Here is a 55,158-nt window from a genome sequence, read left to right as displayed (position 1 = left end):
AGCACGGTGGTGCCGACGATGCCGATCAGCAGGCCGCCCTGGACCTTGCGTGCCACCAGGATGCCCATGGCCAGGAGGCCGACGACGAACACCAGGGTGGGCACGGAGGTGATGGATCCGCCGTCGCCCAGCTGGACGGGGGGCCCGCCCGCCGTGGCCCGGACGAAGCCGGAGTCCACGAAGCCGATGAAGGCGATGAACAGGCCGATGCCCACGGTGATGGCGGCCTTCAGTTCCTTGGGCACGGCCCGGAAGATGGCGGTCCGGGCGCCGGTGACGCCGAACAGCACGATCAGGATGCCGTTGATCACCACCAGGCCCATGGCCTCGGCCCAGGTGACTTCCTGGATCACCGAGACGGCCAGGAAGGAGTTGATGCCGAGGCCGGCGGCGAGGCCGAACGGCAGGTTGGCCACGAGGCCGAAGAGGATGGTCATGACGCCGGCGGTGAGGCCGGTGACGGCTCCGACCTGTGCGGCGGAGAGCCAGCCCCCGGCAACGTCGGTGGGGGCGTTGTCCGCGCTGAACCCGCCGAGGATGAGGGGGTTCAGGATGACGATGTACGCCATGGTGAAGAAGGTGACCAGGCCGCCGCGGAATTCACGGGCCAGCGTTGAGCCGCGCTGGGTGATGTGGAAGAAGCGGTCAAGGATGGAGTTCGACGCCGGCGGCCTTGGGGTGCCTGATGCCGGCTGGGGGGTGCGGGGGGATGGAGCCGAATGCTCGTCGTGGGAGGAATCCAGGATGGTCATGGTGAGCCGCCGGGCCTAGTAGTCGATCCTGGATTCGAGCGTGTTCCATGTGTTGAACGGCTCCAGCGGGGCCGGCGCCTGGGGATCGCCCAGCTCCAGCTTGGATACCGGCATCAGGGAGTCCCTGTCCTGGTTGTTGAAGTATTCGTAGAAGACGGCGTCATCGAAACCGACGGAGGCGGCGTCGTGGCGGTCGGCCGCGAAGACCACCCGTTCCACGCGGGCCCAGAGCGCGGAGGCCAGGCACATGGGGCATGGCTCGCAGCTGGTGTAGAGGACGGCGCCGCTAAGGTCGAAGGTGCCGAGTTCGCGGCAGGCGGTGCGGATTGCGGTGACTTCGGCGTGGGCCGTGGGATCGTTGTCCGCAGTGACGCGGTTGACGCCGTCGAACGTTTTGCCGTCCGCGGTGACGATCATGGCGCCGAAGGGGCCGCCGCTGTTCAGGACGTTGGCCGTTGCCAGCCGGATGGATCTGGCCAAAAATTCCTCGGCCGTGACGGTGGTACTCATGATGCGACTTCCTTATTGCCGGGAAGCCTGTTGCCGCTTGCAGGACCAGTAGAACCAGGTGCGACGGTTACCAGGCTTCAGCATGTGCTGTGAAGGTTAAGTTGCGCCTGGTAGATAGCTTCCCGGGGTCCGGGTGCCCGCCTTTGGCAGAATCGAGATTAGCACCGGATTGTGGTCCGCGCCATAGTTTTTTGAAAACTTAATTTCGCGATGTGAAATTCATGTTTCGTGTTCTTCACTGGGCAGGCCGGAGGCCGTCACAATTCGGGGACGTTGACGCAGGTCAAGCTTGTTCCCTACTCTGATGGCACCCGACGCTGCCCGCAGCCGCCGGCACCTGGATCAGCAGACAGGGCCTCACTGAGCTGGAATTACCGCACCTGCGCTCAGACAAGGACACTCCATGACCCACCCTCCCGCTCCTGCCGCCGCACCCCGCCTCTGGATCCGGAATCCACAGGCCGCCTTCACCGCAAACTCCCTGGACGCCTCGGGCGGACTGGTGGTCAGCGGAGGCGTCATCGTCGAGGTGCTTGCCGCGGGGCAACAGCCCTCGGCCCCCTGCCAGCAGACGTTCGAGGCCGGCAACCACGTGCTGCTGCCGGGCCTCATTAATACCCACCACCACTTCTACCAGACCCTCACCCGCGCCTGGGGTCCGGTGGCAAACGCCCCGCTGTTCCCATGGCTGCAGAATCTGTATCCCGTGTGGGCCCGGCTCACGCCACGCGACCTGGAGCTCGCAGCCACGGTCGCCCTGGCCGAACTGCTGCTCTCCGGCTGCACCACCGCCGCCGACCATCACTACCTCTTCCCGAACGGCCTCGAAGACGCCATCGACATTGAGGTGGAGGCCGTGCGGCGGCTGGGTATGCGCGCCACGCTCACCCGTGGGTCCATGACCCTGGGAACGGACGACGGCGGCCTGCCGCCGCAGTCGACGGTGCAGGCTCCTGAGGTGGTGCTGGCCGACAGCGAACGGCTGGTGGGCCGGTACCACGAGCGCGGCGGGGATGCGGTGATCCAGATTGCCCTGGCCCCCTGCTCGCCGTTTTCGGTGACGAAGGAAATCATGGCCGAAAGCGCTGCCCTGGCGGAGCGGCTGGATGTCCGCCTCCACACCCACCTCGCCGAAACCCTGGATGAGGAGGACTTCTGCCGTGAGATGTTCGGACTGCGGACCGTTGACTACCTGGACAGCGTCGGCTGGCTGACGGACCGCACCTGGCTGGGCCACGGCATCCACTTCAGCGACGCGGAGATCACCCGCCTCGGCGCAGCGGGGACCGCCGTCGCGCATTGCCCTACCTCCAACATGCGGCTGGCGTCCGGGACGGCCCGCGTCCTGGAACTGGAGGACGCGGGAGTTCCGGTGGGGCTGGGAGTGGACGGCTCGGCGTCGAACGATGCCTCCAACATGATCCTCGAGGCCAGGCAGGCACTGTATCTCCAGCGGCTGCGCTACGGGGCGGACGTTCCGGTGGAGCGCGCGCTGGGCTGGGCCACCCGGGGCTCGGCCGCCGTGCTGGGCCGTCCGGAACTGGGCCAGTTGGCGCCGGGGATGCAGGCTGACTTGGCTCTGTTCCGGCTGGATGACCTGCGTTTCTCCGGCAGCCATGATCCCATCGCGGCGCTGCTGCTCTGCGCAGCGGACCGGGCGGACCGGGTGATGGTCGGCGGGCAGTGGCGCGTGGTGGACGGGCAGATTCCGGGCCTGGATATCCCGGGCCTCATCGCCGAGCACTCGTCCGCGGCGCGCAGGTTGGTGAACGGCTGATGCCAGCCACTGTTATGGCTGGTCAGCCGCTGCTAGCGTGGCGGCATGACTCCGTCAAAGACGCCGGCCGAGATCCTGGACATCGAGGGTGAAGAGGTTCGCATCTCCAGCCCGGACAAGCTGGTGTTTCCCGGGCCCGGGCTGACCAAGCTGGACCTGGTGCGCTACTACCTGGCCGTCGCGGAGGGGGCACTGCGCGGCGCGGGCGGCCGGCCGATGGTGCTCAAGCGCTTCCCGAAGGGCATCGACGCCGAGCCGTTCTTCCAGAAGCGCGTTCCCGAGAACCATCCCCCGTTCATCGACACCACCACGCTGCACTACGCCTCCGGGACGTCGGCCGAGGAGGCGGTCATCCGGGACGCGGCGGGGCTGGCGTGGGTCATCAACCTCGGCTGCCTCGACCTCAACCCGCACCCGGTGCGCGCGGAGGACCTTGAGCATCCTGACGAGCTCCGGGTGGACCTCGATCCCATGCCGGGGGTGGACTGGTCACAGATCGTGGATGTCGCGTATGTGGCACAGGAAGTGCTCGAGGACGTGGGACTGGTGGGCTGGCCGAAAACCAGCGGGTCGCGGGGACTGCACATCCTGGTGCGCATCGCCCCGGAGTGGTCGTACCGCGATGTCCGGCTGGCGGCGGAAACCCTCGCACGGGAGGTTGAGAACCGGGCTCCCGGCCTCGCCACGGCACGGTGGTGGAAGGAGGAGCGCGGCGAGAGCGTGTTCGTCGACTTCAACCAGAATGCGAAGGACCGGACCGTGGCGTCAGCGTACTCGGTCCGGTCCCTGCCGGACGCCCGGGTGTCCACGCCGCTTGCCTGGGACGAGGTCCGCGCCATTCGGCCGGAACAATTCACGGTGACTACCGTGCTGGAGCGGTTCGCCGACGTCGGTGATCCCCACGCCGGCATCGACGCGGCGGTGGGGTCACTCAAAGGACTCCTCGCCCTGGCAGCCGAGCTTGGTCCCGCAGAGAAAGCTCCGCGCCCGGGTGACGGCTCGGGCCGCCGGCAGTCCACGATGCCGCTGATCGAAGTGGCGCGCACCAGGACCAAGCCGGAGGCCCAGGCGGCGCTCGAGGAGTGGAAGGCCCGGCATGCGGACGTGGTTCCCGCCCTGCACCCGGCGGACGTACTCATTGACGGGATGCGGGGCTCGAGCTCGCTCTGGTACCGGGTGCGGGTGAACCTGCAGCACGTTCCCGAGGCTGAGCGTCCTCCACAGGAGGAGCTAATTGCCGACTACGACCCCTGGGCCGGGAAGGAATGGCCGGGGTAGCTGCCGCCCGCCCTGTTATGGCCGCCGGCCGAAGCCCGGGAGGGCGTGGATCCAGCGCGAGAAGCGGCTGGGCTCATGCACCCGGTCTGCCGGCAGGTAGAAGTCCGGGTCCGTTCCGCCTCCGAGGGGAAGGTAGAACTCCGGGACCGAGGGTGCCGCCGCGTTCGCCGGTGCAACCGGCTTCGTGTCCTGCTGGTACATCTGATCCTCCTCCAGAGGTCGCTGCTTGGTTTAAGATTCCATGGAGTGGAAAATAAGTTTTGCTATACGAAAAGCTTAGGGCGATGTCCCGCTTACCGTCAACGGGTCCGGTCACAAATTGATTTTTGGACTTGTGATGTACACCACCGGTTTGCGGGGGTACGCTGATAGGCAACTCGTGGCGCACGTCACGTAACCTGGGAGCAGCAGGCAGGGTCGTAATGAGCTGGCATCAATGGATGCCGGCTCTTTTTTGTTGGGTCGGCTCCACCGGAAACGCGCTTGTAACACGCGCTTAATTTCAGTGATGGAACCTATGTTCCACATACCGGAAGTTGGGAACAGACCATGAGCAGCAAGATCATCCTCGGCGAAAACCAGTACGGCAAGGCGGAGGTCCGGGTCGTCAAGATCACCCGGGACACCAACCGCCACGAGATCGAGGACCTCAACGTGACCTCGCAGCTGCGGGGCGACTTCGCCGCGGCCCACCTGGAGGGCGACAACGCCCACGTGGTGGCAACGGACACCCAGAAGAACACCATCTACGCCTTCGCCCGCGACGGCGTCGGCTCCCCCGAAGCGTTCCTGCTGCGCCTCGGCGAGCACTTCACGTCCAGCTTCGACTGGGTCACCGGCGGCCGCTGGGAAGCCGAGTCCTACAGCTGGGACCGGATCCAGGCGCACGGCAGCGAACACGACCACTCCTTCGTCCGCAACGGCCAGGAAGTCCGCACCGCCGTCCTGGTCCGCGACGGCGCCACCAGCCACCTGGTCTCCGGGCTCAAGGACCTGACGGTCCTGAAGTCCACCCAGTCCGGCTTCGTCGGTTACCCGAAGGACCGCTACACCACCCTGCCGGAAACCACGGACCGCATCCTTGCCACGGACGTCTCCGCCCGCTGGCGCTTCAAGACCGGAACCGACTTCAGCACCCTGGACTTCAACAAGAGCTACGAGGACGTCAAGGCACTCCTGCTGGAAGGCTTCACGGAGAAGTACTCCCACGCCCTGCAGCAGACCCTGTTCGACATGGGCACCAAGGTCCTTGAGGCCCACAGCGAGATCGACGAGATCAAGTTCTCCATGCCCAACAAGCACCACTTCCTGGTGGACCTCTCACCCTTCGGCCTGGACAACCCGAACGAGGTCTTCTTCGCCGCCGACCGCCCCTACGGCCTGATCGAGGCCACCGTCCAGCGCGACGACGCCGCCCCGGCTCCCGCCGCCTGGTCCGGCATCGCCGGCTTCTGCTAAACCGCACCGCCACCGGTGGTTGAGCCGTCGAAACCCTCGACGAGCTCAACCACCGGGCTTTCCCCAAAGTTTTTGCCACACCTGTTAGCCAGACAACGTTAGCCAGACGATGACGTCTGCCATGAACCAAGAAAGTCTGCCATGAACACCAAGAAGAAGCTGGCCGCTGCGGCCGCCGGCAAAAAGCACCAGCAGGCACGCCCGGAGGACCAGCGGCTCCCCATCGCCAGCACCTTCGCCTACGGCTTCCAGCACGTCCTCACCATGTACGGCGGCATCATCGCCCCGCCGCTGATCATCGGCGCAGCCGCGGGCATGAGCTCACAGGACATCGGTTTGCTGATTGCCGCCTGCCTGTTCGTCGGCGGCCTCGCCACCATCCTCCAGACCGTCGGCGTCCGCTTCTTCGGTTCCCAACTCCCCCTGGTCCAGGGTGTCTCCTTCGCCGGCGTCTCCACCATGGTCGCCATCGTGCACGGCGGCGGGGGAATCCAGGCAGTGTTCGGGTCGGTCATTGCGGCGTCCCTGATAGGCCTGCTGATCACCCCACTCTTCTCGAAGATCATCCGGTTCTTCCCGCCGGTGGTCACGGGAACGGTCATCACCACCATTGGCCTGACGCTGATGCCGGTGGCTGCCAACTGGGCCATGGGCGGCAACAACAAGGCCGAAAACTACGGCAGCATGGCCAACATCGGCCTGGCCGCGGCCACCATGGCCATCGTCCTGCTCCTGAGCAAGGTGGGAAGCGCCGCGATCTCCCGGCTGTCCATCCTGCTCGCGATGGTCCTGGGCACCGCGATCGCCTTCGCCTTCGGCATGGCGGACTTCTCCAAGGTGGGCCAGGGCGAGATCGTCGCCTTCCCCACGCCGTTCGCCTTCGGACCGCCGGTGTTCGAGATCGCAGCCATCATCTCCATGCTGATCGTCATCCTGGTGACGCTGACGGAAACCTCCGCGGACATCATCGCCGTGGGCGAGATCGTTGGCACCAAGGTGGACTCCAAGCGGATCGGCGACGGCCTGCGTGCGGACATGCTCTCCAGCGCCATCTCCCCGCTGTTCAATTCCTTCACCCAAAGCGCCTTCGCCCAGAACGTGGGCCTCGTGGCCATCACCGGCGTGAAAAGCCGCTTCGTGGTCAGCGCCGGCGGCCTGATCCTGGTGATCCTCGGCCTGCTGCCCGTGCTTGGCCGGGTGGTCGCAGCGGTGCCCACCCCCGTCCTGGGCGGCGCCGGCGTCGTCCTCTTCGGAACCGTGGCCGCCAGCGGCATCCGCACGCTGTCCAAGGTTGAGTACAAGAACAACATGAACCTGATCATCGTGGCGGCGTCCATCGGGTTCGGCATGATCCCCATCGCCGCACCGGCCTTCTACGACCAGTTCCCGTCCTGGTTCGGCACCATCTTCCACTCCGGCATCAGCTCCGCCGCCGTGATGGCCATCCTCCTGAACCTGCTGTTCAACCACCTCAAGGCCGGCAACTCGGACAACCAGTCCGTCTTTGTGGCCGGCACCGAGCGCGTGGTCCGGGAAGAGGACCTGAAGTGCCTGGCCGACGGCGACCGCTTTGAAGGCGGCAAGCTCATCGACTGTGACGGCAAGGAAGTCCGGGTCGAGGCCGCGGAAAAGGCGGCAGAGCACTAACCAGGCAGCCAAATGGCGACGGCGGCCCGCTCCGGAAGGAGGGGCCGCCGTCGTCAGCGTGTTGGCAGGGCCGTTGCGGCCAGGGAGGTCACGTGCGGTTCAGTTCGTCCGAGATTGCCTGGGCGGCCTCGCGCAGGACCGGGACGGCTTTGTCCGCAAAGTGTTCGTCAACCCGGGAGACCGGGCCGGAGACAGAGATTGCGGTGGGCGTGGGAGCGTTGGGCACCGCCATGGCGAAGCACCGGACGCCGAGCTCCTGCTCCTCCTCGTCGATGGAGTACCCGCGTTCGCGGATGAGCTTGAGGTCGGCCAGCAGCTCGTCGATCTCGCCGATGCTCTTGATCGTGGGAGTCGGCATCCCGGCCCGGGTAACGATGCCGCGGACCACGTCGTCATCCAGCTGGGCAAGGATGGCTTTCCCGACGCCGGTGGCGTGGGTGTGGGCGCGGCGGCCCACCTCGGTGAACATCCGCATGGAGTGCAGGGAGGGCACCTGGGCCACGTAGATCACCATGTCCGAGTCCAGGACCGCCATGTTGGAGGTTTCGCCCAGCCGGTCCACCAGGGTTTTCAGCTGCGGACGGGCCAGCGCGCCCAACTGCTTGTTGGCCCCTTCGCCCAGCCGGATCAGCCGTGGGCCCAGGGCGTAGCGGCGGTTGGGCAGCTGGCGGATGTAGCCCAGTGCCACCAGGGTGCGCAGGAGCCGGTGGATGGTGGGCAGTGGCAGGTCCGTGGACGAGGACAGCTCACTGAGGGTGACGTCGCCGCCCGCATCAGTGATCAGTTCCAGAAGTTCGAAGACGCGCTCAACGGACTGCACGCCTCCAGCGGCTTTTTCAGCCATGTACCAGTCTCCTGTGACTCGGATTCCGACAAGTCTTATCCGCATGGTGAAAAGAAATGCCCTAGTGGTCCCAAGATACAGCACGGCCCCGCCGGGCGCGATGAAACCGGTCGAGGGCTTGTAATTCCACAAAGTAGATAATAATATCCATAATACGAAAACATTCGGACGAGCAAGCCGCCCGGACAAGGCCCAACAGGAGGACATTCAATGGCGAACCCCAGCCCCGGAAATTCGATCACCCTGCGCGTGGAAGCACCCTCGAGCTTCAGCGCCACCAGCGAACTGGCCGCGGCGGTCGGTGCTGCCGGCGCCGCGATCACTGCCCTGGATGTCAGTGAGTCCCACCACGAGACGCTCGTGGTCGACGTCACCTGCAACACCACGGACGATGCCCACGCCGAAAGGGTCAAGGACGCCCTGAACGCGCTCGACGGCGTCACCGTCCAGCATGTTTCTGACCGCACCTTCCTGATGCACCTCGGCGGCAAGCTTGAAGTCGTCCCCAAGGTAGCCCTGCGCAACCGCGACGACCTGTCCCGCGCCTACACTCCCGGCGTCGCCCGCGTGTGCCTCGCGATCGCCGAGGACCCGGCAGCCGCCCGTAACCTCACCGTCAAGCGCAACACCATCGCCGTCCTCACCGACGGCTCCGCCGTCCTGGGCCTGGGCAACATCGGCCCGGCTGCCGCCCTGCCGGTCATGGAGGGCAAGGCTGCACTGTTCAAGCAGTTCGCCAACGTTGATGCCTGGCCGGTGTGCCTCGACACGCAGGACACCGAGGAGATCATCATGATCGCCAAGGCCATGGCCCCCGTCTACGGCGGCATCAACCTCGAAGACATCGCCGCACCCCGCTGCTTCGAGATCGAGAACCGGCTCCGCGAGGAACTGGACATCCCGGTGTTCCACGACGACCAGCACGGCACCGCGATCGTCACCCAGGCCGCCCTGGTCAACGCCCTGCGCGTGGTGGGCAAGAAGCTCTCCGAGGTCAGGATCGTTGTCTCCGGCGTGGGCGCCGCCGGCTCCGCCATCATCCAACTCCTGAAGGCCCAGGGCGCGCAGCACATCATCGCCGCCGGCCGCTCCGGAGCCATCCACGCCGGCGAGAAGTACGACGACGAGCACCGCAGCTGGATTGCCGCGAACACCAACGAAGAAGGCTTCTCCGGCACCCTGCACGATGCACTCAAGGGCGCGGACGTGTTCATCGGCGTCAGCGCCCCGCACGTCATCGGCGAGGAGCAGGTGGCCTCGATGGCAAAGGACGCCATCGTGTTTGCCATGGCCAACCCCACCCCGGAGATCGATCCTGTCATCGCATCCCGGCACGCCGCCGTGGTGGCCACCGGCCGCAGCGACTTCCCCAACCAGATCAACAACGTGCTGGCGTTCCCCGGCTTCTTCCGCGGCCTGCTGGACGCAGGAGCCTCGGACATCACGCCGGACATGCTGGTGGCCGCCGCCGAGGCGATTGCCAACCGGGTGGCTGACGACGAGCTCAATGCCAGTTACATTATCCCCAGCGTCTTCGATCCCCACGTGGCGGCCGACGTTGCTGCAGCTGTAGCCGCGGCCGCACGTTCCGCCAACGTGGCAGCCACGGCCGAACCGGCCGGGGATGCCGCCGCGGTTCCCGTTGCCGCCCTGGCCGGCGCCTGATTCACCGCCCCGCTTCCAGCCAAAGGAAAGGACCAGAAATGGCCATCACAGTCACAGATCCCCGGCCGATCGACCGCGCAGAGGAGATCCTCACCCCCAAGGCGCTGGCGTTCGTGGAGGAGCTTCACACGCGCTTTGCCGGCACCCGCAACGAGCTCCTGGCCGCCCGCGCCGTCAAGCGCCAGCGCGTGGCGGAGACCGGAAAGCTGGACTTCCTGCCGGAAACGCAGGACGTGCGCGACGGCGACTGGAAGGTCGCGCCGGCGCCGGCGGCCCTGCAGGACCGCCGCGTTGAAATGACCGGTCCCGCTTCACCGGCAAAGATGGCCATCAACGCCCTCAACTCGGGTGCCAAGGTGTGGCTTGCGGACCTCGAGGACGCCAGCACGCCCACCTGGGGCAACGTCATCGACGCCATCCTGAACCTCCGTGATGCAGCCCAGGGCACGCTGAGCTACACGTCGGAGGAAGGCAAGGAGTACCGGCTCCGCACGGACGCGCCGCTCGCCGTCGTGGTGGCCCGCCCCCGCGGCTGGCACATGCAGGAAAAGCACATGATCATCGACGGCGCACCTGCCGTGGGTGCCCTGGTGGACTTCGGCCTGCACTTCTTCCATGTGGCCAAGCAGCTGGTCCTCAACGGGCAGGGACCGTACTACTACCTGCCCAAGATGGAAAGCCACCTTGAGGCACGGCTGTGGAACGACGTCTTTGTGTTCGCGCAGGACTACCTTGGCCTGAACCAGGGCACCATCCGCGCCACCGTACTGATCGAGACCATCCCGGCCGCGTTCGAAATGGACGAGATCCTCTACGAACTCCGGGACCACGCCTCAGGCCTTAACGCCGGCCGCTGGGACTACCTCTTCAGCATCATCAAGTACTTCCGGGACGCCGGCGAGGAGTTCGTCCTGCCGGACCGCGCGTCGGTGGCCATGACGGCACCGTTCATGCGCGCCTACACCGAACTGCTGGTCAAGACTTGCCACAAGCGCGGCGCCTTCGCCATGGGCGGCATGGCGGCCGTGATCCCCAACCGCCGCCACCCCGAGGTCACCGAGGCCGCCTTCGCCAAAGTCCGCGCGGACAAGACCCGCGAAGCCAACGACGGGTTCGACGGATCCTGGGTGGCCCACCCGGACCTGGTCCCCACCTGCCGCGAGGTGTTCGACGCCGTCCTCGGCGACAAGCCCAACCAGCTGGACAGGCAGCGCCCGGAGGTCAGCGTCACGGCTGAGCAGCTGCTGGACGTCACCTCCGCCGAGGGCCAGGTCACCGAGGCCGGACTGCGCCTGAACCTCTACGTCGCCGTCGCCTACACGGCCGTGTGGCTGTCCGGGAACGGTGCCGTTGCCATCCACAATCTCATGGAGGACGCGGCAACCGCCGAGATTTCCCGCTCGCAGGTATGGCAGCAGATCCGGAACAAGTCGGTCCTGGCGGACAGCGGCAACACCGTGACCAAGGAGCTCGTGGAACGGATCCTGGGTGAGGAAACCGAACGGCTCCGCACCGAGGTGGGCGACGAAGCGTTCCAGCGCTACTACCAGCCGGCCAGCGGACTGATTGCCGACATCTGCCTCTCGGACGACTACACGGACTTCCTCACCACGCCGGCCTACGAACTGGTGGGCTGAGGCATGGCGGCAACACCCAAGCCCTCACTGTCACCCGGGGACCTGGCACAGATCGACGGGCAGCTGGCCGCGACGGACCGGCTGCTGGAACGGAACTACCCGGGCGACGACGGCTCCCGCCAGCCCGTCCACACCGTCTACGTCCCCGCGGACCGCTTCACGCCGTCGCTCGCGTCCGACTGGGGAGCGGAAGCTCAGGCCACCGTCGCCGCGCACGGTGGTTACGGGAAGCTCGGCGCCCTGCTGGGCCAGGAGCCCGGCCTCGCAGAAGCTGTGGCGTCCCGCGTGGAAGCCAAGCTGGCCAGCGAACCCATCGAGGACCTCCGGCTGGACTTCGAGGACGGCTTCGGGGACAGGGGCGACGACGCCGAGGACGCCGCCGCGGTTGCCGCGGCCTCCGCGGTGGCCGCCGCAGCCGCGGCCGGTTCTGCGCCTCCGTTCATCGGCATCCGCTTTAAATGCTTCGAGGCGCCCACCCGGGCCCGCGGACTGCGGACCCTGGACCTCTTCGTCTCCGGCCTGGCAGCCGCCGGCGAACTGCCGGAAGGGCTGGTCCTGACCCTGCCCAAGGTCACCACCGTGGCGCAGGTCCAGGCCATGAACTACGCGGTGTCCCGGCTGGAGGAAGTGCACGGGCTGCCTGCGGGCCGGCTGCGCTTCGAGGTCCAGGTGGAAACGCCGCAGCTGATCCTCGGACCTGAGGGCACCTCCCCCGTGGCCCAGCTGCCGCACGCCGTCCCGGGCCGGATCAGCGGCCTGCACTACGGCACCTACGACTACTCGGCGTCGCTGCAGATTTCCGCGGAGTACCAGTCCATGGAGCACCCGGTGGCCGACTTTGCCAAGGAGGTCATGCAGCTGGCAGTTGCCGGCACGGGCATCCGCCTGTCGGACGGTTCCACCAACATCATCCCGGTGGGCGACAACGTCGAGAACGCCTGGCAGCTGCACGGCCGGCTGGTCCGGCGGTCGCTGGAGCGCGGCTATTACCAGGGCTGGGACCTGCACCCCGCCCAGCTGCCCAGCAGGTTCGCGGCCACCTACGCCTTTTACCGGCAGGGCCTTCCGGCCGCCGCTGCACGCCTGCGCAACTACGTGGAGCAGACCGCAGGCGGCGTGATGGACGAACCCGCAACGGCCCGGGCGCTGGCCGCGTTCGTGCTGCGCGGCGTCCAGTGCGGCGCCGTCGGTGCGGACGAAGTGCAGGCGCTGGCCGGCGTCGGACTCCCCCAGCTCACCGGACTGGCGCACCCGCGGCTCGCCACCACTTCCAACTCCTAAGTAAGGATCTCTTCCATGGGCAAGTACTACTCCCCCACCGGCGGACTGCCGCCGCAGACCCACCTGACCACGGAGCGGGCCATCGTCACCGAGGCGTACACGGTGATCCCGAAGGGCGTTATGACGGACATCGTCACGTCCAACCTGCCGGGCTTTTCGAACACCCGCTCCTGGATCATCGCCCGCCCCATCTCAGGCTTCGCCACCACGTTCTCGCAGCTGATCGTGGAGATCGGCCCGGGCGGCGGCGCCCCCAAGGCCGAATTCGAGGCCGGCGTGGAAGGCGTCGTCTTCGTCACCCGCGGCAGGGTCAACCTCACCCTCGACGGCGAACTGCACCAGCTGGAGGAAGGCGGCTACGCCTACCTGGCCGCCGGTTCGGAGTGGGGCCTGGAGAACGTTTCCGACGACGTTGTGTCCTTCCATTGGATCCGCAAGGCCTACGAACGCCTGGAGGGGTACGAAGCCAAGTCCTTCGTCACCAACGAAAAGGACGTGGAGCCGACGGCGATGCCGGACACCAACGGCGCCTGGAAGACCACCCGCTTCACGGACTCCAGCGACCTGGCCCACGACATGCAGGTGAACATCGTGACGTTCCAGCCCGGCGGCGTCATCCCGTTCCCGGAAACCCACGTGATGGAGCACGGCCTGTACGTCCTGGAGGGCAAGGCCATGTACCTGCTGAACAACGACTGGGTTGAGGTGGAGGCCGGCGACTTCATGTGGCTGCGCGCCTTCTGCCCGCAGGCCTGCTACGCCGGCGGCCCGGGCGAGTTCCGCTACCTGCTCTACAAGGACATGAACCGGCAGGTCCGCCTCACCTAGGCGCTCCGCCGCCACCCCGGGGTCCCGGCCCAACTGGGGAGCAGTAACTGTCGTTTTGGCGGCTCAAAACGGCAGTTACTGCTACCTGGTTGGGGGAAGAATAGGTCCATGGGTACACACCCGGCCTGCAGGTGGACGCGGATCACTGCCGCCCTGTGCGCAGCCCTGCTGGCGGTATCCACTGCGGGCTGCACCGGAGATCCCCCGCCGCCACCGGACCAGGACAAACCCGCTGCCTTCACGCACCTCGAGGCCTTCAGCGCCCGGATGATTGAGGAGGGTGCCCCGGCGGTACTTATTGCCGTCAGGAACGGCGACAGCACCTGGACCCACGCGGCCGGCGTCCGGAACCTTGAGACCCGGGAACGGGCGACGGTCAGCGATCCCGTCCACATCGGCGGTATCACCGAGTCGATGGTGGCTGTCTCAGTTTTGAAGCTGGCCGAGGAGGGCAGGCTTGACCTCGATGCCCAGGTGAGCGCCTACCTTCCTGAATTCGGAACGGTGCTGCGTCCCCCCGGGCCGGTCACCGTGCGGCAGCTCCTGACCCATGAAGCAGGAATCCCCGATTTCTCCATTCCCTTGCTGGCGTCAGGGAGGTGGGAGGAGACGATGCACCGGCCGCTCACCCTCGAACAGCAGCTGGCTTTGGCCGCCACCGTGCCCTGGCAGGGCAGGCTGGCGAACGTTTTCGACTACGCGCGGTCCAACTACGCGGCCCTCGCCCTCATCGTCCAGCGCCTCCGCGGACAAACGATTGGGCGCGTCCTGGCCGCCGACGTCGCCGGGCCGCTGGGCATGGAGACCACCCGGCTGGGGAACGGGTCCCCACCGCCCGCAATGGTCCACGGCTACATCACGGCCGAAGGGAAGCGCGTGGACGTGGCCCGGCCGGAGTGGCTCGGGGAACTCCCCTCCGCCGGCGCCGTCTCCACGGTGGAGGAAGTCAACGGGTTCTATGGCGCGCTGCTGGAGGGCAGGCTGCTGGCACCGGAATCAGTAGAGGCCATGAAGGGCAGCTACACGCAGTATTACGGTTTTGCCCTGCGCCGCTGGAATGACACCTGCAACAACCGTTTCTACTATGGGCTTCCCGGGGACGTGGATGGCTATGGCAGCATCTCCATGACCAGCGAGGACGGCAGGAAGCAACTGACGGTGTCAGTTGCCTACCCGCCGGCACCGCCCACGCTGGACCTTAACCCGCTGATCCTTGAACTGCAGGACGTCGCCCAGACGGCGTTGAACAGCCTGTGCTGAGGGAGCAGCCGCCCGTCCCTTGAGACTCAGGTACCGGGTTTGAGAACCACCTTGATGCAGCCGTCCTCCTTCTTCTGGAACTTCTCATACAGCGCCGGCGCGCCCTCCAGGCCTGAACGGTGGGTGACCAGGTCCATCACACCCAGCGGATCGGCGTCGTCCTCCACGAGCGGCAGCAGGTGATCGGTCCAGTTCCTCACGTTGCACTGGCCCATCCGCAGCTGGATCTGCTTGTCGAACATGGTGAGCATCGGCATGGGGCTCGCCTGGCCGCCGTACACGCCGCTCAGTGACACGGTCCCGCCGCGCCGCACAGCATTAATGGAGGTGTGCAATGCTGCCAGCCGGTCCACGCCCGCGGTTTCCATCGCCTTCTGCGCCAGCTTGTCCGGCAGCAGCCCCAGTGCCTGATGCGCGAAGCCCGCGACAGGGGAACCATGCGCTTCCATGCCGACGGCGTCAACGACGGCGTCGGGGCCCCTTCCGGACGTCATGTCCCGCAGTTCGTCCGCAATGGTCTTCGTGTAGTCGAACGTTTCCACCCCGTGCCGCGCGGCCATGTCCCGGCGTTCCGGAACTGGGTCCACGCCCACCACGCGGTAGCCGCGCTGGACGCCGATCCGGCCAGCGAACTGGCCCACGGGTCCCAGCCCGAAGACGGCAAGGGTTCCGCCGGGCGGGACATTGGCGTACTCCACGGCCTGCCAAGCTGTGGGAAGGATGTCGGAGAGGAACAGGTAGCGCTCGTCGGGAAGCTCTGTTCCCACTTTTATGGGGCCGTAGTCGGCGTGCGGTACGCACAGGTACTCCGCCTGGCCGCCCGGGACAGAGCCGTAGAGCTCGGAGTAGCCAAAGAGGGCGGCTCCGGAGCCTTTGTCCTTCACCTGGGTGGTTTCGCACTGGGACTGCAGCCCTTGCGAGCAGAAGTAGCAGTGGCCGCAGGAGATGTTGAAGGGAATGACAACCCGGTCCCCCGGGCGAAGGTTGGTGACCGCACTTCCCACTTCCTCCACGATGCCCATGGGCTCGTGGCCGATCACGTCGCCCTTGTGCATGTAGGGGCCGAGGACCTCGTACAGGTGCAGGTCCGAGCCGCAGATCGCCGTGGACGTGATCCGGACGATGGCATCGGTGGGCTCCTGGATGACGGGATCCGGTACTTCTTCCACGCTTACCGAGCGTTTGCCTTGCCAGGTCAGTGCTTTCACAGTTTCCCTTTCTCTGGTGCTCATGCAGGAGGGCGGAAGGCCCGTCCTTCGACGCTATCGGCTTCGGCCAGAAAAAGTAAGCAGGCTGATCAAATACTTGTCGTCACGGCCCGCGGCTCCTAGCGTAGGAAGGGCCAGATCCGCACACGCTTGAGTGAAAGAGGAACGTTATGTCGCTCTACCAGCCCGAACCGGTCGAAATCTCCACCCGTATGCGGCCCGGCGAATGGACGGAAGCCAGCCTCGAAGAACTCGTCAACACCTACCGCACCAGGATTGTTGAGATGGGTGCCAGCGCGTCCGACGTTGTGACGGACATCGAACGGAACGACGACGGATCGGTGCGGGTTGCGGTGTCCTGGGACAAACCGGCGAATGCAGGAGACGAGGACGCCGTCACCGGCGGGCAGACCGTCTGAGCCTGCCCGGGGAAGCTAGGGCTGGTCCGCGAGCAGCCGGCCGATGGCGCTTGAGGTCAGGTTGTCCAGGAGGTCACGCGGGCCCTCATAGACTTCGACAGCCCCGGCGTCACGCAGCTTTGTGGCACTGATCCCGCCGCAGGTGACTCCCACCGACGGGATGCCAAGGGCTGCAGCGGCCTTCATGTCCCACACGGCATCCCCAACGAAGACAGCGTTACCGGCCTCCACGCCGATGGCCTCCAGTGCTGCCACCAGGATGTCCGGGGCGGGTTTGCTTTCCTTGGCGTCATTGGCGCTGGTGGCCCCGTCGATATAAGCGTCGGCGTCGAGCGTGGCCTTCATGACCTGCAGGTCCTTCTTCCGTGCGGAGGAGGCGAGCGCAACAGCAAGCCCGCCGGCATGGCACTGGGCCAGCAGGTCCTTGGCGCCGTCGAAGGCGCGCAGGGCGGGCCAGTGGGAGGCGTACAGGGCGCCGTGGCTGGACATGATGTCCCGGTCCGCGTCGCGGTCCCGGTCGGATGGCAGCAGGCTGTCCACCAACCGGTCGCCGCCCATGCCCACATAGTGGTGGATCGACGCCATCGGGATGTCGTAGCCGTGCTGGCGGAAGGCGCCCCACCAGGAAATGGTGTGGATGTAGGACGAGTCGATGAGCGTCCCGTCAACGTCAAAGAGAACCCCCCGGCGCAGTCCGCCAGGGGGTGACATGCGGGTGGGGGCCATCAGCTGACCGCAGCCCGCCGGGCTTCCGGAGCCTTCTTGCGCCGGGCCGCTTCTTCCTTCGGCGTGGCGACGGGACGGACACGCTCCCGGATCACCGTCCCGGCGCCGTCGTGGCTCTTGTCCCGGATGAGGCCCGTACCGGCAATCTCGCGGGCCATCGCCACGCCGGCAGCAGCCGCCCTTTTGGTGGGAAAGGTCACCGAGATGGCCATCAGGTTCCCGGCCCCGTCCATCATCTTGACCCGATAGCCGCCGTCAGGCGCATCCACGAGCTCAAAGTACCCGGCCATATAAATCACTCCTCCGTCGTTTCACGGCGCTGTGCTTCTGGGAGCACTCCCATGAGGTGTTAGTAAGTATACTTATCTATTTCGCGAAGGAGAAGCCACACCCCGGCACGCGCCGCCTCAGCGCGTTTCCGCAGACTCCTGCGGAATGGGGGTATCGCTCCGGCGAACCGTATCCTGATGAAGCTCCAAAGCGCTAGTCACAAGCGCGAAGTGGCTGAAGGCCTGTGGTGTGTTGCCCAGCTGGCGGCCGGCTTTGACCGCCCATTCCTCGCTCAGCAGCCCCACATCGTTGCGTAGCTCGAGCAGGCGTTCGAACAGTTGCGTGGACTCCTCGTGCCGGCCCGCGCCAAGCAGGGCTTCCACCAGCCAGAAGGAACACGCCAGGAAGACGCCCTCATCACCCGGCAGCCCGTCGTCGCTTTCGGCCGGACGGTAGCGCAGCACAAAACCGTCCTCCGTGAGCTCGCGCTGGATGGCCTCGATGGTCCCGATGACCCGCGGATCATCGGGCGGGAGGAAGCCCACCCGCGGAATCAGGAGGAGGCTGGCGTCCAGCTCCGGCCTGCCGTAGGACTGCACGAAGGTATTGCGCGCGGCGTCGAACCCGTTGGCCATAACGTCCCGGTGAATGGTGTCCCGCAGCGTTTCCCAGCGCTCAACAGGCCCGGGAAGCCCGGATTCACGGACGCCCTTCACCATCCGGTCCGCGGCAACCCAGGCCATCACCTTGGAGTGCGTGAAGTGCCGGCGCGGGCCGCGCATTTCCCACAGCCCGTTGTCCGGCTGGTCCCAGATGGTTTCGAGGTGCGACATCAGGGTGCACTGGAGGTCCCAGGCCTCATCGGTGTGCTTCAGCAGCGAGTTGCGGGTCAACGCCAGGCAGTCCAGCACTTCGCCCCAAACGTCCAGCTGGAGCTGTTCCGCCGCCCCGTTGCCGATGCGCACCGGTGAGGAGTTCTCGTAACCCTTCAGCCAGGCCAGCTCCATCTCCGGCAGGCGCCGTTCACCGTGGATCCCGTACATGATCTGCAGGTCCGCCGGATCACCGGCCACGGCGCGCAGCAGCCAGTCCCGCCAGGCCGCCGCTTCGGCGGTATACCCGGCGGCCAGGAGCGCCTGGAGCGTCATGGTGGCGTCGCGCAGCCAGCAGTACCGGTAGTCCCAGTTGCGCGGCCCGCCCAGCTGTTCCGGCAGCGATGTGGTGACGGCGGCCACGATGCCCCCGGTGGGCGCGTAGGTGAGGGCCTTCAGGGTCACGAGGGAACGCACCACGGCGTCCTGGTATTTCCCTTTCACTGTGCACTGCGAGGCCCAGCCGCGCCAGAAGGCGTACGTGGTGTCCAGGACTTTCTCGGCGTCCACCGTGTGGGGCCGGCCCACGTGGCTGGGTGCCCACGTCAGCACGAACGGGACCCGTTCGCCGGCGCTGACGGTGAAGTCGCTGACGGTGTGCATGTTCTCGCCGTGCAGGGGCGCGGGGGTGACAAAGTAGACGGCGTCCGGACCGGCGATGGCGTGCAGCCCGTGCTTGTCCCTGCGGACCCAGGGAATGATGTGCCCGTAATCGAACCGCAGCGTCAGTTCGCCGTGCATCTTCACCGAGCCGCTGACGCCCTCCACAATGCGGACGATGTCCGCCACGGCGTCCCGGGGCGGCATAAAGTCGATGACGCGCACCGTCCCGTCCGGTGTTTCCCACTCCGTCTCCAGGATCAGGCTCCCGTCCCGGTAGCTCCGCCGGGTGCACGGCCCGCCGTTTTCCGGCGCCAGCAGCCAGCGTCCGGCCTCGGGCGTGTCCAGCAGCGCGTTGAAGCATGCCGGGGAGTCGAAGCGTGGCAGGCAGAGCCAGTCGATGGAGCCTTCGTTGCTCACGAGTGCACCGGTTTGAAGGTCACCAACTACCGCATAATCTTCAATGAGCGCCATGACCTTACACTGCCACAGACGGCTCCGCTGCACAGTCCTCAAACCGATGTAGCCTGCAGGAATGGCAGTCCACATCGGCACCTCAGGCTGGAGCTACGACCACTGGGAGAATGTCCTCTACCCGCCCAGGCTGCCTGCCAGGGACCGCCTGCAGCATTACGTTTCCCGGTTCAGCACCGTTGAACTGAACGCCAGCTTCTACCGCTGGCCCCGCGACACCACCTTCGCCGGCTGGAACCAGCGGCTGCCCGCCGGTTTCACCATGTCCGTCAAGGCCCCGCGCGGGCTCACCCATGCCAGGAAGCTGTACTCGCCCGAGGTATGGCTTGAGCGCATTGAGCGGTGCTGGCATGAACTGGGCGACAAGAGGGCCGTCCTCCTGGTCCAATTGCCCCCGCAGATGGAGCGCGACGACGCCCGGCTGGACTACTTCCTGGCGGCAGTCCCTTCCTGGATCCGGGTGACAGTGGAATTCCGGCACCCCACCTGGGACTGCCCGGAGGTCTTCGCCCTCCTGGAGCGGCACCAGGCGGCCTACTGCATCATGAGCGGGGCAAACCTTCCCTGCATCCTGCGCACCACGGCGCCGTTCACCTATGTCCGGCTGCATGGACCCGACCACCAGCACCTTTACGCCGGCTCCTATTCAGACGCGGACATGCACTGGTGGGCGGACCGCATCCGCGGGTGGGAGGGTGACGGCCTGGACGTGTACGCCTATTTCAATAACGACGGCGGCGGCCACGCAGTGCGCAACGCCCAGACCCTGCGCGGGATCCTTGGGCAGGGCTGACGTCATAGAGCACCGTCCACGCCAAGGAGTCTCCTCGCCGGCTGCCGCCCTGTGGCAGAGTGGACCCATGGACAAGGCTCCGCAGAATTCGCCCCACAACGCAGCGCACCCTCCCCGGCAGGACCTGGACAGCGGGAACGAAGTGTCCGGCAACCAGGTCTTCCGGCTCGCGCACCGGGTCTCCGACACTTTCAACAGTGTCCGGATCCAACTGGCCAAGCGCTGGAAGTTCGTTCCGCAGACCATCGCCTACCAGGGCTACGGATCCACCAGCCAGGTCAGGGTGCTGGGCCGAGTGTTGATGACCCAGAAGCCGCTGCCCGGCAGCAAAGCCGAACACGAAGCCCGGAACGGCAACCAGAACGTGCGCGGCTGGCGTGCCTTCACCGGCGTTCCGCTGCAGTTCACCGACGTCGAAATCACCATTGGCGATGTTGTCACCCACGTCCAGGCGGACCGCGGCGGCCTGATCGACACAGAGGTGGACGTCCAGCTCACGCCCGGCTGGCACACGGCCGTCCTCAAAGCGGAAGGGACCGAACCGGTTGAGGCGCGGATCCGGGTGATCGCACCGGACGTGAAATTCGGCATCGTGTCCGACATCGATGACACCGTGATGGTGACTGCGTTGCCCCGGCCGTTCCTGGCACTGTGGAACACGTTCGTCCTGAGCGAGCGCGCGCGCATGGCCACCCCCGGGATGGCCGTGCTGCTGGACCGGCTGACCATCGAGCACCCCGACGCTCCGGTCATCTACCTGTCCACCGGCCCCTGGAATGCGGCACCCACCCTGGCCCGGTTCCTGAACCGCAACATGTACCCTTCCGGGGCCTTGCTGCTGACGGACTGGGGCCTGACCCAGGACCGCTGGTTCCGCAGCGGCCAGGACCACAAGCACCGCAACCTGGAACGGCTCAGCAAGGAGTTCCCGGACATGCAGTGGCTCCTGATCGGGGACAACGGCCAGCATGATGAGGCCATCTACTCCGGCTTCGCGTCAGAAAACCCGGACAAGGTTGCGGCCATCGCCATCCGTCAACTGTCCGTCAGCGAGTCGGTATTCGCCGGCGGCCATTCCGAGGACGGGGACCACACTGCTTCCAGGGTGCCGTGGATCTACTCCCCGGACGGCGCCGGCATGGCCAAGCAGCTCGCCACGCTCGACCTGCTCTAAGCCTTCCTACGCGGTGGCACCCAGCGGGGCCACGCCGTCGTCGGGCGCTTCCGTGGCGAGGTCATCCGCGGCTGCCGCCTGGGCGATGGCGGCACCGGCAGCGGCGGCGAGGTCGCGTTCCTCGATGAGTTCCTGCAGCCAGAAGTAGGAGGCCTTGGGCGTCCGCTCCAGGGTTTCGAAGTCCACGTGCAGGAGCCCGAAGGGCTGGTTATAGCCTGCAGACCACTCGAAGTTGTCCAGCAGGGACCACACGTAGTAGCCGCGCAGGTCCACGGACTCCGCCACGCCGCCGGGAGCCGTTGCCCGAAGCGCCGTTTCCAGGTGGTCCGAAAGGTACTTCAGCCGGCGCTCATCAGGAATGAACCTGGTGTTGGTGGACTTGTCCCGCACAATGATGTCCTCGAAGCTGGCACCGCCCTCGGTGAGGATCACGGGAGGCAGGTTGGGGTACCGCTCCGCCATCTCCTTCAGCGCCACGGCCATGTACTCGGGTTTCACCGGCCAGCCGTAGGACGTGATGTCCGCTTCCGGCCACGTCTCCACATGGAACGGGGTTCCGCCGCTGCCCGCTGCGCTGAGGTCGCTGCCCATGGCTTCCGCCATGCTCGCAGGGACCGCGCCGCCACCGGGACCCACCGCCACCTTGGTGGGCATGTAGTAGTTGAGCCCGTAGAAATCCAGCGGCTGGGAGATCAGGGCCATGTCCTCCTCCGGGTGGTCGAAGGAGCTGAAGAACTTGGCCGCCCGGATCAGGTCCGGGTATTTGCCAGTCAGCACGGGATCGGCGTAGAGCCGGTTCTGGGCGAGGTCCATAAGGCCGGCGCTGATCCGGTCCAGGGGGTTGATCGAGTTCGGGACCATGGGCGAGTACACGTTGGTCATCCCGATCTCGCCCGGCACGCCGGCCGCACGCAGCGCCTGCACGGCCAGGCCGTGTCCCAGGAGCTGGTGGTGGACCGTGGGGAAGGCGCCCAGGACCAGTTCCTTGCCCGGTGAGTGCAGGCCAAGGGAGTAGCCGTTGGTGCTGACGGTTGCGGGTTCGTTGATGGTGACCCAGCGGGCGACGCGGTCGCCAAAGGCTTCAGCCACGATGGACGCATACTCCCCCAGCCGGTAGGCGGTATCCCGGTTCATCCAGCCGTCCGCCTCATCCAGCGCCAGGGGTGTGTCCCAGTGGTAGATGGTGGCCATCGGTGAAATTCCGTTGGCCAGCAGCTCGTCCAAAAGGCGGTCGTAGAAGGCCAGGCCTGCGCGGTTGGCCGGTCCCTTGCCCGTTGGCTGGATCCGCGGCCAGGCAAACGAGAACCGGTAGGAATCCACGCCCAGCTGCTTCATGAGGGCAACGTCCTGGGGCATGCGGTGGTAGTGGTCGCAGGCAACCACGGGGCTGTGGTCCTCCACGATGGCGCCGGGCTTTGCGGCGAACACATCCCAGCCGGCGGGCCCGCGGCCGTCCTCATCCAGGGCCCCCTCAATCTGGAAGGCTGCGGTGGCAACTCCAAGCGTGAATCCCGGCGGGATCAGTGCTGCGAGGTCCTTGGCGGTGATGTGCATGGGGCGGGCCTTTTGTTCACGTATGGATAAGTACGTCTCAGGATGGCACACCGTAAGGTTGCTGACGAGTCGCCACTGCCAGGGTCTGGGCATGGATGAAAAACTGGGGAAGTTCATCGACGATTTTGCCGACTTGGTGCAGCTCGCACAGGAAGGACGCCATCAGCGACAGGCCGGAACACAGCTGCTCGACACGCTCACGGAGCACTTGGGAGTGGCCGCGGCGGACCTGGCAATGGTGGAGGAGCAGATTCCGTTCCACCGGTTCGTGGACGCGGACATTGTCCTGGCAGAGCTCGCGGCCCTTGATCCGGACAACAGGCTGGTGGGAATTGGCGGCGGCGGCCAGCGTCATCACGCCTCCCTCAGTGACATGGTGCAGCAGTCCCAGCTTTTCCCGCAGTTTCCGTTGTCCCAGCCGGACTACGTCAATCTGGCGGTCGGTCCGGACACGCAGCGCCAGGCGGTGGGCTTCGGGCTCCGGCTCTTGACGTTCGACGGCGGCAGGATAGCGGTCCTGCAGCGCGCCGCGGACCCGCGCTCCGGGCGGCAGACGGCATCCCTGGAAGTCGTGGCCGCCGTCCCGGAAACAGGGACCGCGTTCCTTGCCGAATACGGTCGGCGGATGGACAGCCAAAGCGTTTTGAAAGGCCAGGTGATCTCGCTGGTGATGGGCGAGTTCGGTCCCAGCAGCGGCGGCGTGACCTTCCACCACCGGCCGCTCCTGGAAGCCACGGAAGTCATTCTGCCGGCAGGGCTTCTGCAGAAGGTTGCGGACCATACAGTGGGCATTGCCAGGCACCGGGAATCGTTGCGGGCCCACGGGCAGCACCTGAAGCGGGGTGTCCTGCTGTACGGCCCGCCGGGCACGGGAAAGACGCACACGGTGCGGTACCTGCTGGGCCAGAGTACGGGCGCGACGGCGGTCCTCCTCTCGGGCGGTTCGCTTGCCAGGATTTCCGAGGCGGCGCGGATGGCCAGGGCGCTGCAGCCTTCCATCGTGGTCCTGGAAGACTGCGACCTGATCGCCGAGGACAGGAGCTTTGGCCACGGGCCGCAGCCGCTCCTGTTCGAGGTTCTGGATGCCATGGATGGCCTGGACAACGATGCCGACGTCGCCTTCGTTTTGACGACGAACCGGCCGGACCTGCTGGAACGCGCCCTCGCCCAGCGCCCGGGGCGGGTGGACCTGGCGGTGGAAATTCCCCTCCCCGCACTTCACGAGCGCGTTGCGCTTCTCCGGCTTTACGCCCGCCAGGCGGCGTTCAGCACCGGGGCATTGGAGGCGGCAGCCGAACGCACTGGGGGCACCACCGCTTCCTTTGCCCGGGAACTGGTCCGGCGGGCCGTGGTGGCGGCTGCCCTGGCCAACAGCCCCGTTGGCGATGCACACCTCGCGAAGGCGGTGGAGGAGCTGATGGCGGATGCAGAGTCGCTGACGCGCAGCCTCCTGGGCAGCGGCAGCTAGCGCTACTGCGAGCCGAACAGGAACTCCTTGGCGTGCGCCACGGCCTTGCGGAAGGCATCGTTGCGGAGGGTCGCCAGGTGCTCGGTTTCGCCGTCCGCCGGTTCCAGGTAGCCGGTGTAGCCAGGGCGCAGGACCCAGATGTCTCCGGCCGGCGGGAGGTAGAACACGCCGAAGGACCGCTGCTGCTTATCCTCGGTTGTCCATACCGGCACCACGGCCAGGGCGGCACCGGTGGCCGGGTTGATCCATTGGGCACGCGGCAGCGGCTCCTCATGCGCTTCCGGGTCAAGGAATGGTGCGGTTCCGGCGCCCCACCGCTCCTCAAAGCGTTCGTGGAATGCCGGAATCAGGTGTGAATCGTAGCGTCGCCAGTCGCTCATGCAGTTCTCCGCCTCCTCGCGGTTATTGTTGCCACGCCGCGCAAAAAAACTAGGACCAGGGCCCGCTTTCCCAGCGCACGGGGGTAACCCTGATGGTGTGCCCGGAAGTCCCGCTGCGGGTGTGGACCTTCCGGACGGGGATAGTCTTCGGCGCCGACGCCGCCCGCTGCTTGTCGTAGGCCGCCCGCCGCTCCGGATCCCGCAGGACGTTGAACGCCTGCATGATGCGCAGCAGTTCGCCTTCGGGAGCCGTGCCGCCGTCCACATCCGGGTGGTGGCTGCGCATCAGGGCCCGGTAGGCCCGGGATATCTCCTGCTGGCCGGCATCCGGCTGGACGCGCAGGATGGCGTAGTAATCAGGGGTGTCTGTCATCTCAGCCCTTTCCACTCCGCCAGGCGCAGGGGGAATGCCGGGTGCGGGCCGTGCCGGGGGCACCGCCCGCACCACACCGCCTCGCTACGTTCCGATCTGCTGCCTCTGGGCCTGCTGCGTCTCAATCTCGATCTTGCGCGGCTTGGCGCGTTCGGCCACGGGAATCCGCAGGGTCAGGACGCCATGGTCGTAGCTTGCCTTGATGTTGTCCGTGTCCAGGGTGTCGCCCAGGATCAGTTGCCGGCTGAAAACACCGCGGGGACGCTCGGCAGCCACCAGCTCAACATTGGGCTGCGTGGGGTCGGAGCGTTCCGCCCGTACGGTGAGGACGTTACGTTCGACATTCAGGTCCAGCGAGTCGGTCTTGACGCCCGGAAGGTCAAAGGCCACCACGAACTCGCCGTCTTCCTGCCATGCGTCCATCGGCATGGCGGCCGGCCGGGCGGCAGTGCCAAAGACCTGCTGCGTGAGCCGGTCCAGCTCACGGAACGGGTCCGTGCGCATCAACATCATGTCCCACTCCTTCAGCTTTTGAGATGTTGGATCAGTACCATATCCGCCCACCGATCTATGGTGGTGAATATAGATTTTTTATAGCACCCGTGGGAAACTGAGGCAAGACCGCGCAACGACGATTTTGGAGAGACGTTATGGCAGACCCCGGAGCAGGACGGGCCGGCCGGCCCGCCAGCGGACATGCGCTCTACGCCATCTCCGTTGCAGCCAAACTGGCAGGAACAGGCCAGCAGAACATCCGGCTCTACGAGAGCAAAGGACTGTTAACACCGTCACGGACGGCCGGCGGCACGCGTCAATACAGCGATGACGACGTCGCAGTGCTGCTGCGCATCGGGGAACTCCTGGACCAAGGACTCAACCTGGCAGGCGTAGCCAAGGTGCTGGAATTGGAGGCAGCCAACATGAGGCTGCACCGTGCCCTGAAGCGCGCAAGATCCAGGCCGCCCGCCTGATACATGCCTCGGGGGCCCTAATCCCTCGGCGAGTCAGCCTTGGACAGCTCCCCCGTGATCCTCTCCCCCGGCACCCTGGCGGTCCGCCACGTATCCACGGCGATCACGCCGCCCAGGATGATCAGGGACAACGAGACCGAAGCGAGGGCGTCGCTGAGCCAGTGGTAGCCCAGGTACAGCCGGCTCAGGGCCGCCAGCACGATTCCCACGCCCGCTCCGACGAAGCCGAGCACGGCGGCCCGCGGGTTCCTGCGCCGCGAGAAGATCAGGAAGGCTCCCACCAGGAGGAAGTCACAGGCCCCCAGGACATGCCCCGAGGGGAACGAGAAAGTGTGGTCGATCCCGAAGAGCATCTGGTCCACCGGCGGGCGTGACCGCCGGACAATCTGGAGGATGATCTGCGAAATGATGACACCGGTGAGCATCGCCGACGCCAGCAGGATGGGCCGCCAGGCGTGCTTGGCGGCGAATCCCCAGACCAGAATGACCACCAGCACAATGATGGGCAGGGCAATGGGGCCAAACACCACGGCAAGGAAGATCATGATCGCCGTGATGGTGTCGGACCGCAGGCCCAGGAGCCAGTCACGGACAGGCCCATCGGCCGCGGACAGCCCATCGGCCTGCACCACACTGATGAGGGTGGCGATGAAGAGCGCCACGCCCGCAGCCACCAGGATTACCGAAGCACGGTAGAGCGCGCGCCGGTCCCCCGGCTCCAGGTAGCGCTCCTCCACCACGAACTTGTCGTGGAAAGCGCGCCACCGGCCGTTCTTCTTGGCGGTTGTCCCGGAAGCTCTTCCAGAGCCTGACGATTCCTGCTGTCCCACTGTGACCATCCCTGCGCCGTGAAGTTTGCTTAGGGTGAAGATTATCCCGGTTGGCGCCTGCACGGGCGGTAGCCTGACTCCATGGGCGTGATGAATGAACTCATCGATGCGCAGGCGGTGAAAACGCTGGCCGGCATCCTCACGGCGGTTGCGCCCGGCGTGACATGGGAACGCACCGCCGCTGCCGCTTCGCTGCTGGGCGATCTCAACCTTCGCGCCCGTACTGATCTTGTTGCCGGTGCCCTGGTGGATGACATCAGGAACAGCCCCGGACGTGGATATCCGACGGCGGCGGCCAGCTTCCGCGCGGCACTGCCAGTTCCGGAGTTCACCGGCTGGACCCTGTGGCCGGTTTCCGAGGCAGCTGCCACCCTTTGCCTCGAGTCCGGTTCCAGGCAGGACTTTGACGATGCCCTCGCGCTGCTGACGGAGCTGACGCCCCGGCTCACCGGCGAGTTTGCCATCCGCCGGCTGATCGCCCGGGATCCGAACCGGGCTCTGGCAGCGGTACTGGACTGGACGTCCCATCCGGATGAGCATGTCCGGCGCCTGGCCAGCGAGGGCACCCGGCCATACCTGCCGTGGGCGGTGCGTGTGCCTGCCCTCGTCCAGCGGCCAGAGGCCACCGTCCCCATCCTCGATGCGCTCTACCGCGACCCCTCCGAGTATGTCCGGCGTTCGGTGGCCAACCACCTCAACGATGTTGCCCGGCACGCCCCGGACCTGGTGGTGGCAACCGCCCGGAAATGGCTCGGGGCAGCAGACAACAACACCGGCTGGGTGGTCCGGCACGGCCTCCGCACGCTCGTCAAGAAGGGGCATCCCGGCGCCCTGGAGGTGCTGGGCTTTACGCCGGCGTCCGTGGCGGTTACCGGGCCGCACCTGGACCGGGACGTCCTCACGATTCCCGGGGAACTGACGTTCGCCTTCGAAATCTCCAATACCGGTGCCCGGGATGCGCGGCTTGCGCTTGACTATGTGGTCCACTACCAAAAGGCCAACGGCACCCAGTCCGCCAAGGTCTTCAAAATCTCAACCCTCACTCTGGAGCCGGGCGAGAGCAGGAGCCTCTCCAAGCGCCACGCGTTCCGGCAGATGACCACGAGGGTGCATCATCCCGGCCTGCATGCCTTGGAACTGCAGGTCAACGGTGCCCTGCACGGCCGCGCGGAGTTCCGGCTGGAGGCGGGCTAGAACGAGCCGGTGGTGAACTGCCAGGTACGGGTGGCCAGCTGGTTCCCCGCGAGGTCGCGGACGGCTGTTCCGCCGCCTGTCACCGTCACGGTGTATTTGGTCTTGGCGGCCAGTGACTGCTGCGGGTCGAGGATCCACTGGTTCGTGGTGCCGTTCCGGAAGACGGCGGCCGGCACCACCGCGCCGGTGGCTGCGTTCCTCACGGTGAACGTGGTGCCGTTGACGCCCTGGACTGCCTCGATGAAGGTCACGCTGATGTTGTTGCCGCGGCGCACCAGCAGCGCGTTGCTGCCGGGGGTGGTGCCGGTGACCACCGGGGCCGGGCCCGTCAGGAAGGTCCAGCTGACCGAGGCCAGCGGGGTTCCCGTAGTGCCGCGGATGGCCGAGCTTCCGCCCACCAGCGTTGCGGTATAGGTTGCATCCGCGGCCAGGTTGGCGGAGGGGTCCAGGGTGGCCGTCCGGGTAGTTGCGTTGTAGGTGACGCTGGCGGGGACGGTGGTGCCGGCAGCGTTCTTGAGCACGAACGTTCCTGACGTCAGTCCTTGTACTGCCTCGCTGAAGGTGGCGGTCACGTTGGCGCCGGACGGCACGGACGTGGCATTGGCCCCGGGACTCACGGCACTGACGGTGGGGGCAGGCGCGGGAGCGGGGGTCGGCGCGGGAGCAGGGGCAGGCGCGGGAGCAGCATTCACGGCGCCGGCGTAGAGCAGCCGGTTAGGCGTTCCGCTGGTGGCGCCGGTGACGGCCCCGGACGTTGCACCGGACACCAGGGTTCCCGCAACCTGGGCTGGCGTGAGGGCCGGGTTCTGCGACAGCAGCACGGCGGCGGCCCCGGCTGCGTGGGGCGCGGCCATCGAGGTCCCGGACATGGAGGCCGTTGCGGAGGTGGAGGTGTGGAGCGTGGAGGTGATGCCCACGCCCGGGGCGTAGAGGTCCACGCACGTGCCGAAGTTGGAGAAGGAGGCCTGGCGGTCGGCGGAGTCGCTGGCGGCGACGGTGACAGCGCCGGTAACCCGGGCGGGGGAACCGCCGCAGGCATCCACCGCGGAGTTGCCGGCGGCAACCACTGCCGTGACGCCGTCGTTCATCACTGCCTGGATGGCTGCGTCCACCGCGGTGCTCGCGCCGCCGCCCAGGCTGAGGTTGGCCACGGCCGGCACGCCGGCGGGGTGGTTGGCGGCAACCCAGTCAAGTCCTGCCACCACATCGGAGTTGTAGCCGGAGCCGTTGCAGTCGAGGACCCGGACCGGCACCACGGTGGCTGCCTTGGCTACCCCGTAAGTGGCACCCGCCACCGTCCCGGCAACGTGGGTGCCGTGGCCGTTGCAGTCGCCGGAGCCCCTGCCATCGGCCACGGCGGTCCAGCCGGCCGTCACCCTGCCGCCGAAATCGGCGTGCGATGCGAGGACTCCGGTGTCCACCACGTAGGCCGTCACTCCGGCCCCGGCCGCTGTCCAGGAGTAGGAGCCGGAGAGCGGCAGGGGCCGCTGGTCCACCCGGTCCAGGCCCCAGGGCGCGGGCTGCTGCGTTGCGGAAATGCTGACGGGGGCGTCCGCCTCCACTGACAGCACGCGACCGGAGCGGGCAAGAGCCTCGGCCTGGGCAGGATTGGCGGTGACCACGGCGCCGCGGAGCGCGTGTTTGAAGGTACGGCCGACGGCGAGGCCCTGCCCGCGCAGGTGGGCAGCCTCAGCATCCACATCGGCGTTGGCGGCGTACTGCACGATGTAGCGGCCGGCTGCTCCGGCATCGGCTTTTGGCGCGGCGGCGGCAGGCACGGCGGAAACGGAAAAGGCGACGGCGGAGACCAGCGCTGCGGCGGCGGGCAGCACAAAGGATGAAGTGCGAATTTTGGGGTCCTTGGTGTGGCGTTGGGAGCTGCGGGGGCGGGGAAATCCACCGCTCTACCAACAGGATAGGAGCCCGGAATGCGCCGCCGGCGGGTCCTTGCAGGATCCTGTGGGAAGCCTTGGGGATTCCTGCGGCCGGGACTATTCCCGGTGGTTCCGCCAGCTGTGTTCCGGCTCGAAGCCCAGCAGCCGCCGGGCCTTGTCGATGGACAGCATGGTCTCGTGCTCGCCCAGTTCCCGGGTGACCTTCACCTCAGGAAACACCTCGGCAGCGAGGCTTGCACTCGACCGGCTCATCACGGTGTCCGCGTTGGCAATGATGAAGGCTTCAAACCCCGGCCTGCCGTTCTCCAGGGCCCGCACCACTGCCTGGGCACCGTCCCGGCCGTCGATATAGCCCCACAGGTTCCATTTCCGCAGCCGCGGGTCAGCATCGAAGGACGGGAACCTGCTGTAGTCCTCCACGTCCATGACGTTCGAGAACCGCAGTCCGACAATGCTCAGTTCCGGATCCCAGCGTGTGAGCTCCGCTGCCATCTGCTCCTCCAGGTGCTTGACCAGGGAGTAGGTGCTTTCCGGCCGGGCAGGGTATTCCTCGTCCACGGGAATGTAGGGCGGGTCGACGTCGAACGGCAGTCCCAGCACCGTCTCGCTGGAGGCGTACACCACCTTCTTGATGCCTGCCCGGCGGGCAGCCTGGAAGACGTTGTAGGTGGACAGCATGTTGTTCTCGAACGTCGCGGCGTCCGGAAGGATGCCCGGCGCCGGGATGGCACCCAGGTGCACCACGGCGTCGAAACCGCTGTGCCTGTCATCCACGCCCAGCATGGCATCGAGCACCTGGCCGTAATTGCGCAAGTCCACCACCAGGAGTCCCGGGCTCCGGGTGCCTTCCCGGTCCAGGTTGAGGACCTCGTGGCCGTCGTCGATAAGACGCCGGACAACGTGCCGGCCCAGTTTTCCGCTTCCACCGGTGACGGCAATTCTCATCAGGAGGTCCTTCTGTTGGAGGGGTGCACCGGCTCAGGCTCCGGTACGGGTGGCCAGGAACTTTTCGACGGCGGCGATCGCCAATGCCGTGATCTCGCCCGGATCGCCGCTGCCGTTCACGGAGACGAGGATCCCCCGGCCGGCATAGACCGAGACAACTTCATGGGTTTCGCGGTGGTAGAGGTCGAGCCGGCGCCGGAACACGCCCACCGTGTCATCCGACCGTCCCTGTTCCTCCGCCCGCTGGCGCATCCGCTGCTCCAGTTCCGCGTCGGGGGCACGCAGTTCAATGACGGCGTCCAGGGCGACTCCCTGAGAGGCGAGCATGTTGTCCAGTTCCATCACCTGGGGCGCGGTACGGGGGTAGCCGTCCAGCAGGAAACCCGACTGGACGTCGCTGTCCAGGAGCCGGTCCTTTACGAGGGCATTGGTGAGGTGGTCCGGGACGAAGTCGCCGCCGTCGAGGTACTCCGCGGCCTGGCTGCCCAGTTCTGTCTGCTGGCTGACGTTGCTCCGGAAGATGTCGCCGGTGGAAACGGCCGGCACGCCGAAGTGCCGGGCAAGGTGCTCGGCCTGCGTCCCCTTGCCGGAGCCGGGCGGACCGATAATGAGCAGTCTGGTCATGTTCCTGTCCTCCGCGGCGCAACAGCCGCTGGTTTCCGGGTCCGCCGCCGGCAGCCCGGCGCCTGCTTCATTCTGCCGGTTAGCCCGGGCCGGCGCCAGCGGCCCGCCCGCCGGGAAGCCATATATGACTCTTTTCCGCGCCCGGGGATGTATATACTTCTGGGTATCGGTTTAGCAGCAGGCCGTTGGAAAGTTCGTCGATCCAGCGACCTTCACCGGCTCCCCGCCTCTCGGGTGTGACGGTTGGGTGTTGCCGGCTCGTTTTGACCTGAACGAATGGCACCAAAACCCGTGGCCAGCGAGTCAACAGCAAAATCCGATACATCCATAGCCGAACACCTGAATGAACTGGTCCTCAACAGCTCTGACGTTGAGGACTTCCTTAACGAACTGGCACAGGTGTCGGCGCGCAACCTCTCCGAGCCCGGAGACGAGATCCTGTGCGCCATCACCCTGCTCCGGAAGCGGAAGGCGGCCACTGTGGCCAGCAGCAGTCCGGAAGCCAAAGCAATCGGCCAGCTCGAGAACGAATTCAGCGAAACACCCAGCATGACGGCCTACACGTCGCAGAAGACCGTAAACGTTCCCGACGTGCAGGACGACGGCCGCTGGCCCGAATACTCCTCCGCCGCCTTCGCCCAGGGTGTCCGCTCCGTCCTGGCACTGCCGTTCGAGCTCGAAGGCGAAACCAAGGCTGCCCTGGTCCTGTACTCGCGCCGCCCCCAGCGCTTCGAAGCCCGCGACCTTGAGTTCGCCGAGGATTACGTCAGCCAGACCTCCCTCGCCCTGCGGCTGGCGGTGCGCTTTGCCCACTACAGCGAGACGGCGGCCAACCTGCGTGCCACCCTCGAATCGCGGACCGTCATCGATATGGCAGTGGGCATCATCATGGCCCAGAACCGGTGCAGCCAGCATGACGCCTTCGAGATCCTGAAGACCGCGTCCAGCACCCGCAATTCAAAGCTGCACGATGTGGCCGCCGCCGTGGTGAACGCCCTGGGCCAGGGCCCTGCCCGCACCCACTACGACGGCTAGCCGGTCCCTCAGCTGCGCAGTTGTTAGCGGTGCACGCGCGAACAAGCCTGCGGGCGATAGACTGGGGCCAACTTTCTGCCGGGGGGCTTTGATGGAAAACAAACGCGTCTGCCTCGTGGTGGAAGACGACAACGACATCCGTGGACTGATCAGCGTGGTCCTGCAGCGCGCCGGTTTTGAGGTGAAGGCTGTTTCCACCGGTGCCGAGGGAATCGCCGCGGCGGCGGACCCCGCCGTCGCACTCGTCACCCTGGACCTTGGCCTGCCGGACATGGACGGGCATGTGGTGGCGCGCGCCATCCGCGCGCTGAGCAAGGCTCCCCAGCTCTTCCTCACGGCGAGGTCGGAGGAGGACGACGTGCTGGCCGGCATGGCCTCAGGGGCTGCCGCCTACCTCACCAAGCCCTTTCGCCCGAAGGAGCTCCGGGAGCTCGCACTGCAGTTATGCCCCGCACCCGTTTCACAGGCCCCTCACATATCCGGCAAATCGCTCTGCTAGCCTGGCTGCCGGGAATGGGGCATCGCCCCTCAGCAGCAGAATCCACCCCGTAGGCCTGGCCTCCGCCGCGCGAGACCCGTCGCTGTAGGGGCTGCGCGACGCGGCGGGCAGCGCCACGGTTCTAGCCGATGCCGGCCGTCGCCTCGGCGTAGGCGGTGGCCTGGTCACGGACCTGGACCAGGTAGGTATCCGACTGGTTGTAGGAGTAGATGGCCCCGGTCCATCCGTTCGCGGTGGTGAGGTCACGGCCGTGGCCGCACAGGTAGCCGGCTGCACTGAGCGCAGCGTCGTCGATGTTGAAGGGATCCGCTGTCCCGTCACCGTTTCCGTCCCGCCCCGCAAGCTCCCATGTGGAGGGAATGAACTGCATGGGCCCCACGGCACGGTCCCAGCGTGCGTCGCCGTCCAAGGCTCCGGCATCCGTATCAGCGATGGCGGCGAACCCGTTTCCGTCCAGGCTTGGGCCAACAATGGGTCCGCTGGCCTGTCCTGCGGAGTCCAGGCTTCCGCCGCCATAAGCTCCGTGGCGGGATTCGACGAAGCCCACCGCCGCCACTGTATTCCAGCCGATTCCGCAGCCCCGGGAGGCCTGGTTGGCAGCGCCGGCGGCAGCCACGTAGGCCCGAAGCGCCCGCGCGGGAATGCCGGTCTGCGCGGCAGCCTCAGCGACCCACTCCGCGTCCGCGTTCCGGGTGATGTTCACGGCCGGGGTGATGCCGGTGGACAGCATTTCAAGTTTCGCCTCGGACCGCGGCGGCGGATCGAGGACCACGCGGGCGTCCGCGCCGGACTGCTGCAGTGCCCAGAACGACAGGGGCGTGATGACGGAGATCGCAAACACGGTGAAGACCAGGAGACGCCTCAGGCGCAGCACGGCGTCACGGGAGACAGTCACGCGTTTGATCCTATCGATCGAAACCCGCCAAACACTCATATTCGCGGCTGGGCTCCATCACAGCACCCGCACAGCTTGGGCCCGGAAAGTAAAGACCAGCCCACCGAAAACACCCCGGAGAATCCCATGAACTCACTTATTTTCATCGTCGCGGACCTCGCGGCCATCAGCATCCTCACCTTCGCCCTGTACCTGCGCCGGCACCGCCGCCGCGACCTGGTGGTCTCCTACCTTGGAATGAACGTGGGAGTCCTGGCCGTCGCAACCGCCCTGTCCGGATCGGCCGCTGGCCTGGGCCTGGGACTCGGCCTCTTCGGCGTCCTGTCCATCATCCGGCTCCGGTCCACCGAGCTTGCCCAGCACGAGGTGGCTTACTACTTCTCGGCCCTGGCGCTCGGCCTGATCGCCGGGCTGGGCATCGAGCCCCTGTGGCTGACCGGATCACTGATGGCCCTGATCCTGCTGGTGATGTTCGTGGGAGACCATCCGCGCGTCCTGCCCGCCCACCGCCACCAGACGGTGGTCCTGGACCGGGCCATTGCCGAAGACGGCGAGCTCTACGCCCGGCTCGAGGAAGTGCTGCACGGCAAGGTCCACTCAGCCACCATCTCGGAGCTGGACCTGGTCAACGACAAAACCATCGTGGACGTGCGGTACGCCTACTCCCCTGCGGCCTTCCCCGCCGCGCCGGCCACCGTTTCGGCAATCACGACGGCGGCGCCCGCGGCTCCTGCCTCCCGGCCTGCCCACGCCGCAGCCCCCGCCGCCCCTGCACACGCCCCCGCCCACGCCCAGGCAGGTGCGGCATGAGCGCCGCGCCAGCAGCCGCCGTCGGGAACCTGCACCTCCTGCCACCGGTGGGGCTCGAAGAGCTCAACGCCGAGGCCGCGCTCCAGACCCGGGTTGACCGGAAGTACGTGGTTCCCACCAGGCTTGCCCGCCAGCTGCTGGACACGTTCAGCACGGGCATGCGGGTACTGGAAATGGATGGCGCCCGCAGCTTCGCCTACGACTCCGTCTACTTCGACACCGCCACCCTGGACAGCTACCTGCTTGCAGCCCATGGCCGGCGCCGCCGCTACAAGATCCGCACCCGGACCTACGTGGACAGCGCGGTGAGCTTCCTGGAGGTCAAGACCGAGGGCGCCCGTGAAGCAACCGTCAAGGAACGCATCCCCTACCACCCTGAAGACCGCGCCCGGCTCACCGCAGAAGGCCTCGACAACGTCCGCGAAACGCTTACTGCCGCCGTGGAATCGGTGCCCACGGGCAGGTTGGAGCCCGTGCTGGAAACGCGGTACCACCGCACCACCCTCTACCTGCCGGAGTCCGGCAGCCGCGCCACCATCGACACCGACGTGACCTGGCAGCGCCCGTCGCACGCGTCCTGGGTCCTGGCCGACGCCGTCATCCTGGAAACCAAATCCGGCTCCACCGCCGGCCCCCTGGACCGCCACCTCTGGGCACATGGCGTCCGGCCATCCCGGATTTCCAAGTTCGCCACCGGCATGGCAGCCCTCCGTCCCGACCTCCCCGCCAACCGCTGGAACCGGACGCTTCGCCGCAGCCTGGCACTGCGGCCTGCGGCCTAGCTCCAGCTCCCCATCCGGCTCGAGCCCCCCCTCCAACTTCCCGAAGGAACACACCATGAAAAGTCTCCGTACCCACCTCTCCGTTGCCGCCCTGGCCGCCACTATTGCCCTGGCCGGCTGCTCCGTGGCGGGCACCACCGCCACCGGCGTCTCCGCCATCAGCGGCAGCGGCACATCGTCCACCGCAACCTCCGGCACGGCGCAGGCCGTCTCCCTGGACACCCTCGCCGCCGATACCCACTACGACGCCGATGACCTCACCTGGGATGCGGCCTCCGAAGTAGCCGTGGCCTTGACGGACCGCGCCAGCTCCGTTACCTCGGGTTCATCCGACGCCGTAACGGTCGACGGCGACACCGTCACCATCAGCGCCGCCGGGACCTACCGGCTCAGCGGCTCCCTGTCCGACGGGCAGGTGGTGGTGGCCGCCGGCGAGGAGGATGTGGTGCGCATCATCCTGGACGGCGCCGGCATCACCAGCTCCACCGGTTCACCGTTTGTGGTGCACAGCGCCAATGAAGCCATCGTCTACCTGGCGGACGGAACCACCAGCTCCCTCACTGATGCCGCCACCTACGCGGACCAGGGAACTGATGCCCCCAACGCCGCCCTCTACTCCATGGCGGACCTGACCATCGCCGGCACCGGCGCCCTGGCCGTGGACGGCAACTACAACGACGGCATCTCGGCCAAGGGCGGCCTGGTCCTGGCCGCCGGCACCGTCACCGTGGACGCCGCGGACGACGGCATCGTGGGCAAGGACTACGCGGTGCTGCTGGAAGGCGCCTACCAGGTCAGCGCCGCGGGCGACGGCTTCAAATCCCACAATGAGGAGGACGAGGGCCGCGGCTGGGTGCTGATCAACGGCGGAACCCTCAACGTGGCCTCCGGGGACGACGGCATCAAGGCCTACAACACCCTCACCCTCGCCGCCGGCAGCACCACGGTGGAGGAATCGGAGGAAGGCCTGGAGGCCCAGCACATCGTGATGCAGGGCGGCACAGCCACCGTCACGGCCAACGACGACGGCCTGAACGCCTCGGGCGGGTCGGCCACTTCCACGTCCGGCGGCGGAGGAATGGGCGGCGGCAGCATGGCGGTCGGCGACTACACCGTGGAAGTGACCGGCGGCCTGTTGACCATCAACTCCCAGGGCGACGGCCTTGACTCCAACGGCAACGCCAGCATCTCCGGCGGCACCGTGGTGGTCAACGGCCCCACCAACAGCGGAAACGGTGCCCTCGACGTCAACGGCGAACTGGCAGTCACCGGTGGAACCGTTGCCGCCGCCGGAAGCGCCGGCATGGTGGTTACTCCGGGTGAGTCCTCAACCCAGTCGGGCGTCCAGGTGACGCTGGGCTCGAGGGTTCCGGCGGGAACGGTGATCCAGGTTGCCGACTCCGCCGGCACCGTGGCGGCAGCCTTCGTCACCACCAAGGCAACCGCGTCCCTGGTCTTCTCCTCCGCGGCCATCACCCAGGGTGAGGAGTACACGGTCTACACCGGCGGCACCGCAACCGTGAGCGCAGGCATCGGCGAAGGCTCGCTGGACGGTGCAACCGAACAGGGCACCGTCACCGCCGGCGAGTACACCGCCGAGCAGGGCCCCGGCGGCGGTGGCGGCGGCCCCCGCTGGTAGGAAAGCACGTCCGGCGACGGCGGCGGATAGCCGCCGTCGCCGTCGTATTTCGCTAACCCTTACTTTGCTAGGAAGCGCAGCAGTGCTTCGTTGACCTCGGCCGCGTGGGTCCACAGCAGGCCGTGCGGGGCACCCTCGATCTCCACGTACTCTGCGCTGGGCAGGGCCTTGGCGAACAGGCGTCCGGTGGAATCGATCGGAAGGATGTTGTCCGCGGTGCCGTGGAGGATCAGGGCGGGAACGTCGATCTTGGGGATGTCCTGGCGGAAGTCCGTCAGCCAGGTGGGCTGGGCGGCCACGGACGCGGTTGCCCCGGAGCCGGCTGCCAGGTTCCAGCTTGCGTTGACCAGCTCCTGGCTCAGGCGGGGAGTGCCCAGGAAGGTGTCCGAGTTGTAGAAGTTCTTGAAGAATTCGGTGAAGAAGGCGTACCGGTCTGCTGTGACTGCTTCCGTCAGCCCGTCGAAGACCTCCTGCGGGACGCCGTCCGGGTTGTCGTCGGTCTTGAGCAGGAAGGGCTCCAGGGAACCGAGGAAGGCGGCCCGGGCCACGCGGGTCGAACCGTAGTTGGACAGGTAGCGGGCAACCTCACCGGTGCCCATGGAGAAGCCCACCAGCACCACGTCATTCAGGTTCAGGGTGGTCAGCAGCTCGTTAAGGTCGGCAGCGAAGGTGTCGTAGTCGTAGCCTTCGGTGGTCTTACTGGACTTGCCGAAGCCCCGGCGGTCGTACGTGATGACCCGGTAGCCCGCGTCCAGGAGGGCCGCGGTCTGCTTTTCCCAGGAGGACCCGTCCAGCGGGTAGCCATGGATGAGCACGACGGGCTGGCCCGAACCGTGGTCCTCGTAGTAGAGCTCGATGTCAGTGCTGTTTTCAGTTCCAACGGTAATGAAAGCCACGCGGCAATTCCTTTCGAGACTGATCGGAGCGGGCGGACGTTCGTGCCCGGCCCGCGCACTCCCTACTCTAGGGCTGTCGCCGTGAAACCTGCCGCCAGGGCCACCGCTGCTACTGGGACGGCTGCGGAAGTTCGCAGGATATCTGCGGGTTGGCTCCCATGTAGTTCAAGGGTCCGGCAGCGATGGTGAGGACCACCGTGCCTGCCTGCGCGCAGGAACCCGGCGCTCCGCCAAAGTAGCCGCGCTGCCAGGCAGCCACACCGCCGATGATCAGCCAGATGACAACAAGTGCTCCCAGGATCCGCATGATTCCTCCAAAGGCCGCGGCGGCTGTGGGTTCAATTATGCGACGGCGGCCGCCGTCACCATAGTGCGGCACGACCCCTGCTTGTGACACTATATGCGCATGAATGCCGGGACCCGGGTCCTCTACCGGCTGGAGAATGAACACGCCCGGCAGCTGGTGGCCGACGCCATCTTCCAGGCCGAGCACGCACTGGGCGGCCAGCCGGCCCATCACCGGCTTGACGGGGCCAAGCAGTGAGCGGGCAGCGGCGGGAGGCCGGCCAGAAGGGGTCCCACGAACACACGCACGACGACGGGCATCACCAGCACAGCGACGTGCACCACAGCCATGACCATGGGCATGATGACGGCCATGGCCATGACCACCACCACGGGCATCATCATCACCGCGGCTTTAAGGGCTGGCTGCTGGAGCTGTTTGTCCCGCACACGCACGATTCAGCGGACTCCATCGACGACGCGATGGAAGCCAGCACCGAGGGCATCCGCGCCCTGAAGATCAGCCTCTTCGTCCTGCTGGCCACCACGGTGCTGCAGTTCGCCGTGGTCCTGTTCAGCGGCTCCGTGGCCCTGCTGGCGGACACCATCCACAACTTCTCCGACGCCCTCACGGCGGTGCCGCTGTGGATTGCGTTCATCCTGGGCAGGAAGGCAGCCACCCGCCGGTACACGTTCGGGTTCGGCAGGGCCGAGGACCTGGCCGGCCTGTTCATCGTGGCAGTGGTGGCGCTCTCCGCCATCGTGGCGGGCTGGCAGTCAGTGGACCGGCTCATCCACCCGCAGCCTCTTCAGAACCTTGGGTGGGTGATGGCGGCCGGAGTCATCGGCTTCGCCGGAAACGAGGCGGTTGCCATCTACCGGATCCGGGTGGGCCGCAAAATCGGATCGGCGGCCCTGGTGGCTGACGGCGTCCACGCGCGCACCGACGGTTTCACATCGCTGGCCGTGGTGCTCGGCGCGGCGGGCGTTATGCTCGGATTCCCGCTGGCGGACCCGATTGTTGGGCTGCTGATTTCGGCAGCCATCGTGGTGCTCTTGTGGGGCACGGTCCGCAGCATTGGCCGCCGGCTGATGGACGGCATTGAGCCGGACCTGGTGTCACGCGCCCTCGAGGCCCTGGAAGGAACCCCGGGTGTACTGGCCGTCAAGCGGCTGCAGCTGCGCTGGAACGGCCACCGGCTGCAGGGTACGGCGATAGTTGTGGTTGGGGACGGCAGCCTGTCGGCCGCCGAGGACATCCTGCATCAGGCGGACCACCGGCTGCGGCATGCCCTGCCGAAGCTGGACGACATGATCCTGTCGCCCAGCTTGCGGCGGTAGCGGGAATCAGGCCTTGGCGGCCTTGCCCGGAAGGGCCAGCTTGAAGACCTTGGCCCAGGACGAGCCCACCTGCTTCAGCAGCGGCCCGGTGGTGTACTTCAGGCCGTAGCGCTGGCAGATCTCCCGAACCCGGGGTGCCACCTCGGCGTACCGGTTGGAGGGCAGGTCCGGGAACAGGTGGTGCTCGATCTGGTGCGACAGGTTTCCAGTCATGGTGTGCATGAACTTGGAGCCGGAGATGTTGGCCGAGCCGATCATCTGGCGGACGTACCAGTCACCGCGGGTCTCCCCTTCGACCATGTCTTCCGTGAAGGTGTCGGTGCCCTCGGGGAAGTGGCCGCAGAAGATCACGGCGTGGGCCCAGACGTTGCGGACGGCGTTGGCAGCGAGCGTGCCGTACAGGGCCTGCTTGCCGGAACCGGTGAGCATGGCAACGGCGGGGGTTGCCGCGTAGTCCTTGGTGAACTGCGTGACAACCTTCTTGCCCAGGGCCTTGAGGTCCTTGAGCAGGGCCTCCTTGGACTTGGTGCCTTCCTTGTACTCGGTCAGCTCGAGGTCATAGATGGCAATGCCCCACTCGAAGACCGGCGCCAGGATAGCGTTGAACAGCGGGTTGGCCAGGTTGATGGGCTTCCACGGCTGCTCCTCGTCCATGCGCAGGAGGTTGTATCCGACGTCGTTGTCCTTGCCCACAACGTTGGTCCAGCGGTGGTGCAGGTCATTGTGGGTGTGCTGCCAGGAGCGCGAGGGGGTAACGAAGTCCCATTCCCACGTGGTGGAGTGGATGTCCGGGTCCCGCATCCAGTCCCACTGGCCGTGCAGGATGTTGTGGCCCAGCTCCATGTTTTCCAGGATCTTGGCAAGGCTGAGCAGGGTGGTTCCGGTGACCCAGGCAGCCTTGTTCTTGCTGACCAGCAGTGCGGCGCGGCCGGAAATCTCCAGCCCGCGCTGGATCTTGATCATGCGGCGGATGTACGCGGCATCTTCCGCGCCGCGCTTTGCCAGGATTTCGTCGCGGATCGCGTCGAGTTCGCGGCCGAGCTCCGCCACCTGTTCGTCGCTGAGGTGGGCCGCGGCCGGCGGGCGGACGGTGGGGCTGCCGGATTCGGCGAGCTTTCCGGGGCGCGTCCTTGAGCTCTTGGGTGAACTGCCGCCGGCAGGAGTGACCTTGCTGGGTGTTATTACAGACATACCTTGATGCTCCTCAGATTTCGAGGTTGACGGGTCCGGCGGCTGCCGAGACACACGTTTGGATCAGTTGGCCGGGTTCGCCATGGATTTCCCCGGTACGGAGGTCGCGGACCTGTCCGGACAGGAGCGGGGTGAGGCAGCTGTGGCAGATCCCCATCCGGCAGCCGCTCGGCATCAGCACCCCGGCGTCCTCGCCGACGTCCAGGATGGGGGTGTCGCCGTCGGCTTCCACCTCGCGGTCGGACGCTTCGAAGGTGACCAGCCCGCCGTCGTGCCCCACGCCGGCGTCGAAGGTGGTGTTGAAGCGCTCGATCATGAGGTTTCCGGCGCTGCCGGCCACCGCGACGTCCGTTCCGGGCGCTGCCGTTGTGAGCGCGGCGCGCTTCCACAGCGCTTCGGCGTCGTCCAGGAAGCTGTCGGGGCCGCAGGCGTAGGCCGCGCGTTCCTTCCAGTCCGGGCAGATCTCGTCCAGCTGGGAGGTGTTGGTGAGGTCCATGCGGCCCTGCTCGCCGGTAAACCAGTGGGCAAGCCGGAAGTTGGGGAACTGGTCGGCAAGTTCGGCGAGTTCCTCGCGGAAGAGGCTGTCACCCGGCGTGCGGGCTGAGTGGACCAGCACGACGTCGGCATCCGGACGCCGGGGAACAAGGGTGCGGATCATGGACATCACCGGAGTGATGCCGCTGCCCGCGGTCACCATCAGCAGGGGCCGCGGGTGCTCGGGAAGCACGAAGTCGCCCTGCGGGGGTGCGAGGAAGAGGACGTCGCCGGGCTTGGTGGTGCGCACCAGGGTGCCGGAGACGGCTCCGACGTCGGTCACGGTGATGGCCGGGTCCTTGCCCGCGGGGGCACTGAGGGAATAGGACCGCCAGTGGCGGACGCCGTCGAGTTCGACGCCGATGCGCGCCCACTGCCCTGCCAGGTGGGAGTGCCAGCCGCGGCCGGGGCGGAAGAAGATGGTGGCCGACTGCGCGGTTTCCTGAACCACGCGCGTCACCACACCACGGAGCTGCCGTGCCGAGTAGACGGGGTTGAAAAGCGCGAGGATATCCTCCGGCGCCAAAGGCGTAGTGAGCACAGAGGCCGCCTGGGCCAGCTGTCGTAACCGGATCATGCGATTAAGCCTAGAGCGGCGCGAGCCATAATTCTCTCTCTCCGTCATATGACCGTTCCGCAGTCACGCTGTAATGGTGGCGCTAAGCCCCCAAAGCCGCACTCTAAGAGTAACGGCTGCGGTACGCAGATGGTTCCTCCACAAATCAGTAAGCGTGCTTAGTGTATCTCCGGAGCGCACGGTGCAGGCAATTTTGGCTCCCCATCCGGAATGTTACGGCTGGTCAGAGCGGGACGGTCCAGCCCAGCGCCGGGGCAATGTAGCGGGCCACGTTGCCCAGGAGCTTGGCGTTGAATTCCACCCCAAGCTGGTTGGGAACGGTCAGCAGCAGGGTGTCCGCAGCCTGGACGGCGGAGTCGGCGGCGAGCTGTTCCGCCAGCTGGTCCGGCTCACCCACATAGCTTTTGCCGAACCTGGCGGTAAGTCCGTCGATAATGCCCACCTGGTCCCGGCTGTCGCGTAAGGCGCTGCCGGCGAAATACCGGCTGTCCTCGGCGTCCACGATGGGAAGCACGCTGCGGCTGACCGAAACCCGGGGTACGTGGTTATGGCCTGCAGCGGACCAGGCGTCCCGGAACAGCTGGATCTGCTCCGCCTGCAGCTCATGGAACGGCACGCCCGTGTCCTCCGTCAACAGGGTGGAACTCATCAGGTTCATCCCCATTTCAGCGGCCCAGACCGCAGTTTTGCGGCTCCCGGCTCCCCACCAAATGCGTTCGGCAAGGCCGGGTGACTGGGGCTGGACGGGCAGGAGCCCAACGGCACCGCCGGCATACCGGGGATCCGCTTCAGCCACCCCTGCCCCGCTGACAGCCTTACGGAAGAGCTCCGTATGCCGGCGGGCCATGTCGGCATCTGTTTCCCCGGCGTCCGGCACATGGCCGAAAGCCGCGGCTCCGTTGCGCGCAGGCTCGGGTGAACCACGGCTGATGCCCAGCTGCAGCCGGCCTCCGCTGATCAGGTCCGTTGCCGCCGCTTCCTCCGCCGTGTACAGCGGGTTTTCGTACCGCATGTCGATCACGCCGGTGCCGATTTCGATCCTGCGGGTGCGGGCAGCAATGGCGGAAAGCAGCGGGAACGGGGAGGCCTGCTGGCGGGCGAAGTGGTGGACGCGGAAAAATGCTCCGTCCACGCCGAGCTCCTCGGCGGCTACCGCCAACTCGATGCCCTGGAGCAGTGCCTCGCCGGCAGTCCTGGTACGGGAGCCCTGGCCGGGGCCCCAATGGCCGAATGAAAGGAATCCTATGCGTTCCATACCTGCCCCAACCCGTGCCGCTCTGCCGGCATTCCCGGCTGGCATGATGGCTGCGTGGCTACTCCTGATGAAACGTTGACCATCGGCAAGACTGTCCTGCTGTTCGTGCTGGCGGCGGCGGCGGAGATCGGTGGTGCCTGGCTTGTGTGGCAATCCGTGCGGGAAGGCAAGGACTGGTGGTGGGCCGGACTGGGCGTCATAGCCCTGGGCGCCTACGGCTTCGTGGCCACACTCCAGCCCGACGCCCATTTTGGCCGGATCCTGGCAGCCTACGGCGGGGTGTTCGTCGCCGGCTCGCTGGCCTGGGGCATGATCTTTGACGGCTTCCGCCCCGACCGGTGGGACGTGGCCGGGTCCCTGATTTGCCTGCTGGGCGTGGCGGTCATCATGTTTGCCCCGCGCGGCGGAAGCTGATGCCGTCCCCAACTAAACTGGCACCGTGACGAACAGGCAGCAGGTACCCGGGGAACCCGTGCCGCCGTCGCGCGGAAAAATCGCCGAGCGCCTGCTGCCGGGCGGGGAGGAACCCGACCCGCGGTTCACCCTCGCCAACGAGCGCACCTTCCTCGCCTGGATCCGAACGTCCCTTGCACTGCTGGCCGGCGGCATCGCCATTGAGGCGTTCACCGCCGACCTGTTCCTGGAGCCGGTCCGCAAGGGACTGGCCGTGGTCCTGCTGCTGCTCGGCATGCTGCTCAGCGCCGGCTCGGCGGTGCGGTGGCTCCGGGTGGAACGCAGCATGCGCAATAAAGCCCCCCTGCCGCTGCCGCTCATTGTGCCCCTCCTCGCGGGGGCAGGGGCCCTGGCGGCCGCCGTCGTCCTGGTCTTTATCCTCTGGCGCTGACGCATGGGAAATTCCCGCCGCCATGCCGGCCCGCACGGGGATCCGGGCCTACAGCCGGAGCGGACCACGCTGGCCTGGGGCCGGACCATGATGGCACTGGTAACGGTCAGCGCCATCTTCCTGCGCTGGCTCCCTGCCCACGGGTTCCCCATCCTGCTGCTGTTCGCCGTTTCCGCCGGCGCTGCGCTGGCCATCTACCTCACCCAGCGCCGGCGCTACAGTGCCAGCTCCCGGGGCATCCATCAGGAAAGTGTCGACGCCGACATCACCGCGGTGCTCTGGACGGCCTTTGCGGGGGTAGCGCTGGGAGGACTGGGCATCGGCGTCGTCCTGGCCGGTTAGGAGCCGGGGAACCCACCAGCTTTAAAGGATCCGGCGCTAAAACATGGGCAGGACGAAGCCTGCCAACAGCGCCACCGCCCCGATGGCGGTCAGGGCGCGGCCCAGCAAGGAGGCCGTTTTGCCGGCTTCCTCGGGTGCGGCCATCTGCCACTGGGTGGGACGTTTGGGGTGGTAGTAAATGGGAAGTGTGTCGCCCACCGCCAGGTCCTTGATGTCGTGCGGGGACATCGGGGCATGGTGCACCTGGTATTTGCGGTCGAACCAGCGGAAGCCCACGCCGGTGGTGTCGGAGTACACCACTGCCTCGGCCACGTCCCAGGGGTGCACGAAGCGGCGGAGGAACCCCGTGTAGAACAGCAGGCCCAGCCCGGCGGGCAGGCACAACCAGGTCAGCATTTCCAGGATTGGACCTGCCATTTCAAGCACAGTGGGCATGAACTTGATGGTACCGCGCAGGGGTGGTGGCTTCTGCACCGACTACGTACGCTGAGGGAACCAAAGTGACCGGTCCGGAGTAAGGGGAAAGTTATGGACGATCAGGATCTTTTGGCGCGCATCCAGGCCCTGGTGGAGGAGGAACATTCACTCCGCGAGGGCTCCGGCGACGGGCAGGCGCCGGACCAGGCCCGGCTCAAGCAAGTAGAGGAAAGCCTCGACCAGTGCTGGGACCTGCTGCGCCAGCGCAGGGCCAAATCGGAGTCCGGCGAGAACCCGAACGAGGCCGAGCCGCGGCCCGTCAGCGAGGTTGAGAACTACAAGCAGTAACCGCCCAACGCCTGCCCGGTCCCGCCGCTTTTACTCCGGCGGGGCCGGGCAGGACACCTTTTGATGCGCGTTAGCCGATAGCCTCGGGCATCTGCTCCACTACGTACTGGACGTCCACGGAGAGCCCGGTGACGGGATCGCTCATTTCCACTTTCCAGCTGCGGGCGAACTGGTTCACTCCGCCCGTCATGGCAACAGTGCCCGAAATCAGCACCGTTCCGGGCTGGTTGAGGCCGCGTTCTTCAAGCACGCCAAGCCAGTAGTCCGGGGTGAGCAGCGCCTCCAGTGAGCTGTCCTGGATGAGCGTGTCCGGGGTGTCCCCCTCCCCCACCCAGCCCTTGAGCGTGATCCTGTCCAGGTGGTCGCGCACGTCATCCAGCCGCCACGCCTTCCGCCCCAGCACGTCCGGGCTGGCGTTCTTGCTCCATGCCACGCCATGCACTTCCAGTTCCCGGTCCGTGTGGTCGCAGGCAACGGTCAGCAGCACGCCGTCATTAGTAATCACCAGCGCCCATTCGGCTTCGCCCGACGTCCGCGCGTGCTGCACGCGGACCTCGGACACCTGCTGCGCGAGGTAGGGCGACACCGGGTAGAGGGCCGGTGTGGTGGCGGGACCCGGGACCCCCAACTCCGCCAGTTCGGCGATGTGCGCCTGGACTTCATCCTGCTCGCGGCCTGCGTATCCGGCGTTCAGGAGGTGCTTGACCTCCACTTCCCTGATGCTGCCATCGGGAAGTTCGAAGCTGAGAACCGTCATGGTGGATCCGTCCTTTTTTCTTGTGATGCCGGAAAAATTAACAAAGCGGAAACCGGAAAGGGTCGCCAATGTACAACCAGTATGCGTAATGTATACATTTAACGCCAGCGTGACAGGCGTCACCCTTGAAACACTCCCGTGGAGGACAAAATGAGCAACTCCCCAGCTCCGGCACACGGTGCGGCGCCGCACCCGCCCATCCATCCCAAGGGCCTCTACAAGGCCTTTGCTGCCAGCCTCACCGGGACGGCCCTCGAGTGGTACGACTTCGCCGTCTACTCAGCCGCCGCCGCCGTCGTCTTTCCCATCGTTTTCTTCCCCGCCTCCGATCCCCTGACGGGCACCATCCTGGCCTTCTCCACGTACGCCGTGGGCTACGTGTCCCGCCCCGTTGGCGGCATTATTTTCGGCCGCCTGGGCGATCGCATCGGCCGCAAGAGGGTCCTGGTCACCACGCTGATGATCATCGGTGTGGCCACCGTGCTCATCGGTGTCCTGCCGGGGTATGACGCCATCGGCATCACGGCGCCCATCATCCTGGTGCTCCTGCGCTTTGCCCAGGGCGTGGGTGTCGGCGGCGAATGGGGCGGCGCCGTCCTGCTCTCCAGTGAGTACGGCGACCCGCACCGCCGCGGCTTCTGGGCCTCGGCCGCACAGGTGGGACCGCCCGCCGGCAACCTGCTCGCCAACGGCGCCCTCGCAGTCCTGACCCTCATGCTGACCGAGGAACAGTTCCTCGGCTTCGGCTGGCGGATCGCGTTCCTGGTTTCCGCGCTGCTGGTCGCATTCGGCCTCTGGATCCGCCTGCGGCTGGAGGACACCCCAGTCTTCAAGGCGATCGCGGCCCACGGCGAGCAGCCGCATGCTCCCATCCGCGAAGTCTTCAGCCATGAACTGCGCCCGCTGATCGCCGCCATCCTCTGCCGTGTGGGACCGGACGTGCTGTACGCCCTGTTTACCGTCTTCACCCTGACCTACGGCATCCAGACCCTGGGCTACGAGCGCAACCAGGTCCTCACCGCCGTCCTGATCGGCTCCGCTTTCCAGCTCTTTATGATCCCGCTGGCCGGCGCCGTTTCGGACCGGTTCAACCGCCGCCTGGTCTACGCAGTGGGTGCGGTGGTCGGCGCCGTCTGGACCTTCATCTTCTTCGGCATCCTGGGCGGCGACAACCAGCCCATGCTGATCGTTGGCATCGTCCTGGGGCTCGCGGCACACTCGTTCATGTACGGCCCGCAGGCCGCCTTCATCGTGGAACAGTTCTCCCCCCGGCTGCGTTCCACCGGAAGCTCCCTGGCCTACACCTTTGCCGGTGTGATCGGCGGCGCCATCGCCCCGCTGATGTTCACGGTGCTGCTCTCCCAGTTCGGCACCTGGATCCCGGTGGCCATCTACGTTGCCGTCGCCGCCGTCGTGACCCTGGTGGGTCTCGCCATGGGCCGCGACAACGACACCGTGGAGGACCAGGACTACCGTCTCCTCCTGGAAGGCGCGGCGGAAGCCAAGCGGGCGTCGGGAGTGGGCGACTCCCGCTGAACCGTCAGGTGCGCAGCAGGATATCGCGGGTAACTGCCAAGTGCTCGTCGATCGCCTTCTGCGCCTGGACGGCGTCGCCGGCCACCAGGGCGTCAAGGATGCCCTGGTGTTCGGCGCACACGTCCTGGCGCCGGCCGCCTGTCCGGAACAGGGCGGCGACGCCCACCAGGATCTGGCGGACGTGAAGCTTGCTGTAGGTCCGGGAGATGAGTTCATTTCCAGCGGCGTCGATGAGCTGCTGATGGAAAAGGGTGTCCAGCCGGATGAATTCGCGGGCATCCCCCGGGCTTTCCGTATCCGGAATCCTGGCCTGGAGGTCCAGCGTTTCCTGCATCAGGCCCGCGGGGACGCGCTGCTCGGCGATGACCAGCCGGGCAGCGTAATTTTCCAGCACGCCGCGCAGCTCCATGAGCTCGGAAATCTCCCTGCCGGTGATGGCCGGGACGTACGCACCGCGCTGCGGAATCAGCTCCACCAGCCCGTCGGATACCAGGAGGAGCAGGGCTTCACGGACCGGGGTGCGGGAAACACCGATGTCTGCGGCCAGCTCTGTCTCGTTAAGGAACCGGCCCTGAAGCTCCGGATCAGTCAGGACGTTCTCGCGCAGGTGGATGTACGCCTTCTCGCGACCGGACGCAGCCGTTCCCGGCATTTTTCCCATACATTATGTATACAACAGATTGGAGTTCTTCCATGCGTCTTGCAGTCGCCCAAATCATCAGCACCGCAGACCTTGCTGCCAACCTGGAGTTGATCCGGGAGTACGCAACGGAGGCCAAAGCCGCCGGCGCGGAACTGGTGGTCTTCCCCGAGGCAGCCATGCGCGCTTTCGGCCATTCCCTGAAGGACATCGCCGAACCGCTTGATGGACCGTGGGCGGAAAAGGTCCGCGGCATTGCCCGGGAACTGGACATTGCGATCGTAGCGGGGATGTTCACTCCTGGAAAGGACGGCCGGGTCCGCAACACGCTGCTGGTCACCGGCCCCGGCCTGGACACCTCCTACGACAAGGTGCACCTCTTCGACGCCTTCGGCTTTATGGAGTCCAAGACAGTGGATGCGGGAGAAAGCCCTGTGACGTTCGAGCTCAACGGCACGGTCTTCGGACTGGCCACGTGCTACGACGTCCGTTTCCCTGCATTGTTTACGGCCAATGCCAAGGCCGGCGCGCAGGTCAACATCGTGTGCGCGTCCTGGGGCGCCGGCGAGGGCAAGGCCGAGCAGTGGGACCTGCTGGTCCGGGCCCGCGCGCTGGACAGCACCACGTTCGTGGTCGCCTGCGGCCAGGGCGACCCCGAAACCACCGGGGCAGGTCCGGCCGGAGCTGCTCCCACCGGAATCGGGCACAGTGCCGTCATCTCCCCGCTGGGATCCGCACTGGCGGCGCTGGACGGAAAGCCCGGCCTCGCCGTCGTGGACATCGACCCCTCACTTGTGGACGAAGTCCGCACCAAGCTTCCCGTTCTGGCCAACGCCCGCCAGTTCTGAACGTGCCGGCTGCACGCCCCCGCCGCTTTACCCGGCAGGGTCCAGGAAGCTGCGGAGGGCGTGCACCCATTCTTCAAACGCGTCCAGGTGCGCATCGTGTGATGCGCTGGGCAGGTCAACCCTGCTGACTTGGTGACCGCGCTGCACGAACTCATCCTTCGCCTGCGGCCGGAACATCCCCTTGCCGCCGTACACTGCCAGCACAGGAATCCGAAGGGACTCCCACTCAATCCACCGGGTCTTCCCAAGCCCGGCCGCCGCAGCAGCCATGACGGCGGCGTCGAACCGGGGCCGGAAACCATCCCCATAGGGTTCAAGGTCGGCCGCCCATGCGTGAGCAAGTGCTCCGTCACCGAAGACATCCAGCGCCGCTTCCCTGCTGGTAAACGAAGCGGGCCAGGACGCAAAGTAGTCCCCCAAAGCCGCGAGGTCCGCCGGGTCCCCGCCGCCGGCGTCGACCTCCAGCAGGACGAGCCGGTTCACTAGGTCGGGGCGCGCCGCCGCCGTCAGCATCGCCGTGTGGCCACCCATCGACTGGCCCACCAGCACCACCGGCCCGGCTGCCTCCTCTTCGATGACACGGACGACGTCGGTGACAAAAGCCTCTCGTGAAAGATCGGGCGGGCAGCGGGTGCTGCCTCCGTGGCCCCGGAGGTCCAGGAGGACAGCGCGAAACTCGGGAAGGGCGGCCGCCGTCGGAAAGAATTCCCTGGCGCTGCCTGCCAGCCCATGAAGAATGACCACAACAGGTCCCGGACCCCCTGAGTCATAGCACCGCAGGTGGACTCCCGGCGCGGTCACAACGGTGAATTCCCGCAGCCGTGGTTCCTGGGCCGATGGTGTAGGCATGATGCCACGCTACGGCAGCCTTTCCGGGAGGGAGGGACCGGTGAGTCCTCGTTCACAGGCAGGAAACGTAGCCAGGAACGACGTACGACGGCGGCTTCTCACCTTCCCAACAGGCAGTCACCTGCGGGTTCGCCTGCCAAGGGGGACGGCGGGCCTCCGTTGAGAGGTACGAGATGGCGGCCGTTAACACCGCCGAAACACAGCTGACACGCGAACTTCACGCAAAGGCGATTTGTGTAACGTCACGGCAACTTTGAGCGGTCTTTTCCGAAACACAACCAACGAAAGATGGACGGCGGGGGGAAGGCAAGGGGCTGCAGCGCCCCGTCAAGCTCACATCCGAAGGGACCTGCTGGTGGAAATCTCTGCCCAACACGTCTGGCTGATGATTTCAGCCGCGATGGTACTGCTGATGACGCCCGGGCTCGGACTCTTCTACGGCGGCATGACCCGTGCCAAGGCCGCGCTGAACATGATCATGATGAGCTTCATCTCCGCCGGCATCGTCGGCGTGGTGTGGGTCCTGTGGGGCTACTCCATGACCACCGGCGACGGCGTCCTGGGCATCTTCGGCAACCCCTTCGCCAACTTCGGGCTGCAGAACCTCATGGGCTCCCCCGATCTCATCAAGGCCGGCTACAGCGCCACCTTCGCCATCATCACGGTGGCACTGATCAGCGGCGCCATCGCCGACCGCGCGAAGTTCAGCGCATGGGCCCTGTTCGTGCCGGTGTGGATCACCCTGGTTTACTGCCCGCTGGCCTACATGATCTGGGGCGGCGGCCTGATGAGCGCCGGTGGAGCAGTCACTGCCATCTTCGGCCAGGTCATCGATTTCGCTGGCGGCGCTGTTGTGGAGATCAGTTCCGGAACAGCCGCACTGGTTCTTGCCCTGATCGTTGGCCAGCGGCACGGCTTCGCCAAGGATCCCAACCACCGCCCCCACAACGTGCCCTTCATCATGCTGGGCGCCGCCATCCTCTGGTTCGGCTGGTTCGGCTTCAACGGCGGTGCTGCAACCACGGCCGAGCAGGCCGGCCTGATCTGGGTCAACACCCTGGTCACTCCGGCGGCCGCCATGCTGAGCTGGCTGGTCACCGAGAAGCTCCGGCACGGCCACCCCACTTCCCTTGGCGCGGCATCCGGCGTGGTGGCCGGACTCGTGGCCATCACCCCGTCCTGCGCCAACATTAGCCCGGTGGCCGCAATCGGCCTGGGCCTGGTGGCGGGCGCCGCCTGCGCGGTGTTCGTTGACCTCAAGTACCGCTTTGGGCTGGACGACTCCCTGGATGTGGTGGGAGTCCACCTGGGCGCCGGACTCATCGGCACCCTGGCACTGGGATTCATCGCCCTCCCCGTGGACGGCCAGGGTGGCGGGCTCTTCTACGGCGGCGGGGTCCAGCAGCTCATCGCCCAAACCGCGGCCGTTGTCATCACCCTGCTGCTGTCCGGCCTGGGAACCCTGGTCATCGGCCGGATCATCAACAAGACCATCGGGTTCAGGGTCAGCCATGAGGCGGAAACTGCCGGAGTGGACCTCTCCGAGCACGCCGAGAGCGCCTACGCGTTCGGCGAGCTGGGCTCCGGCTTCAACCCCCTGCGGCCCGCCGCTTCCCATCTCCCGACCGCTGCCGTTCCGGCCGCCGCCAAGGATTCCACCGCTCGGGATTCGACTGCCAAGGATTCCGCCGAACTCCATGCCAAGGAAGACTCCTTCGCATAGCGGGCTGCGCCTAAGGGTTCCCCGAACCTAGTCGGCCAGGATCTTGTACAGTGCACGGCGGGTCTCATCAAGCTTTTCAATGGCAGCTGCCCGCTGTTCCTCTGTGACGCCGCTGCGGAACTGGTGGATGACGCCCATCAGCTTGCCGATGCTCTGGTGGAACTCCCGGTCTGAGCTGTCCGGACCGGCGTTCCACGCATTTTCCATCTCCTCGGCATGCTCTGCCACGTAGGCCCTGCCGGCGTCCGTAAGCGCAAACTCCGTGCCGCGGCCTTCGCTCAGCGCGGTAATCAGGTCCTCGTCCACAAGCTGCTGCAGCGTGGGGTAGATGGATCCGGGACTGGGCCGCCAGGCTCCGTCCGTCTTTTCGGCAATGGTCTTGATCAACCCGTAACCGTTCGAGGGTGCTTCGGCCAGGAGCGACAGGATGGCGGCGCGCACATCCCCGCGGCTGGCCCGCCGGGAGCCACGTCCGAAACCGGGACCAAAGCCGGGCCCGAATCCCGGACCAAAACCAGGCCCAAAGCCGGGACCGAACCCGCCGCCGCGGTGTCCGTGGGGGCCCCTCCGGCCCCGGCCCCGCTCAAACCGGCCCCTTGCAAATTCCGGGCCGGGAAATTTTTCGTCAGAAATGCCTTTCATGGTGGCATCGTCCTTTCATCTTTACGCTGACTTCTTCAACGATCGTAAACGATATGTCGTTAACTATCGCTGAGTCAAGCAATTTTCGTGACCATATCCTGACCTTCCGGGCTCTGGCCCGCCTTGATATAGGGGCGTATCCTCGATTCACACCTCCGAGTTCGAGGGCTGATGAATGGCGAAGAAGCGGAAGCGCAAGCGCGGTCCCGGACGCGCCCTGGGACAACTCCTGGGGTTCCTTGCCGCGAGCATCATGTGCGGGATCCTGGTTGCCAGCCTGGTGGCGCCTGCCCTGGCGGCGGCCAAATTTGGGGTTAGCAACTCCGTCGGATTTTTTGAAGGCCTGCCCGCGGAGCTGACCGTGGAGCCGCCGTCGCAATCCACCAAAGTCCTGACCTCCGACGGCCAAACCATCGCCACGTTCTTTGCCGAGAACCGCGTCAGGGTACCGCTGGATCAGATGTCCCCGTACATCAAGGACGCGGTCATCGCAATCGAGGACAGCCGGTTCTATGACCACGCCGGCGTCGACCCGCAGGGGATTGTGCGGGCCTTGGTCTCGAATGTGACCAAGGGTGACAGGCAGGGCGCCTCCACCATCACCCAGCAATACGTCACGAATGTCATCAACGAGGCGCGGCTTTCGCAGGACCGGCCGGACGAGGTGATCCTCAGCGGGCAAAAGGACCTTGGCGACAAACTGCGGGAGATGAAACTCGCCCTCGCCCTGGAAAAGGAGTTCAGCAAGGAGCAGATCCTCGAGGGCTACCTGAACATCGTGTTCTTCAACAGCGACGCCTACGGCGTTGAGGCTGCTGCACGCTACTTCTTCAGCACCACGGCCAAGGACCTCAACCTGCCCCAGGCCGCCCTGCTGGCGGGGCTCGTGAACAGCCCCACGTTTTATAACCCGGCGCTCAACCCGGACAACTCAATGGTGCGGCGGAACCAGGTGCTTGGCGAGATGCTCCGCCTCGGCAAGATCACGCAAGCCGAACACGATGAAGCAGTGGCCACCCCGATCGAGCTCAAGATCAGCCCGGAGCGGCAGGGCTGCGCCAATGCCACGATGGCCCCGTACTTCTGCGACTACATCTCGCATCTCATCCTGAACAACCCGGCGTACGGGCCGAATGAGACGGAACGCCAGCGCAAGCTGTACCGCGGCGGGCTGACGATCGTGACCACGCTGGACAGCCGGCTCCAGGCGGCGGCGCAGGCGCAGGTGGATGGCACGGCGGGGCCCAACCCGGACCGGTGGGGTGCAGCACTGGTGACGGTGCAGCCAGGAACCGGGAAGATCCTGGCAATGGCACAGAACACCGTGTTCCTTGCGGAACCGGGCAAGTTCGATACCCATTTGAACTTCAATGTTGATGCCAAGGACCCGCAGGGCAATAATCTGAACGGAGCCGGCGGGTTCCAGACGGGCTCGACCATGAAGCCCTTCACGTTCGCTCAGTGGCTGAACGAGGGCAAGCCCCTTACCGCGGAAGTGGACGCATCACGCCGCGTCTACCCGCTGGGGTTCCCGTGGAGGTCGAGCTGCGGCAAGGTGTTGGGCGCCTACAGCACCGCGCAGAACAATCCTGAACTGGGTGCCGCCGATGACCTGCAGAACGCCGAAGAGGGCTTCTACCGGAAGATGGCCATCAACTACGGCCTGTACAACTCCATCAACACGGCTACCTTCGCTTCGGCCACTCAACTGGACTTCTGCGGCATCCAGAAGATGGTGGACGCGGTAGGACTGCACAACGGGCTGGACGGCTCCCCCATCAACATGCACCAATTGGGCAACCTGCTCGGTGCCACCAACGTCGCTCCGCTGCATATGGCGAACGCTTTTGCCACTTTCGCCAATGACGGCCGCTACTGCACCCCGGTTGCCCTCCTTGAGGTCACTGAAGCCTCCGGCGGGAAGCTTCCGGCTCAGCCTGTCGAGTGCAGGGATGCCGTAAAGCCGGACGTTGCCCGAGGCGTGAACAACGTGCTGCAGGACGTGCTTGTGAGGGGCTCCGGCTTCTGGATCAACCCCAAAGTCCATGACAAGGTGCCGACGGCGGCCAAAACCGGCACGTCCAACAACAACGGTGCAACCTGGATCGTCGGCTATACCAGTGGACTTGCCACTGCGTCCTTCTTCGGCGACCCACTTGAGAGCCAAAAGCGCCCCGGCCAGAACGTCACCATCAACGGGACGTTCTACCCCCGGCTCGACGGCTACATGATTGCAGGACCACAGTGGGCTAACTACATGCTGAAGGTGGCACCGCTCTACCCGGCCGGTCCGTTCCCGCCGCCTCCCCCATCGATGATCGGCCCCAACCCGTCACCGAGCCCAAGCCCGAAGCCCTGACGGCTGCCGCCGCCGAGCGACTGCTGGGCGTGTCGGCACTACCCTGAAGGCCCCGCCCTCCCCAGCACCTGAACGGTGTGCTTCATTGCTTCCTGGCGCCGAACCGGTTCCCGGTCTGGGTTACGGACGGTACGACGGCGGATGGCCGGCTTAGTTCCAGCTCCCGCCCGCGTGCCGGGCACCGCTTTTCGATCGGGTGACGCTGGGGGCAGTGGTGCCTGATGTTGCGGAGCCTCGGGCAGAGGGGCCAACTCCCGTGAAGTCCCTGGCAGTGGCGGCGCGGTGGAGCGGTAGGTGTGGCCTGTTGGCGTCCGGGTTTCGACGGTGTGGCGGGTTCCGGGGATGGGTTTGGCGGTCCAGCCGGGGTTTTCCTTGGTGTGGTTGCAGGCTTCGCAGAGCCCTTGGCC

At 66.4% G+C, this 55,158-nt stretch carries 56 protein-coding genes and 2 pseudogenes (1 of these 58 only partly in view); 30 read left to right on the top strand and 28 right to left on the bottom strand.

What is annotated here, in order from left to right:
* Together B5520_RS20230 and B5520_RS20225 are read right to left on the bottom strand one after the other, a co-directional pair.
* On the bottom strand, positions 1-752 hold the 5' end (the start) of the coding sequence (locus tag B5520_RS20230; RefSeq protein ID WP_079598868.1) for an NCS2 family permease. The gene continues 769 nt to the left of window position 1, outside the view; the window shows 752 of its 1,521 coding nt (coding positions 1-752); its start codon is at positions 750-752; the stop codon falls past the left edge of the window.
* A 15-nt stretch (positions 753-767) separates the two neighbouring features.
* Positions 768-1,262 (bottom strand): nucleoside deaminase, encoded by a 495-nt coding sequence (locus B5520_RS20225; protein ID WP_079598867.1) that lies wholly within the window; start codon positions 1,260-1,262, stop codon positions 768-770.
* Between the two features lie 403 nt (positions 1,263-1,665).
* Between B5520_RS20225 and B5520_RS20220 the strand changes: the two genes are divergently transcribed.
* The gene (locus B5520_RS20220; RefSeq protein ID WP_079598866.1) at positions 1,666-3,039 is read left to right on the top strand and encodes an 8-oxoguanine deaminase; all 1,374 of its coding nucleotides are present in this window, start codon (positions 1,666-1,668) and stop codon (positions 3,037-3,039) included.
* Positions 3,040-3,084: 45 nt separating this feature from the next.
* Positions 3,085-4,317: a non-homologous end-joining DNA ligase gene (gene ligD, locus B5520_RS20215; RefSeq protein WP_079598865.1), complete on the top strand. Its 1,233-nt coding sequence runs from the start codon at positions 3,085-3,087 to the stop codon at positions 4,315-4,317.
* A gap of 15 nt (positions 4,318-4,332) precedes the next feature.
* On the opposite strand, the gene B5520_RS20210 is transcribed toward ligD, so the two are convergent.
* Positions 4,333-4,518, bottom strand: coding sequence for a hypothetical protein (locus B5520_RS20210; protein ID WP_079598864.1), 186 nt, complete (start codon positions 4,516-4,518; stop codon positions 4,333-4,335).
* A 348-nt stretch (positions 4,519-4,866) separates the two neighbouring features.
* Between B5520_RS20210 and pucL the strand changes: the two genes are divergently transcribed.
* On the top strand, positions 4,867-5,775 hold the full coding sequence (gene pucL, locus B5520_RS20205) for a factor-independent urate hydroxylase (RefSeq protein WP_079598863.1): 909 nt from the start codon (positions 4,867-4,869) through the stop codon (positions 5,773-5,775).
* A 141-nt stretch (positions 5,776-5,916) separates the two neighbouring features.
* Entirely contained in the window at positions 5,917-7,422 is a 1,506-nt protein-coding gene (locus B5520_RS20200) for a nucleobase:cation symporter-2 family protein (protein ID WP_079598862.1), read from the top strand.
* Positions 7,423-7,510: 88 nt separating this feature from the next.
* Here B5520_RS20200 and B5520_RS20195 read toward each other — a convergent pair whose 3' ends face one another.
* A complete protein-coding gene (locus B5520_RS20195; protein ID WP_079598861.1) occupies positions 7,511-8,266 on the bottom strand; it encodes an IclR family transcriptional regulator in 756 nt (251 codons plus the stop codon).
* A 210-nt stretch (positions 8,267-8,476) separates the two neighbouring features.
* Here B5520_RS20195 and B5520_RS20190 point away from each other — a divergent pair, with 210 nt between their 5' ends.
* The 5 genes from B5520_RS20190 to B5520_RS20170 all read left to right on the top strand — a co-directional run bounded on the left by B5520_RS20190 (position 8,477) and on the right by B5520_RS20170 (position 14,937).
* On the top strand, positions 8,477-9,931 hold the full coding sequence (locus tag B5520_RS20190; protein WP_079598860.1) for an NAD-dependent malic enzyme: 1,455 nt from the start codon (positions 8,477-8,479) through the stop codon (positions 9,929-9,931).
* Between the two features lie 38 nt (positions 9,932-9,969).
* Positions 9,970-11,568, top strand: coding sequence for a malate synthase A (gene aceB, locus B5520_RS20185; RefSeq protein WP_079598859.1), 1,599 nt, complete (start codon positions 9,970-9,972; stop codon positions 11,566-11,568).
* Between the two features lie 3 nt (positions 11,569-11,571).
* Entirely contained in the window at positions 11,572-12,849 is a 1,278-nt protein-coding gene (locus tag B5520_RS20180) for a DUF6986 family protein (RefSeq protein WP_079598858.1), read from the top strand.
* Between the two features lie 15 nt (positions 12,850-12,864).
* Positions 12,865-13,677 (top strand): bifunctional allantoicase/(S)-ureidoglycine aminohydrolase, encoded by an 813-nt coding sequence (locus B5520_RS20175; protein ID WP_079598857.1) that lies wholly within the window; start codon positions 12,865-12,867, stop codon positions 13,675-13,677.
* Between the two features lie 108 nt (positions 13,678-13,785).
* Entirely contained in the window at positions 13,786-14,937 is a 1,152-nt protein-coding gene (locus tag B5520_RS20170) for a serine hydrolase domain-containing protein (RefSeq protein ID WP_079598856.1), read from the top strand.
* Between the two features lie 26 nt (positions 14,938-14,963).
* Here the strand turns inward: B5520_RS20170 and B5520_RS20165 are convergent, their stop codons facing one another.
* A complete protein-coding gene (locus B5520_RS20165; RefSeq protein WP_079598855.1) occupies positions 14,964-16,145 on the bottom strand; it encodes a zinc-dependent alcohol dehydrogenase in 1,182 nt (393 codons plus the stop codon).
* Between the two features lie 170 nt (positions 16,146-16,315).
* Between B5520_RS20165 and B5520_RS20160 the strand changes: the two genes are divergently transcribed.
* Positions 16,316-16,564, top strand: a complete 249-nt coding sequence (locus B5520_RS20160; protein WP_079598854.1) for a hypothetical protein — start codon at positions 16,316-16,318, stop codon at positions 16,562-16,564.
* 15 nt (positions 16,565-16,579) lie between these two features.
* On the opposite strand, the gene B5520_RS20155 is transcribed toward B5520_RS20160, so the two are convergent.
* The 3 genes from B5520_RS20155 to B5520_RS20145 all read right to left on the bottom strand — a co-directional run bounded on the left by B5520_RS20155 (position 16,580) and on the right by B5520_RS20145 (position 19,506).
* A complete protein-coding gene (locus B5520_RS20155) occupies positions 16,580-17,290 on the bottom strand; it encodes an HAD family hydrolase (protein WP_079598853.1) in 711 nt (236 codons plus the stop codon).
* On the bottom strand, positions 17,290-17,580 hold the full coding sequence (locus B5520_RS20150) for a hypothetical protein (protein WP_079598852.1): 291 nt from the start codon (positions 17,578-17,580) through the stop codon (positions 17,290-17,292). Before B5520_RS20150 ends, B5520_RS20155 begins: the two co-directional genes overlap by 1 nt.
* 117 nt (positions 17,581-17,697) lie before the next feature.
* Positions 17,698-19,506 (bottom strand): glycoside hydrolase family 15 protein, encoded by a 1,809-nt coding sequence (locus tag B5520_RS20145; protein WP_079598851.1) that lies wholly within the window; start codon positions 19,504-19,506, stop codon positions 17,698-17,700.
* Between the two features lie 61 nt (positions 19,507-19,567).
* Here B5520_RS20145 and B5520_RS20140 point away from each other — a divergent pair, with 61 nt between their 5' ends.
* Together B5520_RS20140 and B5520_RS20135 are read left to right on the top strand one after the other, a co-directional pair.
* Positions 19,568-20,299, top strand: coding sequence for a DUF72 domain-containing protein (locus tag B5520_RS20140; RefSeq protein ID WP_079598850.1), 732 nt, complete (start codon positions 19,568-19,570; stop codon positions 20,297-20,299).
* Between the two features lie 67 nt (positions 20,300-20,366).
* Positions 20,367-21,473 (top strand): App1 family protein, encoded by a 1,107-nt coding sequence (locus B5520_RS20135; protein ID WP_079598849.1) that lies wholly within the window; start codon positions 20,367-20,369, stop codon positions 21,471-21,473.
* A gap of 6 nt (positions 21,474-21,479) precedes the next feature.
* Here B5520_RS20135 and B5520_RS20130 read toward each other — a convergent pair whose 3' ends face one another.
* Positions 21,480-23,027, bottom strand: coding sequence for a glycoside hydrolase family 1 protein (locus tag B5520_RS20130; protein ID WP_079598848.1), 1,548 nt, complete (start codon positions 23,025-23,027; stop codon positions 21,480-21,482).
* Between the two features lie 91 nt (positions 23,028-23,118).
* On the opposite strand from B5520_RS20130, the gene B5520_RS20125 reads away from it, so the two are divergent.
* Complete coding sequence (locus tag B5520_RS20125; RefSeq protein WP_079598847.1) at positions 23,119-24,495, top strand: AAA family ATPase; 1,377 nt, start codon at positions 23,119-23,121, stop codon at positions 24,493-24,495.
* Positions 24,496-24,497: 2 nt separating this feature from the next.
* On the opposite strand, the gene B5520_RS20120 is transcribed toward B5520_RS20125, so the two are convergent.
* The 3 genes from B5520_RS20120 to B5520_RS20110 all read right to left on the bottom strand — a co-directional run bounded on the left by B5520_RS20120 (position 24,498) and on the right by B5520_RS20110 (position 25,758).
* Positions 24,498-24,875, bottom strand: a complete 378-nt coding sequence (locus B5520_RS20120) for a hypothetical protein (protein ID WP_079598846.1) — start codon at positions 24,873-24,875, stop codon at positions 24,498-24,500.
* A 49-nt stretch (positions 24,876-24,924) separates the two neighbouring features.
* Positions 24,925-25,248, bottom strand: a complete 324-nt coding sequence (locus B5520_RS20115; protein ID WP_079598845.1) for a J domain-containing protein — start codon at positions 25,246-25,248, stop codon at positions 24,925-24,927.
* A gap of 84 nt (positions 25,249-25,332) precedes the next feature.
* Positions 25,333-25,758 (bottom strand): Hsp20/alpha crystallin family protein, encoded by a 426-nt coding sequence (locus tag B5520_RS20110; protein WP_079598877.1) that lies wholly within the window; start codon positions 25,756-25,758, stop codon positions 25,333-25,335.
* A 140-nt stretch (positions 25,759-25,898) separates the two neighbouring features.
* On the opposite strand from B5520_RS20110, the gene B5520_RS20105 reads away from it, so the two are divergent.
* A complete protein-coding gene (locus B5520_RS20105) occupies positions 25,899-26,219 on the top strand; it encodes a MerR family transcriptional regulator (protein ID WP_079598844.1) in 321 nt (106 codons plus the stop codon).
* A gap of 17 nt (positions 26,220-26,236) precedes the next feature.
* On the opposite strand, the gene B5520_RS20100 is transcribed toward B5520_RS20105, so the two are convergent.
* On the bottom strand, positions 26,237-27,058 hold the full coding sequence (locus B5520_RS20100; RefSeq protein WP_079598843.1) for a phosphatase PAP2 family protein: 822 nt from the start codon (positions 27,056-27,058) through the stop codon (positions 26,237-26,239).
* A 72-nt stretch (positions 27,059-27,130) separates the two neighbouring features.
* On the opposite strand from B5520_RS20100, the gene B5520_RS20095 reads away from it, so the two are divergent.
* Positions 27,131-28,243, top strand: a complete 1,113-nt coding sequence (locus B5520_RS20095) for a DNA alkylation repair protein (protein WP_079598842.1) — start codon at positions 27,131-27,133, stop codon at positions 28,241-28,243.
* On the opposite strand, the gene B5520_RS20090 is transcribed toward B5520_RS20095, so the two are convergent.
* From B5520_RS20090 to B5520_RS20080, 3 genes are all read right to left on the bottom strand, one after another.
* Positions 28,240-30,075 carry a S8 family serine peptidase gene (locus B5520_RS20090; RefSeq protein WP_079598841.1) on the bottom strand — a complete coding sequence of 612 codons (1,836 nt, stop codon included), beginning with the start codon at positions 30,073-30,075 and terminating at the stop codon, positions 28,240-28,242. The two genes, B5520_RS20095 and B5520_RS20090, sit on opposite strands and share 4 nt — an antisense overlap.
* A 159-nt stretch (positions 30,076-30,234) precedes the next feature.
* Positions 30,235-31,083 carry an NAD-dependent epimerase/dehydratase family protein gene (locus tag B5520_RS20085; RefSeq protein ID WP_079598840.1) on the bottom strand — a complete coding sequence of 283 codons (849 nt, stop codon included), beginning with the start codon at positions 31,081-31,083 and terminating at the stop codon, positions 30,235-30,237.
* Positions 31,084-31,116: 33 nt separating this feature from the next.
* Complete coding sequence (locus B5520_RS20080) at positions 31,117-31,707, bottom strand: adenylate kinase (protein WP_079598839.1); 591 nt, start codon at positions 31,705-31,707, stop codon at positions 31,117-31,119.
* A gap of 291 nt (positions 31,708-31,998) precedes the next feature.
* On the opposite strand from B5520_RS20080, the gene B5520_RS20075 reads away from it, so the two are divergent.
* Together B5520_RS20075 and B5520_RS20070 are read left to right on the top strand one after the other, a co-directional pair.
* The gene (locus tag B5520_RS20075; protein ID WP_079598838.1) at positions 31,999-32,742 is read left to right on the top strand and encodes a GAF and ANTAR domain-containing protein; all 744 of its coding nucleotides are present in this window, start codon (positions 31,999-32,001) and stop codon (positions 32,740-32,742) included.
* 91 nt (positions 32,743-32,833) lie between these two features.
* Positions 32,834-33,241, top strand: coding sequence for a response regulator transcription factor (locus tag B5520_RS20070; RefSeq protein ID WP_079598837.1), 408 nt, complete (start codon positions 32,834-32,836; stop codon positions 33,239-33,241).
* Between the two features lie 121 nt (positions 33,242-33,362).
* Here the strand turns inward: B5520_RS20070 and B5520_RS20065 are convergent, their stop codons facing one another.
* Positions 33,363-34,115 carry a lytic transglycosylase domain-containing protein gene (locus B5520_RS20065; protein ID WP_217700352.1) on the bottom strand — a complete coding sequence of 251 codons (753 nt, stop codon included), beginning with the start codon at positions 34,113-34,115 and terminating at the stop codon, positions 33,363-33,365.
* A gap of 147 nt (positions 34,116-34,262) precedes the next feature.
* Between B5520_RS20065 and B5520_RS20060 the strand changes: the two genes are divergently transcribed.
* Genes B5520_RS20060 through B5520_RS20050 form a run of 3 tightly spaced genes read left to right on the top strand, consistent with a single transcriptional unit; the run spans position 34,263 to position 37,367 of the window.
* Positions 34,263-34,946 (top strand): DUF4956 domain-containing protein, encoded by a 684-nt coding sequence (locus B5520_RS20060; protein ID WP_079598835.1) that lies wholly within the window; start codon positions 34,263-34,265, stop codon positions 34,944-34,946.
* Positions 34,943-35,728 (top strand): polyphosphate polymerase domain-containing protein, encoded by a 786-nt coding sequence (locus B5520_RS20055; RefSeq protein WP_079598834.1) that lies wholly within the window; start codon positions 34,943-34,945, stop codon positions 35,726-35,728. Before B5520_RS20060 ends, B5520_RS20055 begins: the two co-directional genes overlap by 4 nt.
* 55 nt (positions 35,729-35,783) lie before the next feature.
* Positions 35,784-37,367, top strand: coding sequence for a carbohydrate-binding domain-containing protein (locus tag B5520_RS20050; RefSeq protein WP_079598833.1), 1,584 nt, complete (start codon positions 35,784-35,786; stop codon positions 37,365-37,367).
* A gap of 59 nt (positions 37,368-37,426) precedes the next feature.
* Here B5520_RS20050 and B5520_RS20045 read toward each other — a convergent pair whose 3' ends face one another.
* Complete coding sequence (locus tag B5520_RS20045) at positions 37,427-38,263, bottom strand: alpha/beta fold hydrolase (RefSeq protein WP_079598832.1); 837 nt, start codon at positions 38,261-38,263, stop codon at positions 37,427-37,429.
* A gap of 109 nt (positions 38,264-38,372) precedes the next feature.
* Complete coding sequence (locus tag B5520_RS20040; protein WP_079598831.1) at positions 38,373-38,570, bottom strand: hypothetical protein; 198 nt, start codon at positions 38,568-38,570, stop codon at positions 38,373-38,375.
* A 108-nt stretch (positions 38,571-38,678) separates the two neighbouring features.
* Between B5520_RS20040 and B5520_RS20035 the strand changes: the two are divergent.
* Together B5520_RS20035 and B5520_RS20030 are read left to right on the top strand one after the other, a co-directional pair.
* Positions 38,679-38,807, top strand: a pseudogene (locus B5520_RS20035) (transcriptional regulator); the annotation flags it as partial.
* Positions 38,808-39,031: 224 nt separating this feature from the next.
* Positions 39,032-39,889: a cation diffusion facilitator family transporter gene (locus B5520_RS20030; protein ID WP_368483731.1), complete on the top strand. Its 858-nt coding sequence runs from the start codon at positions 39,032-39,034 to the stop codon at positions 39,887-39,889.
* Positions 39,890-39,895: 6 nt separating this feature from the next.
* On the opposite strand, the gene B5520_RS20025 is transcribed toward B5520_RS20030, so the two are convergent.
* The 3 genes from B5520_RS20025 to B5520_RS20015 all read right to left on the bottom strand — a co-directional run bounded on the left by B5520_RS20025 (position 39,896) and on the right by B5520_RS20015 (position 43,446).
* Positions 39,896-41,080, bottom strand: coding sequence for a fatty acid desaturase family protein (locus B5520_RS20025; protein ID WP_079598829.1), 1,185 nt, complete (start codon positions 41,078-41,080; stop codon positions 39,896-39,898).
* Between the two features lie 13 nt (positions 41,081-41,093).
* Complete coding sequence (locus tag B5520_RS20020; RefSeq protein ID WP_079598828.1) at positions 41,094-42,191, bottom strand: ferredoxin reductase; 1,098 nt, start codon at positions 42,189-42,191, stop codon at positions 41,094-41,096.
* Between the two features lie 223 nt (positions 42,192-42,414).
* A complete protein-coding gene (locus tag B5520_RS20015; protein WP_079598827.1) occupies positions 42,415-43,446 on the bottom strand; it encodes an LLM class flavin-dependent oxidoreductase in 1,032 nt (343 codons plus the stop codon).
* Positions 43,447-43,521: 75 nt separating this feature from the next.
* Between B5520_RS20015 and B5520_RS20010 the strand changes: the two genes are divergently transcribed.
* The 3 genes from B5520_RS20010 to B5520_RS20000 are packed head-to-tail and all read left to right on the top strand — an operon-like array spanning position 43,522 to position 44,632.
* Complete coding sequence (locus B5520_RS20010) at positions 43,522-43,860, top strand: YnfA family protein (protein ID WP_079598826.1); 339 nt, start codon at positions 43,522-43,524, stop codon at positions 43,858-43,860.
* Positions 43,861-43,885: 25 nt separating this feature from the next.
* The gene (locus tag B5520_RS20005) at positions 43,886-44,290 is read left to right on the top strand and encodes a YidH family protein (RefSeq protein WP_079598825.1); all 405 of its coding nucleotides are present in this window, start codon (positions 43,886-43,888) and stop codon (positions 44,288-44,290) included.
* 3 nt (positions 44,291-44,293) lie between these two features.
* Positions 44,294-44,632 carry a DUF202 domain-containing protein gene (locus tag B5520_RS20000; RefSeq protein WP_079598824.1) on the top strand — a complete coding sequence of 113 codons (339 nt, stop codon included), beginning with the start codon at positions 44,294-44,296 and terminating at the stop codon, positions 44,630-44,632.
* Between the two features lie 36 nt (positions 44,633-44,668).
* On the opposite strand, the gene B5520_RS19995 is transcribed toward B5520_RS20000, so the two are convergent.
* On the bottom strand, positions 44,669-45,067 hold the full coding sequence (locus tag B5520_RS19995; RefSeq protein WP_079598823.1) for a hypothetical protein: 399 nt from the start codon (positions 45,065-45,067) through the stop codon (positions 44,669-44,671).
* Positions 45,068-45,160: 93 nt separating this feature from the next.
* On the opposite strand from B5520_RS19995, the gene B5520_RS19990 reads away from it, so the two are divergent.
* Entirely contained in the window at positions 45,161-45,397 is a 237-nt protein-coding gene (locus B5520_RS19990) for a DUF2630 family protein (protein ID WP_079598822.1), read from the top strand.
* A gap of 70 nt (positions 45,398-45,467) precedes the next feature.
* On the opposite strand, the gene B5520_RS19985 is transcribed toward B5520_RS19990, so the two are convergent.
* Positions 45,468-46,154 carry a DUF2848 domain-containing protein gene (locus B5520_RS19985; protein WP_079598821.1) on the bottom strand — a complete coding sequence of 229 codons (687 nt, stop codon included), beginning with the start codon at positions 46,152-46,154 and terminating at the stop codon, positions 45,468-45,470.
* Between the two features lie 150 nt (positions 46,155-46,304).
* Between B5520_RS19985 and B5520_RS19980 the strand changes: the two genes are divergently transcribed.
* Entirely contained in the window at positions 46,305-47,690 is a 1,386-nt protein-coding gene (locus B5520_RS19980; protein ID WP_079598820.1) for an MFS transporter, read from the top strand.
* 4 nt (positions 47,691-47,694) lie between these two features.
* Here B5520_RS19980 and B5520_RS19975 read toward each other — a convergent pair whose 3' ends face one another.
* Positions 47,695-48,351, bottom strand: a complete 657-nt coding sequence (locus B5520_RS19975) for a GntR family transcriptional regulator (RefSeq protein ID WP_079598819.1) — start codon at positions 48,349-48,351, stop codon at positions 47,695-47,697.
* Positions 48,352-48,383: 32 nt separating this feature from the next.
* Between B5520_RS19975 and B5520_RS19970 the strand changes: the two genes are divergently transcribed.
* Positions 48,384-49,178, top strand: a complete 795-nt coding sequence (locus B5520_RS19970; RefSeq protein ID WP_079598818.1) for a carbon-nitrogen hydrolase family protein — start codon at positions 48,384-48,386, stop codon at positions 49,176-49,178.
* Between the two features lie 27 nt (positions 49,179-49,205).
* On the opposite strand, the gene B5520_RS19965 is transcribed toward B5520_RS19970, so the two are convergent.
* A complete protein-coding gene (locus B5520_RS19965; RefSeq protein WP_079598817.1) occupies positions 49,206-50,027 on the bottom strand; it encodes an alpha/beta fold hydrolase in 822 nt (273 codons plus the stop codon).
* A gap of 355 nt (positions 50,028-50,382) precedes the next feature.
* Between B5520_RS19965 and B5520_RS19960 the strand changes: the two genes are divergently transcribed.
* Positions 50,383-51,750 (top strand): ammonium transporter, encoded by a 1,368-nt coding sequence (locus B5520_RS19960; RefSeq protein ID WP_079598816.1) that lies wholly within the window; start codon positions 50,383-50,385, stop codon positions 51,748-51,750.
* Positions 51,751-51,777: 27 nt separating this feature from the next.
* Here the strand turns inward: B5520_RS19960 and B5520_RS19955 are convergent, their stop codons facing one another.
* A complete protein-coding gene (locus B5520_RS19955) occupies positions 51,778-52,392 on the bottom strand; it encodes a PadR family transcriptional regulator (RefSeq protein ID WP_079598815.1) in 615 nt (204 codons plus the stop codon).
* A 175-nt stretch (positions 52,393-52,567) separates the two neighbouring features.
* Between B5520_RS19955 and B5520_RS19950 the strand changes: the two genes are divergently transcribed.
* A complete protein-coding gene (locus B5520_RS19950) occupies positions 52,568-54,751 on the top strand; it encodes a transglycosylase domain-containing protein (protein ID WP_079598814.1) in 2,184 nt (727 codons plus the stop codon).
* A gap of 38 nt (positions 54,752-54,789) precedes the next feature.
* Here B5520_RS19950 and B5520_RS23120 read toward each other — a convergent pair.
* Positions 54,790-55,158: pseudogene (locus B5520_RS23120) on the bottom strand (hypothetical protein); the annotation flags it as partial.

The organism is Arthrobacter sp. P2b, assembly GCF_900168295.1.
Taxonomy (GTDB): domain Bacteria; phylum Actinomycetota; class Actinomycetes; order Actinomycetales; family Micrococcaceae; genus Arthrobacter.
This window is presented reverse-complemented; position numbering and strand designations above follow the sequence as displayed.

Coding starts and splice junctions, on each gene's coding strand:
- B5520_RS20225 (WP_079598867.1), bottom strand. CDS start 1,262: ATGAGTACCACCGTCACGGCCGAGGAATTTTTGGCCAGATCCATCCGG.
- B5520_RS20220 (WP_079598866.1), top strand. CDS start 1,666: ATGACCCACCCTCCCGCTCCTGCCGCCGCACCCCGCCTCTGGATCCGG.
- ligD (WP_079598865.1), top strand. CDS start 3,085: ATGACTCCGTCAAAGACGCCGGCCGAGATCCTGGACATCGAGGGTGAA.
- B5520_RS20210 (WP_079598864.1), bottom strand. CDS start 4,518: ATGTACCAGCAGGACACGAAGCCGGTTGCACCGGCGAACGCGGCGGCA.
- pucL (WP_079598863.1), top strand. CDS start 4,867: ATGAGCAGCAAGATCATCCTCGGCGAAAACCAGTACGGCAAGGCGGAG.
- B5520_RS20200 (WP_079598862.1), top strand. CDS start 5,917: ATGAACACCAAGAAGAAGCTGGCCGCTGCGGCCGCCGGCAAAAAGCAC.
- B5520_RS20195 (WP_079598861.1), bottom strand. CDS start 8,266: ATGGCTGAAAAAGCCGCTGGAGGCGTGCAGTCCGTTGAGCGCGTCTTC.
- B5520_RS20190 (WP_079598860.1), top strand. CDS start 8,477: ATGGCGAACCCCAGCCCCGGAAATTCGATCACCCTGCGCGTGGAAGCA.
- aceB (WP_079598859.1), top strand. CDS start 9,970: ATGGCCATCACAGTCACAGATCCCCGGCCGATCGACCGCGCAGAGGAG.
- B5520_RS20180 (WP_079598858.1), top strand. CDS start 11,572: ATGGCGGCAACACCCAAGCCCTCACTGTCACCCGGGGACCTGGCACAG.
- B5520_RS20175 (WP_079598857.1), top strand. CDS start 12,865: ATGGGCAAGTACTACTCCCCCACCGGCGGACTGCCGCCGCAGACCCAC.
- B5520_RS20170 (WP_079598856.1), top strand. CDS start 13,786: ATGGGTACACACCCGGCCTGCAGGTGGACGCGGATCACTGCCGCCCTG.
- B5520_RS20160 (WP_079598854.1), top strand. CDS start 16,316: ATGTCGCTCTACCAGCCCGAACCGGTCGAAATCTCCACCCGTATGCGG.
- B5520_RS20155 (WP_079598853.1), bottom strand. CDS start 17,290: ATGGCCCCCACCCGCATGTCACCCCCTGGCGGACTGCGCCGGGGGGTT.
- B5520_RS20150 (WP_079598852.1), bottom strand. CDS start 17,580: ATGGCCGGGTACTTTGAGCTCGTGGATGCGCCTGACGGCGGCTATCGG.
- B5520_RS20145 (WP_079598851.1), bottom strand. CDS start 19,506: ATGGCGCTCATTGAAGATTATGCGGTAGTTGGTGACCTTCAAACCGGT.
- B5520_RS20140 (WP_079598850.1), top strand. CDS start 19,568: ATGGCAGTCCACATCGGCACCTCAGGCTGGAGCTACGACCACTGGGAG.
- B5520_RS20135 (WP_079598849.1), top strand. CDS start 20,367: ATGGACAAGGCTCCGCAGAATTCGCCCCACAACGCAGCGCACCCTCCC.
- B5520_RS20130 (WP_079598848.1), bottom strand. CDS start 23,027: ATGCACATCACCGCCAAGGACCTCGCAGCACTGATCCCGCCGGGATTC.
- B5520_RS20125 (WP_079598847.1), top strand. CDS start 23,119: ATGGATGAAAAACTGGGGAAGTTCATCGACGATTTTGCCGACTTGGTG.
- B5520_RS20120 (WP_079598846.1), bottom strand. CDS start 24,875: ATGAGCGACTGGCGACGCTACGATTCACACCTGATTCCGGCATTCCAC.
- B5520_RS20115 (WP_079598845.1), bottom strand. CDS start 25,248: ATGACAGACACCCCTGATTACTACGCCATCCTGCGCGTCCAGCCGGAT.
- B5520_RS20110 (WP_079598877.1), bottom strand. CDS start 25,758: ATGTTGATGCGCACGGACCCGTTCCGTGAGCTGGACCGGCTCACGCAG.
- B5520_RS20105 (WP_079598844.1), top strand. CDS start 25,899: ATGGCAGACCCCGGAGCAGGACGGGCCGGCCGGCCCGCCAGCGGACAT.
- B5520_RS20100 (WP_079598843.1), bottom strand. CDS start 27,058: ATGGTCACAGTGGGACAGCAGGAATCGTCAGGCTCTGGAAGAGCTTCC.
- B5520_RS20095 (WP_079598842.1), top strand. CDS start 27,131: ATGGGCGTGATGAATGAACTCATCGATGCGCAGGCGGTGAAAACGCTG.
- B5520_RS20085 (WP_079598840.1), bottom strand. CDS start 31,083: ATGAGAATTGCCGTCACCGGTGGAAGCGGAAAACTGGGCCGGCACGTT.
- B5520_RS20080 (WP_079598839.1), bottom strand. CDS start 31,707: ATGACCAGACTGCTCATTATCGGTCCGCCCGGCTCCGGCAAGGGGACG.
- B5520_RS20070 (WP_079598837.1), top strand. CDS start 32,834: ATGGAAAACAAACGCGTCTGCCTCGTGGTGGAAGACGACAACGACATC.
- B5520_RS20060 (WP_079598835.1), top strand. CDS start 34,263: ATGAACTCACTTATTTTCATCGTCGCGGACCTCGCGGCCATCAGCATC.
- B5520_RS20055 (WP_079598834.1), top strand. CDS start 34,943: ATGAGCGCCGCGCCAGCAGCCGCCGTCGGGAACCTGCACCTCCTGCCA.
- B5520_RS20050 (WP_079598833.1), top strand. CDS start 35,784: ATGAAAAGTCTCCGTACCCACCTCTCCGTTGCCGCCCTGGCCGCCACT.
- B5520_RS20040 (WP_079598831.1), bottom strand. CDS start 38,570: ATGCGGATCCTGGGAGCACTTGTTGTCATCTGGCTGATCATCGGCGGT.
- B5520_RS20030 (WP_368483731.1), top strand. CDS start 39,032: ATGGAAGCCAGCACCGAGGGCATCCGCGCCCTGAAGATCAGCCTCTTC.
- B5520_RS20025 (WP_079598829.1), bottom strand. CDS start 41,080: ATGTCTGTAATAACACCCAGCAAGGTCACTCCTGCCGGCGGCAGTTCA.
- B5520_RS20020 (WP_079598828.1), bottom strand. CDS start 42,191: ATGATCCGGTTACGACAGCTGGCCCAGGCGGCCTCTGTGCTCACTACG.
- B5520_RS20015 (WP_079598827.1), bottom strand. CDS start 43,446: ATGGAACGCATAGGATTCCTTTCATTCGGCCATTGGGGCCCCGGCCAG.
- B5520_RS20000 (WP_079598824.1), top strand. CDS start 44,294: ATGGGAAATTCCCGCCGCCATGCCGGCCCGCACGGGGATCCGGGCCTA.
- B5520_RS19995 (WP_079598823.1), bottom strand. CDS start 45,067: ATGCCCACTGTGCTTGAAATGGCAGGTCCAATCCTGGAAATGCTGACC.
- B5520_RS19990 (WP_079598822.1), top strand. CDS start 45,161: ATGGACGATCAGGATCTTTTGGCGCGCATCCAGGCCCTGGTGGAGGAG.
- B5520_RS19985 (WP_079598821.1), bottom strand. CDS start 46,154: ATGACGGTTCTCAGCTTCGAACTTCCCGATGGCAGCATCAGGGAAGTG.
- B5520_RS19980 (WP_079598820.1), top strand. CDS start 46,305: ATGAGCAACTCCCCAGCTCCGGCACACGGTGCGGCGCCGCACCCGCCC.
- B5520_RS19975 (WP_079598819.1), bottom strand. CDS start 48,351: ATGGGAAAAATGCCGGGAACGGCTGCGTCCGGTCGCGAGAAGGCGTAC.
- B5520_RS19970 (WP_079598818.1), top strand. CDS start 48,384: ATGCGTCTTGCAGTCGCCCAAATCATCAGCACCGCAGACCTTGCTGCC.
- B5520_RS19965 (WP_079598817.1), bottom strand. CDS start 50,027: ATGCCTACACCATCGGCCCAGGAACCACGGCTGCGGGAATTCACCGTT.
- B5520_RS19955 (WP_079598815.1), bottom strand. CDS start 52,392: ATGAAAGGCATTTCTGACGAAAAATTTCCCGGCCCGGAATTTGCAAGG.
- B5520_RS19950 (WP_079598814.1), top strand. CDS start 52,568: ATGGCGAAGAAGCGGAAGCGCAAGCGCGGTCCCGGACGCGCCCTGGGA.